The sequence below is a fragment of the Aeromonas sp. QDB03 genome (assembly GCF_027707985.1).
Classification (GTDB): Bacteria; Pseudomonadota; Gammaproteobacteria; order Enterobacterales; family Aeromonadaceae; genus Aeromonas; species Aeromonas hydrophila.
Window position 1 is genome coordinate 1 of the sequence record NZ_JAPCJG010000007.1, and the last position, 55,917, is coordinate 55,917.

General features: G+C 63.1%; 54 protein-coding genes and 3 tRNA genes (1 of these 57 only partly in view). 21 read left to right on the forward strand and 36 right to left on the reverse strand.

The annotated features are described in order from the left end of the window. The 3 genes from PG900_RS16645 to PG900_RS16655 form a co-directional block, all read right to left on the reverse strand. A partial coding sequence (locus PG900_RS16645) for a GTP-binding protein (protein WP_270831864.1) occupies positions 1-362 on the reverse strand: 362 nt, incomplete at its 3' end. Positions 363-533: 171 nt separating this feature from the next. Beyond that, a tRNA-Gly gene (locus PG900_RS16650) sits at positions 534-608 on the reverse strand. Between the two features lie 38 nt (positions 609-646). Then, a tRNA-Tyr gene (locus PG900_RS16655) sits at positions 647-731 on the reverse strand. A gap of 261 nt (positions 732-992) precedes the next feature. Between PG900_RS16655 and coaA the strand changes: the two genes are divergently transcribed. After that, positions 993-1,931, forward strand: a complete 939-nt coding sequence (gene coaA / locus PG900_RS16660; protein WP_011707706.1) for a type I pantothenate kinase — start codon at positions 993-995, stop codon at positions 1,929-1,931. A gap of 75 nt (positions 1,932-2,006) precedes the next feature. On the opposite strand, the gene birA is transcribed toward coaA, so the two are convergent. Then, positions 2,007-2,972: a bifunctional biotin--[acetyl-CoA-carboxylase] ligase/biotin operon repressor BirA gene (birA, locus tag PG900_RS16665; RefSeq protein WP_270799844.1), complete on the reverse strand. Its 966-nt coding sequence runs from the start codon at positions 2,970-2,972 to the stop codon at positions 2,007-2,009. Further along, positions 2,969-4,006 (reverse strand): UDP-N-acetylmuramate dehydrogenase, encoded by a 1,038-nt coding sequence (gene murB / locus PG900_RS16670; RefSeq protein WP_270799843.1) that lies wholly within the window; start codon positions 4,004-4,006, stop codon positions 2,969-2,971. Before murB ends, birA begins: the two co-directional genes overlap by 4 nt. 127 nt (positions 4,007-4,133) lie before the next feature. On the opposite strand from murB, the gene PG900_RS16675 reads away from it, so the two are divergent. Next, positions 4,134-4,787 carry a potassium channel family protein gene (locus tag PG900_RS16675; protein ID WP_011707709.1) on the forward strand — a complete coding sequence of 218 codons (654 nt, stop codon included), beginning with the start codon at positions 4,134-4,136 and terminating at the stop codon, positions 4,785-4,787. After that, on the forward strand, positions 4,784-6,139 hold the full coding sequence (locus PG900_RS16680) for a TrkH family potassium uptake protein (RefSeq protein ID WP_135318816.1): 1,356 nt from the start codon (positions 4,784-4,786) through the stop codon (positions 6,137-6,139). Before PG900_RS16675 ends, PG900_RS16680 begins: the two co-directional genes overlap by 4 nt. A 27-nt stretch (positions 6,140-6,166) precedes the next feature. Here PG900_RS16680 and PG900_RS16685 read toward each other — a convergent pair whose 3' ends face one another. Next, the gene (locus PG900_RS16685) at positions 6,167-6,994 is read right to left on the reverse strand and encodes an AraC family transcriptional regulator (protein WP_270799841.1); all 828 of its coding nucleotides are present in this window, start codon (positions 6,992-6,994) and stop codon (positions 6,167-6,169) included. 100 nt (positions 6,995-7,094) lie between these two features. Between PG900_RS16685 and PG900_RS16690 the strand changes: the two genes are divergently transcribed. After that, positions 7,095-7,628 carry a carboxymuconolactone decarboxylase family protein gene (locus tag PG900_RS16690; protein ID WP_049045960.1) on the forward strand — a complete coding sequence of 178 codons (534 nt, stop codon included), beginning with the start codon at positions 7,095-7,097 and terminating at the stop codon, positions 7,626-7,628. A 13-nt stretch (positions 7,629-7,641) separates the two neighbouring features. Then, positions 7,642-8,076, forward strand: coding sequence for a DUF417 family protein (locus tag PG900_RS16695; protein WP_017409799.1), 435 nt, complete (start codon positions 7,642-7,644; stop codon positions 8,074-8,076). 41 nt (positions 8,077-8,117) lie between these two features. Here the strand turns inward: PG900_RS16695 and PG900_RS16700 are convergent, their stop codons facing one another. Beyond that, a complete protein-coding gene (locus tag PG900_RS16700; protein WP_270799840.1) occupies positions 8,118-10,085 on the reverse strand; it encodes a DNA topoisomerase III in 1,968 nt (655 codons plus the stop codon). 362 nt (positions 10,086-10,447) lie between these two features. On the opposite strand from PG900_RS16700, the gene PG900_RS16705 reads away from it, so the two are divergent. Continuing rightward, positions 10,448-11,578 carry a NapC/NirT family cytochrome c gene (locus PG900_RS16705; protein ID WP_270799839.1) on the forward strand — a complete coding sequence of 377 codons (1,131 nt, stop codon included), beginning with the start codon at positions 10,448-10,450 and terminating at the stop codon, positions 11,576-11,578. Positions 11,579-11,600: 22 nt separating this feature from the next. After that, positions 11,601-14,081: a trimethylamine-N-oxide reductase TorA gene (gene torA, locus PG900_RS16710; RefSeq protein WP_270799838.1), complete on the forward strand. Its 2,481-nt coding sequence runs from the start codon at positions 11,601-11,603 to the stop codon at positions 14,079-14,081. Positions 14,082-14,228: 147 nt separating this feature from the next. Here the strand turns inward: torA and PG900_RS16715 are convergent, their stop codons facing one another. From PG900_RS16715 to PG900_RS16730, 4 genes are all read right to left on the reverse strand, one after another. Further along, positions 14,229-14,690, reverse strand: coding sequence for a hypothetical protein (locus PG900_RS16715; protein WP_010635837.1), 462 nt, complete (start codon positions 14,688-14,690; stop codon positions 14,229-14,231). A 41-nt stretch (positions 14,691-14,731) separates the two neighbouring features. Further along, positions 14,732-16,081, reverse strand: coding sequence for a sensor histidine kinase (locus tag PG900_RS16720; RefSeq protein WP_005306363.1), 1,350 nt, complete (start codon positions 16,079-16,081; stop codon positions 14,732-14,734). Positions 16,082-16,118: 37 nt separating this feature from the next. Then, entirely contained in the window at positions 16,119-16,775 is a 657-nt protein-coding gene (locus tag PG900_RS16725; RefSeq protein WP_270831866.1) for a response regulator transcription factor, read from the reverse strand. Positions 16,776-16,861: 86 nt separating this feature from the next. Beyond that, the gene (locus PG900_RS16730) at positions 16,862-17,194 is read right to left on the reverse strand and encodes a PepSY domain-containing protein (protein WP_005306369.1); all 333 of its coding nucleotides are present in this window, start codon (positions 17,192-17,194) and stop codon (positions 16,862-16,864) included. 63 nt (positions 17,195-17,257) lie between these two features. Here PG900_RS16730 and PG900_RS16735 point away from each other — a divergent pair, with 63 nt between their 5' ends. Then, the gene (locus PG900_RS16735; protein WP_010635834.1) at positions 17,258-17,503 is read left to right on the forward strand and encodes a PepSY domain-containing protein; all 246 of its coding nucleotides are present in this window, start codon (positions 17,258-17,260) and stop codon (positions 17,501-17,503) included. Positions 17,504-17,547: 44 nt separating this feature from the next. Here PG900_RS16735 and PG900_RS16740 read toward each other — a convergent pair whose 3' ends face one another. Both PG900_RS16740 and msrP read right to left on the reverse strand, forming a co-directional pair. Continuing rightward, positions 17,548-18,180: a protein-methionine-sulfoxide reductase heme-binding subunit MsrQ gene (locus tag PG900_RS16740; RefSeq protein ID WP_270799835.1), complete on the reverse strand. Its 633-nt coding sequence runs from the start codon at positions 18,178-18,180 to the stop codon at positions 17,548-17,550. 19 nt (positions 18,181-18,199) lie between these two features. Continuing rightward, positions 18,200-19,201 (reverse strand): protein-methionine-sulfoxide reductase catalytic subunit MsrP, encoded by a 1,002-nt coding sequence (msrP, locus tag PG900_RS16745; RefSeq protein ID WP_106551550.1) that lies wholly within the window; start codon positions 19,199-19,201, stop codon positions 18,200-18,202. Between the two features lie 370 nt (positions 19,202-19,571). Between msrP and PG900_RS16750 the strand changes: the two genes are divergently transcribed. After that, positions 19,572-20,054 (forward strand): DUF1097 domain-containing protein, encoded by a 483-nt coding sequence (locus PG900_RS16750; protein WP_011707721.1) that lies wholly within the window; start codon positions 19,572-19,574, stop codon positions 20,052-20,054. Between the two features lie 72 nt (positions 20,055-20,126). Here PG900_RS16750 and PG900_RS16755 read toward each other — a convergent pair whose 3' ends face one another. The 4 genes from PG900_RS16755 to cydH form a co-directional block, all read right to left on the reverse strand. Beyond that, positions 20,127-21,407, reverse strand: a complete 1,281-nt coding sequence (locus PG900_RS16755; RefSeq protein ID WP_011707722.1) for a sigma 54-interacting transcriptional regulator — start codon at positions 21,405-21,407, stop codon at positions 20,127-20,129. Next, on the reverse strand, positions 21,404-21,919 hold the full coding sequence (locus tag PG900_RS16760; protein WP_011707723.1) for a hypothetical protein: 516 nt from the start codon (positions 21,917-21,919) through the stop codon (positions 21,404-21,406). The genes PG900_RS16755 and PG900_RS16760 overlap by 4 nt, the downstream gene beginning before the upstream one ends. Positions 21,920-21,927: 8 nt before the next feature. Then, positions 21,928-23,328, reverse strand: a complete 1,401-nt coding sequence (locus PG900_RS16765) for a sensor histidine kinase (RefSeq protein ID WP_011707724.1) — start codon at positions 23,326-23,328, stop codon at positions 21,928-21,930. A gap of 98 nt (positions 23,329-23,426) precedes the next feature. Then, the gene (gene cydH, locus PG900_RS16770; protein WP_017409791.1) at positions 23,427-23,519 is read right to left on the reverse strand and encodes a cytochrome bd-I oxidase subunit CydH; all 93 of its coding nucleotides are present in this window, start codon (positions 23,517-23,519) and stop codon (positions 23,427-23,429) included. 129 nt (positions 23,520-23,648) lie between these two features. On the opposite strand from cydH, the gene PG900_RS16775 reads away from it, so the two are divergent. Further along, positions 23,649-24,164, forward strand: coding sequence for a 2-amino-4-hydroxy-6-hydroxymethyldihydropteridine diphosphokinase (locus PG900_RS16775; protein ID WP_270799829.1), 516 nt, complete (start codon positions 23,649-23,651; stop codon positions 24,162-24,164). Positions 24,165-24,167: 3 nt separating this feature from the next. Here PG900_RS16775 and PG900_RS16780 read toward each other — a convergent pair whose 3' ends face one another. Further along, positions 24,168-24,872 carry an SDR family oxidoreductase gene (locus PG900_RS16780; RefSeq protein ID WP_270799827.1) on the reverse strand — a complete coding sequence of 235 codons (705 nt, stop codon included), beginning with the start codon at positions 24,870-24,872 and terminating at the stop codon, positions 24,168-24,170. Positions 24,873-24,992: 120 nt separating this feature from the next. On the opposite strand from PG900_RS16780, the gene PG900_RS16785 reads away from it, so the two are divergent. After that, the gene (locus PG900_RS16785) at positions 24,993-25,397 is read left to right on the forward strand and encodes a CBS domain-containing protein (RefSeq protein ID WP_016352284.1); all 405 of its coding nucleotides are present in this window, start codon (positions 24,993-24,995) and stop codon (positions 25,395-25,397) included. On the opposite strand, the gene PG900_RS16790 is transcribed toward PG900_RS16785, so the two are convergent. Next, positions 25,394-25,930, reverse strand: coding sequence for a DUF2301 domain-containing membrane protein (locus PG900_RS16790; RefSeq protein ID WP_041216795.1), 537 nt, complete (start codon positions 25,928-25,930; stop codon positions 25,394-25,396). The genes PG900_RS16785 and PG900_RS16790 overlap by 4 nt on opposite strands. An 85-nt stretch (positions 25,931-26,015) precedes the next feature. On the opposite strand from PG900_RS16790, the gene PG900_RS16795 reads away from it, so the two are divergent. Further along, a complete protein-coding gene (locus tag PG900_RS16795) occupies positions 26,016-26,780 on the forward strand; it encodes a substrate-binding periplasmic protein (protein WP_024945190.1) in 765 nt (254 codons plus the stop codon). 94 nt (positions 26,781-26,874) lie between these two features. On the opposite strand, the gene asnC is transcribed toward PG900_RS16795, so the two are convergent. Beyond that, positions 26,875-27,336, reverse strand: coding sequence for a transcriptional regulator AsnC (asnC, locus tag PG900_RS16800; RefSeq protein WP_011707730.1), 462 nt, complete (start codon positions 27,334-27,336; stop codon positions 26,875-26,877). Positions 27,337-27,489: 153 nt separating this feature from the next. On the opposite strand from asnC, the gene asnA reads away from it, so the two are divergent. Further along, positions 27,490-28,482, forward strand: a complete 993-nt coding sequence (gene asnA / locus PG900_RS16805) for an aspartate--ammonia ligase (RefSeq protein ID WP_270799823.1) — start codon at positions 27,490-27,492, stop codon at positions 28,480-28,482. 210 nt (positions 28,483-28,692) lie between these two features. Here the strand turns inward: asnA and PG900_RS16810 are convergent, their stop codons facing one another. The 4 genes from PG900_RS16810 to rluD all read right to left on the reverse strand — a co-directional run bounded on the left by PG900_RS16810 (position 28,693) and on the right by rluD (position 34,260). After that, complete coding sequence (locus PG900_RS16810; RefSeq protein ID WP_270831868.1) at positions 28,693-29,517, reverse strand: MBL fold metallo-hydrolase; 825 nt, start codon at positions 29,515-29,517, stop codon at positions 28,693-28,695. A 60-nt stretch (positions 29,518-29,577) separates the two neighbouring features. Continuing rightward, positions 29,578-32,151, reverse strand: a complete 2,574-nt coding sequence (clpB, locus tag PG900_RS16815; protein WP_024945187.1) for an ATP-dependent chaperone ClpB — start codon at positions 32,149-32,151, stop codon at positions 29,578-29,580. A gap of 272 nt (positions 32,152-32,423) precedes the next feature. Then, positions 32,424-33,161 carry a peptidoglycan editing factor PgeF gene (gene pgeF, locus PG900_RS16820; protein WP_270831870.1) on the reverse strand — a complete coding sequence of 246 codons (738 nt, stop codon included), beginning with the start codon at positions 33,159-33,161 and terminating at the stop codon, positions 32,424-32,426. 118 nt (positions 33,162-33,279) lie between these two features. Then, positions 33,280-34,260, reverse strand: coding sequence for a 23S rRNA pseudouridine(1911/1915/1917) synthase RluD (gene rluD / locus PG900_RS16825; protein WP_011707736.1), 981 nt, complete (start codon positions 34,258-34,260; stop codon positions 33,280-33,282). Positions 34,261-34,377: 117 nt separating this feature from the next. Between rluD and PG900_RS16830 the strand changes: the two genes are divergently transcribed. Further along, complete coding sequence (locus PG900_RS16830; RefSeq protein ID WP_270831872.1) at positions 34,378-35,133, forward strand: outer membrane protein assembly factor BamD; 756 nt, start codon at positions 34,378-34,380, stop codon at positions 35,131-35,133. 141 nt (positions 35,134-35,274) lie between these two features. Here PG900_RS16830 and PG900_RS16835 read toward each other — a convergent pair whose 3' ends face one another. The 7 genes from PG900_RS16835 to yqhD form a co-directional block, all read right to left on the reverse strand. Then, positions 35,275-36,603: a CoA-disulfide reductase gene (locus tag PG900_RS16835; protein ID WP_270831875.1), complete on the reverse strand. Its 1,329-nt coding sequence runs from the start codon at positions 36,601-36,603 to the stop codon at positions 35,275-35,277. 94 nt (positions 36,604-36,697) lie between these two features. Then, the gene (locus PG900_RS16840; RefSeq protein WP_103827771.1) at positions 36,698-38,098 is read right to left on the reverse strand and encodes an L-cystine transporter; all 1,401 of its coding nucleotides are present in this window, start codon (positions 38,096-38,098) and stop codon (positions 36,698-36,700) included. A gap of 165 nt (positions 38,099-38,263) precedes the next feature. Beyond that, positions 38,264-39,571: an L-cysteine desulfidase family protein gene (locus PG900_RS16845; protein WP_269384571.1), complete on the reverse strand. Its 1,308-nt coding sequence runs from the start codon at positions 39,569-39,571 to the stop codon at positions 38,264-38,266. A 311-nt stretch (positions 39,572-39,882) separates the two neighbouring features. Beyond that, positions 39,883-40,635 (reverse strand): substrate-binding periplasmic protein, encoded by a 753-nt coding sequence (locus PG900_RS16850; protein WP_139704952.1) that lies wholly within the window; start codon positions 40,633-40,635, stop codon positions 39,883-39,885. A 95-nt stretch (positions 40,636-40,730) separates the two neighbouring features. After that, a complete protein-coding gene (pntB, locus tag PG900_RS16855; protein ID WP_270799808.1) occupies positions 40,731-42,215 on the reverse strand; it encodes a Re/Si-specific NAD(P)(+) transhydrogenase subunit beta in 1,485 nt (494 codons plus the stop codon). Between the two features lie 11 nt (positions 42,216-42,226). Continuing rightward, complete coding sequence (gene pntA, locus PG900_RS16860) at positions 42,227-43,753, reverse strand: Re/Si-specific NAD(P)(+) transhydrogenase subunit alpha (protein WP_011707743.1); 1,527 nt, start codon at positions 43,751-43,753, stop codon at positions 42,227-42,229. A gap of 507 nt (positions 43,754-44,260) precedes the next feature. Then, positions 44,261-45,424, reverse strand: coding sequence for an alcohol dehydrogenase (gene yqhD / locus PG900_RS16865; protein WP_026080327.1), 1,164 nt, complete (start codon positions 45,422-45,424; stop codon positions 44,261-44,263). Between the two features lie 146 nt (positions 45,425-45,570). Here yqhD and PG900_RS16870 point away from each other — a divergent pair, with 146 nt between their 5' ends. Both PG900_RS16870 and PG900_RS16875 read left to right on the forward strand, forming a co-directional pair. Further along, positions 45,571-46,473, forward strand: coding sequence for an AraC family transcriptional regulator (locus PG900_RS16870; RefSeq protein ID WP_270799802.1), 903 nt, complete (start codon positions 45,571-45,573; stop codon positions 46,471-46,473). A 17-nt stretch (positions 46,474-46,490) separates the two neighbouring features. Beyond that, positions 46,491-47,003, forward strand: coding sequence for a lipocalin family protein (locus PG900_RS16875; protein WP_016352297.1), 513 nt, complete (start codon positions 46,491-46,493; stop codon positions 47,001-47,003). 65 nt (positions 47,004-47,068) lie between these two features. On the opposite strand, the gene PG900_RS16880 is transcribed toward PG900_RS16875, so the two are convergent. Next, on the reverse strand, positions 47,069-48,961 hold the full coding sequence (locus tag PG900_RS16880; RefSeq protein WP_270799796.1) for a methyl-accepting chemotaxis protein: 1,893 nt from the start codon (positions 48,959-48,961) through the stop codon (positions 47,069-47,071). A 212-nt stretch (positions 48,962-49,173) separates the two neighbouring features. Further along, entirely contained in the window at positions 49,174-50,073 is a 900-nt protein-coding gene (locus PG900_RS16885; RefSeq protein WP_270799794.1) for a LysR family transcriptional regulator, read from the reverse strand. 104 nt (positions 50,074-50,177) lie between these two features. Here PG900_RS16885 and PG900_RS16890 point away from each other — a divergent pair, with 104 nt between their 5' ends. Beyond that, complete coding sequence (locus tag PG900_RS16890; protein ID WP_039212991.1) at positions 50,178-50,774, forward strand: LysE family translocator; 597 nt, start codon at positions 50,178-50,180, stop codon at positions 50,772-50,774. A gap of 36 nt (positions 50,775-50,810) precedes the next feature. Here PG900_RS16890 and PG900_RS16895 read toward each other — a convergent pair whose 3' ends face one another. From PG900_RS16895 to PG900_RS16905, 3 genes are all read right to left on the reverse strand, one after another. Further along, positions 50,811-51,635, reverse strand: a complete 825-nt coding sequence (locus PG900_RS16895; RefSeq protein ID WP_270799790.1) for an alpha/beta fold hydrolase — start codon at positions 51,633-51,635, stop codon at positions 50,811-50,813. Positions 51,636-51,840: 205 nt separating this feature from the next. Continuing rightward, positions 51,841-53,211, reverse strand: coding sequence for a phosphatidylserine decarboxylase family protein (locus tag PG900_RS16900; protein ID WP_270831877.1), 1,371 nt, complete (start codon positions 53,209-53,211; stop codon positions 51,841-51,843). Between the two features lie 292 nt (positions 53,212-53,503). Beyond that, positions 53,504-53,580 (reverse strand) — tRNA-Trp (locus tag PG900_RS16905). A gap of 208 nt (positions 53,581-53,788) precedes the next feature. On the opposite strand from PG900_RS16905, the gene PG900_RS16910 reads away from it, so the two are divergent. The 4 genes from PG900_RS16910 to pyrI all read left to right on the forward strand — a co-directional run. Next, positions 53,789-54,331 carry a hypothetical protein gene (locus PG900_RS16910; RefSeq protein ID WP_042067073.1) on the forward strand — a complete coding sequence of 181 codons (543 nt, stop codon included), beginning with the start codon at positions 53,789-53,791 and terminating at the stop codon, positions 54,329-54,331. Positions 54,332-54,430: 99 nt separating this feature from the next. Continuing rightward, positions 54,431-54,625 (forward strand): hypothetical protein, encoded by a 195-nt coding sequence (locus tag PG900_RS16915; RefSeq protein WP_123785055.1) that lies wholly within the window; start codon positions 54,431-54,433, stop codon positions 54,623-54,625. Further along, a complete protein-coding gene (pyrB, locus tag PG900_RS16920) occupies positions 54,606-55,526 on the forward strand; it encodes an aspartate carbamoyltransferase (RefSeq protein ID WP_016352301.1) in 921 nt (306 codons plus the stop codon). The genes PG900_RS16915 and pyrB overlap by 20 nt, the downstream gene beginning before the upstream one ends. A 16-nt stretch (positions 55,527-55,542) precedes the next feature. Then, positions 55,543-55,917, forward strand: partial view of an aspartate carbamoyltransferase regulatory subunit gene (gene pyrI / locus PG900_RS16925; protein WP_011707750.1) — the 5' portion only. Its footprint extends 90 nt past the window's final position; the window shows 375 of its 465 coding nt (coding positions 1-375); the start codon lies at positions 55,543-55,545; the stop codon falls past the right edge of the window.

Below are 55,917 nucleotides of genomic sequence, written 5' to 3' on the forward strand. Positions count from 1 at the left end.
AGGATGTGCTCACGAGTCTGCGGCATCGGGCCGTCAGTCGCTGCTACTACCAGGATCGCGCCGTCCATCTGGGCAGCACCGGTGATCATGTTTTTAACGTAGTCGGCGTGACCCGGGCAGTCTACGTGCGCGTAGTGACGGGTAGCGGTGTCGTATTCTACGTGGGAGGTGTTGATGGTGATACCACGCTCACGCTCTTCCGGTGCCTTGTCGATCTGGTCGAAGGCGAAAGCCTTACCACCGAAGTGCTTGGCCAGCACGTTGGTGATAGCGGCAGTCAGGGTGGTTTTACCGTGGTCAACGTGGCCGATGGTACCCACGTTAACGTGCGGTTTATTACGCTCAAATTTTTCTTTAGACATGATCGTCCCTCTAAACTAACGCTGAGTACGCGGTGGCAAGCTAACCACAGAACAGTTTATATGATGGATTTGAATCTGGTGGGGAAGAGAGGCTGGTGCTGACAGGCAGGTTCGATTGCCGAACTCACCCTAAGGTGTGGCTCTGCTATCGCCTGAGCCGTATCAGCATCTTGGAGCGGGCAGCGGGAATCGAACCCGCATCATCAGCTTGGAAGGCTGAGGTAATAGCCATTATACGATGCCCGCATTTCTCTAACCCAAAGAACTCAAACCGCAGAGAAATATGGTGGAGGGAGAAGGATTCGAACCTTCGAAGGCAGAGCCGTCAGATTTACAGTCTGATCCCTTTGGCCGCTCGGGAACCCCTCCGCTACATAAATGCCACAACGGTAATTCTGCTTGCACCCGTTGTTTTATCGCTTTTGCCGAGCAAATAGACGACAGACATCTAAGCGTCGCGCATTTTATGGTAAGCATTTTGGGGATGCAACCATTGCGCCTTGCAAAATGTGCATTATTGCCGGGAACCAGGCAAAAAAGGACTCACTCTCCGCTCGAAACCGTCGCTTCTCTTGTCGCTCCCCACCCCTTGGTGTATGGTCGCCCTGCCCAAGAAACAGTGATGACACCATGACGACAGAGCATAACCCCTATCTGCAATTCACCCGCGAACAATGGGCGTTATTGCGCGACTCGGTCCCTTTGACCCTGACCGAGCACGATCTGCAGACCCTGCGCGGGATCAATGAAAAGGTGTCATTGCAGGAGGTGGAAGAGATCTACCTGCCCCTCTCCCGCCTGCTCAACCTCTACGTCAAGGCCAAGCAGCGCCGCAGCCGGGTACTGGAACAGTTTCTCGGTCAGTCCCGCGGCAAGGGTACCTACATCATCAGCATCGCCGGCAGCGTGGCGGGGGGCAAGAGCACCACGGCGCGCATCATGCAGGCATTGCTGGAGCGCTGGCCGGAGCACCCGCGGGTGGAACTGGTCACCACCGACGGCTTTCTCTATCCCAACAAGGTGCTGGAAGAGCGCGGCCTGATGCGCCGCAAGGGTTTCCCGGAATCCTATGACATCCGTCATCTGGTGGAATTTGTCGCCAACATCCGCGCCGGCCACGAAAAGGTCGAAGCGCCCGTCTACTCCCACCTTATCTACGACATCATCCCTGACGAGAAGAAGGTGGTGGAGCAGCCGGACATCCTGATCCTCGAAGGGCTCAATGTACTGCAGAGCGGCATGGATTATCCGCAGGAGCCTCACCGGGTCTTCGTCTCCGATTTCGTCGACTTCTCCATCTATGTGGACGCCGAGGCCGAGCTGCTGCGCACCTGGTATATCGAGCGCTTCCTCAAATTCCGCAGCGGCGCCTTCTCGGATCCCGACTCCTACTTCCACCACTACGCCAAGCTGGCGGAGAGTGAAGCGACCAAGATTGCCAACAACATCTGGCAAGATATCAACTATCTGAATTTGAAAGAGAACATCCTGCCGACCAGGGAACGGGCCAACCTGATCCTGACCAAGGGCAACGAGCATGCCATCGAGCAGATCAAGCTGCGCAAGTAGCGGCTACCAACACGAATCACAATGAAGAGGGGGCCCGCAGGCCCCCTCTTCTATTCATGACGATCGCCACCGCCTTCAGTCGCCCCGGCGCAGGGAGATCTCGCCACCCAGGTAGAACTTGATCCCCTCTGCGGTCTCCAGCCGCAGGGCGCCGCGATCATCGATGCCGCGCGCCACGCCGCGGATCTCCTGCTCGCCCATCAGCAGCCGCACCGGCCGGCCGGCGAAGTGGTCGAGCCGGTTCCAGTCCGCCACGAAGCTGGCGAGGCCACTCTGTTCGAAGGTGAGCATGGCCTGCTGCAGGTGGTCGAGCACCCGGCCGGCCAGCAGATTGCGATCCACCAATTCCGGCTGGATGTGGCGCAGTTCGGACCAGGCCTGATCGATCCGCTCCCCCTCCCGGCTCGGCATCGCCAGATTGAGGCCGACCCCGATCACCAGATGACAGCTGGCACCGGCACTGCCGCTCATCTCCACCAGAATGCCCGCCAGTTTGCGACCCTGATAATAGAGGTCATTGGGCCATTTCAGCTCCACCCCCGGATAACCGAGGGATTCCAGCGCCTGCACCACGGCCACGCCGACCGCCAGACTCAGCCCCATGGCGGCCGCCATGCCCTGCTCGAGCCGCCAGTACATGCTGAGGATCAGCTGGCACCCGAAGGGGGAGACCCAGGGCTTGCCGCGCCGGCCACGACCGGCGGTCTGGCACTCGGCCAGGCAGCTCTCGCCGGAGCTCAGCTGGTTGACCCGCTCCAGCAGGTACTGGTTGGTGGAATCGATGACCGGAAAGCAGTGTACCGGCGCCATGGGCGCCAACGCCTGCAGCTGCGCCTCGTCATAGAGCGCCATCGGCACCGCCAGCCGATAACCCTTGCCGGTCAGGCTGAACAAGTCCAGCCCCAGCTCCTTGAGCGCGGCCATGTGCTTGCTGACCGCCGCCCGGCTGATGCCAAGCCGCTCACCCAGCTGTTCGCCGGAGTGAAACTGGCCGTCGCTGAGCAGGGTGATCAGGGTCTGTCTGATGGGGGTCAGGGTCATGAGAGCACCTCGTCGAGCCAGGTTTCACCGCTGCGCCCCATGAAACGCACCTCGTGTTCCAGCAGCACGCCGAACTTCTGCTCCACGCTGTCGCGTACGTGAGCCGCCAGGGCGATCAGCTCCATGGCGCTAGCCCCACCCAGGTTGACCAGCACCAGGGCCTGCTCCTGATGCACGGCAGCGCGGCCGATGGCAAACCCCTTGAGGCCGCACTGATCGATGAGCCAGCCCGCGGCCAGCTTGGCCTGCCCGTCAGCGGTCGGGTAACAGGGCATGTGCGGATATTGCTGCTTGAGCCGGTCGGCCTGCGCCGTCGTCACCACGGGGTTCTTGAAGAAGCTGCCGGCATTGCCGAGCACGGCCGGATCCGGCAGCTTGGCCATGCGGGTGGCGCAGACGGTATCGAAGATGGCCTGCGCCGTGGGCTGCTCACCGAGCGCGGCCAGCGGGCCATAACCTGCCACCGGCCGCCAGGCCTTGGCGAGGCGCAGCCCGACGGCGGTGATGAAGTGGCTGTCCTGACAGGCATGCTTGAAGATGCTGTCGCGATAGCCGAACCCGCAGGCGGCCGCCTCGATGCGCTCCAGCTGGCCACTCTGCCAGTTGAACGCCTCCACATAGGCGCAAACGCTGGCCAGCTCGACCCCGTAGGCGCCGATATTCTGCACCGGAGCGGCCCCGACCGTGCCCGGGATCAGCGCCAGGTTCTCGAGCCCGAACCAGCCCTGCTGCAGGGTATGGCACACCAGATCATGCCAGTTCTCGCCGGCCGCCACGTGCAGCAACCAGTGATCCCCCTCGTCGTGCAGCGTTATCCCCTTGAGCCGGTTGAGCACTACGACACCGGCGAAGTCATCGCAAAACAGCACGTTGCTGCCACCGCCCAGCACCAGCCGCGGCAAGCCGGCCAGCTCGGGGTTGGCTACCAGTTGCGGCAGATCGTCGATCCGTTCCACTTCGGCCAGCCAGCGGCAATGGGCATCGAGGGCGAGGGTGTTGAGCGTCAACAAGGAGGCGTAAGGGGTGAGTTTCATCTGCGTGTCCCGACAATGGCAAGCGGGCAGTCTACCTTATATTGCCGCCGGACGAAAAATCCGCCCCCCTTTTCGGACTCATGCCGCAGGAGTAGAGTATCCGGCTCCGACGCTTGAGGAAGTACTCATGAACAACCAATTTGCCGTCATCGGCCTGGGACTGTTTGGCAGCGCCCTGTGTGAAGAGCTGCAACGGCAGGATGCCGAGGTGCTGGCGATAGACATCGACGAGAGCAAGACCCGTCAGATTGCCACCCTCTGCAACCACGTCATCGTCGCCGATGCCACCGACGAGGCCACGGTGGCCGAGCTGGGGCTGGCCGACTTCGACATCGTCTTCGTCGCCATCGGTGACAACCTCGAGACCAGCATCCTCACCACCCTCGTCCTCAAGGAAGCCGGCGTGAAGAAGGTGTGGGTCAAGGCGCGCGACAAGTTCCACGCCAAGATCCTGCAGAAGGTGGGGGCCGACAAGGTGATCAACCCGGAGTGGGACATGGGCCGCCGGGTCGCCCAGAGCATGCTGGACAACCGGCTGTTCGACTATCTGGAGCTGGGCCACGACATGGTGCTGACCGAATTCGTCATCGGTTTGCCGCAAAATGGCCGCACCCTCGCCGACCTGCATCTGCTGCAACAGACCGAACTGCAACTGCTGGCCATCAAGCGCGGCCAGGTGCTGCACAACGTGCTGACCGGCAAGATGGAGCTGCAACTGGGTGACATCCTGATCCTGGCGGGCAACAAACACGCCATCGACCACTGGCTGGAAACCCTATGACCCGCTGGCGTAGCAACTACGCCTTCGCCCTGCACCGGGACGACGAGTCGCGCTGGAGCGAAGCCAAGCTGATCCTCGGCAGCTTCCTGATCATCCTGCTGGTCGGCACCCTGTTTCTGGTGCAGCCCTCCAGCCACAACGGCGAAGTGAGCTTCATCAACGCCCTGTTCACCGCCACCTCGGCCATCAGCGTGACCGGGCTCGGGGTGGTGGATACCGGCACCGCCTTCACCCTGCAGGGGCAGATTTTTTTGCTGATGCTGATGGAGATTGGCGGCCTCGGCCAGATGACCATGACCCTACTGCTGATCGCCATGTTCAGCAAGCGGGTCGGCCTGCGCCAGCAGGTGCTGGCCAAGGAGGCACTGGGCCAGGAGGGGTCGGTCAACATCATCCAGCTGGTGAAGCGGATCGTGCTGTTCGCCTTCATCGCCCAGCTCATCGGCACCGGCCTGATGGCCATCCGCTGGGTGCCCGAGCTCGGCTGGGAGCGCGGCCTCTATGTCAGCTTCTTCCACGCGGTCTCGGCCTTCAACAACGCCGGCTTCTCGCTGTTCGCCAACAACTTGATGGACTACCGGGATGACCCCATCATCAGCCTGACCATAGCCGCGCTGATCATCCTGGGGGGGATTGGCTTCACCGTCATCGTCGACCTGGTGCGCAACCGCCGCTGGCGCAAGCTGAAGCTGCACAGCAAGCTGATGCTGATCATGACACCGGCCCTGCTGCTGCTGGGTACCCTGATGTTCTGGCTGCTGGAGCACAACAACCCGGGCACCCTCGGCAAGGCCTCCTTCGGCGGTCAGTGGCTGGCGGCCTTTTTCCAGTCCACCAGCGCCCGTACCGCCGGCTTCAACTCCATCGATATCGGCCAGATGGTGCCCGCCTCCCTGCTGTTCATGATGATGCTGATGTTTGTCGGGGCCGGCGCCACCTCCACCGGGGGCGGTATCAAGGTGACCACCTTCGCGGTGGTGCTGCTGGCGACCAAGGCGTTTCTGACCAAGCGCCCCCACGTCACCGCCTTCGGCCGCACCCTGTCACCCCAGATAGTGACCCGATCGCTGGCCATCATCATCGTCAGCACCATGGTGCTGATGCTGGCCATGTTCCTGCTGATGCTCACCGAGCAGCAATCCTTCGACAAGATCATGTTCGAGACCATCTCGGCGTTTGCCACCGTGGGGCTCTCCACCGGCATCACCGCCGGTCTGAGCGAACCGGGCAAGCTGATCCTGGTGCTGGTGATGATCTGCGGCCGTCTCGGTCCGCTGACCCTGGCCTTCATGCTGGCCCGCCCGAGCGAGACCCGCATCAAGTATCCGGAAGAAGCCGTCTACACCGGCTGATGACACCGGGGCCCGCCGTGGCCCCGGTCATTCGCGCTGCCGCGTCTTGAGCCAGCGTCCCGGGCTCATGCCGAACTCCCGTTCAAACGCCCGCCCAAAGGCGGTTCCGCCGCTATACCCCGCCCCCAGCGCCACCTGAGTGATGGACTCCCCTGCCAGCAGCTGCTGACTGGCCAGCATCATGCGCCAGCGCGTCAGATAGCCCAGTGGCGTCTGCCCGGTCAACGCCTGGAAATGGGCGGCGAAGCGGGCGCGCGACATGCCCGCCTCCCGTGCCAGCGTCTCGACCGTCCAGGGCTCGTCCCCGCGCTGATGCATGACCGCGATGGCCCGCGCCAGACGCGGGTCGGAGAGCGCAGCCAGCATCCCCTGCCGGCAGTGCCCCTGCTCCACCAGATGGCGCAGCAGCAGGATCAGCAATACCTCCAGCAGACGGGAGAGGATCGGTGGCTGACCGTAGCGGTCGGCGAAGGCCTCCTCGAACAGCAGGGTCAGCACCGGCGCCATGGCCGGGATCGTCTGCAGCGGCAGTACCAGGGTATCCGACAGCGCCAGCTGCAATGGTGAGTCACCGGTCGGTCCGAACGACACGCTGGCGCACACCAGATCGCAACCTGCCAGCTGACGCGGCTCGAGCCAGTGTCCCCGCCCACGAGGAAACAGGATCAGGGTCGGTTCGGTCAGCAACAGGGGTTCACCCCCCTCTTCGCGCAGCAGCAGTTCGCCACGGCGCAACAGGTGCAGATGACCGCCGGCTGGATAGTCGCTGCTGTGAGAGTGCTGACACAGGTTGCCGGCAAAGAAGAGATTGGCCCGGGGCGCGGCATGGGCCAGCAGTATCGAGAGTGGATCCATGTTTGAGACGATAAGTCGCCAATAGTGGACTATGGGTGATAAACCGTACCATTAAAACCGGCATAGTGTCTCCCGTACCCAACCCAAACAGGAGCACACCATGAGTCGCATTCACCCCGTGAGCCAGCCCAAACCAGCTGCCGCCCCCACCTTCGCAGCCCTCAAAAGCAGCCTTGGCAAGGTTCCCAACCTCTACGCCACCCTGGCCCATTCACCCGCGGTGCTCAACGGCCTGCTCGGTTTTGCCGATGCGCTGGGCAAAGGGCGGCTCAGTGCCCGCCAGCGGGAGCTGCTGGCACTGGCCATCGGCCAGGCCAACGCCTGCCAATACTGCCTGTCGGCCCACACCCTGCTGGCTGGCCGGGCCGGTTTCGATGACGACGCCATCCGGGCTGCACGTCTGGCCCAGGCGGCGGATCCACTCGACCACGCCCTGCTGCAGCTGGCGGTCGCCCTGGTTACCCAGCGCGGTGTCATCAGCGATCAACAGCTGGCCGCAGCCCGTGCCGCGGGCGTGGATGATGAGCTGGCAATGGAGGTACTGGGGCAGGTGGTCATCAATACCCTGACCAACTACGGCAATCATCTGGCGGCAACCGACATCGACTTCCCGCCGGTCACTCTCACCCCCTGACAAAGGAGCATGAATGGAACGCCATGACCGAGGTTTTCTGATCGCCCTCGCCGGGGTGGTACTGACCCTGCTCTGGATCGGTGTGTTCAAGTTCACGCCGACCGAGGCGGCGGCCATCCGGCCGCTGGTGGCAAGCCACCCGCTGATGAGCTGGCTCTATGCCGTGCTCTCGGAGCAAGCCGTCTCCAATCTGATCGGACTGGTCGAGATCCTGATCGCCGGCGGTCTGATTGCCGGCCTGTGGCGACCACGTCTGGGCTACTGGAGCAGCCTGGGGGCCATCCTGACCTTCCTCGTGACCCTCAGCTTTCTGCTGACCCTGCCGGGCGTCTGGAAGCTGGTCGACGGAGTGCCGGTCACCGAGTTCTTCATCTTCAAGGATCTGGTACTGCTCGGCGTTGCCTGGCACTACCTGAATTTGAGTCGCGCCAGACTGGCCGACGCCTGAGGACAATGCCTTTTTGCGCCCCGCCAGGGGCGCTTTTTTTGTCAGGCAGCCTTGGCCGGCCGCTTGCTCCCCCGCTTGGCAGTCCCGCTCGTGCCAACAGCTGCCGTGCTGCGCTTGCGCTTGGCAAAGCGGCGCTTGTCGGCCCCGGGCGCTGCCTTGGGCAGGGCGCTGAAGCTGGCTCCCGAATCCTGTCTGGCGCCGTCGATCAGGCCGTTCAACTGCTCGGTCAACGGCCCCATGAATTGCTGATAGCTCGTCTGCCGCTCGGCTATCCGGCCGAGGTGCTGTTCCCACAACGCCGTCATGTCAGGGGTAGTCGCCGTGGCAGGCAGCGCCTGAATGAGAGCCCGCCCGGTCGGGGTCGCCTTGATGCTCTTGCCCTGGCGCACCAGAAAACGGCGCTTGAACAGCAGATCGATGATGCCCGCCCGGGTCGCCTCGGTGCCGAGGCCGTCAGTTTCGCGCAGGGTCTTGCGGATCTCGGGATCCTGCACGTAGCGGGCGATGCCGGTCATGGCCGCCAGCAGGGTGGCATCGGTGAACGACTTGGGCGGCTGGGTCATCTTCTCCTGCAGCTCCCCCCGCTCGCACAACAGTTGCTCGCCCTTGCGCAGGGCCGGCAGGGTCCCCGCCTCCTCTTCATCATCTTCCTCCACCCCGAGCAGCGCCTTCCAGCCCGCCTTGAGGATCCGCCGCGCCTTAGCCTGGAACAGCCCGCCGGCGATGCGCAGCAGTACCTTGCTGTCGTTGTACTCGAACGGCGGGTAGAACTGCAGCAGGTACTGACGGGCAATCAGGCCGTAAAGCTTCGCCTCGTCAGCCCCCAGCGTGGCCGGGTTGCCCTGTTTCTCGGTGGGGATGATGGCGTGGTGAGCATCCACCTTGCTGTCGTTCCACGCCTTGCTGCGGATCTTGCCGTCCGCCTCGCTCACCGCCTTGGCCAGCGCCGGCGCCGTGCTGGCGATGGCCTCCCGTACCTGGCCGGCCCGGTTGAAGTGATCGCTCGGCAGGTGACGGCTGTCGGATCGCGGGTAGGTAATCAGCTTGTGGCGCTCGTAGAGCCCCTGACAGACGTCCAGCACCCGCTTGGCGTCCATGCCGAACCGCTTGGCGGCATCGATCTGCAGGCTGGAGAGGTTGTAGGGCAGCGGCGCCGCCTGCTTGCGGGCCTGCTCCTCCACCTCTTCCACCAGTGCGGGTTGGCCCTGGATCCGCTCCACCACCTTGGCGGCCAGCGCCCGGTTTAGCACTCGTCCCTCCTCGTCCTGCCAGGGCAGACAGGCCTCGGAGGGCAACCACTTGGCGCTGAAACGCTCGTTACCTTCGGTCTGTAGATGGGCCAGCACCTCGAAGAAGGGTTTGGGCACGAAGGCTTCTATCTCGAGATCCCGCCGTACCACCAGCCCCAGCAGCGGCGTCTGTACCCGGCCGACCGACAGCAGCTCGCTGCAACCCCCCTTGCGGCCAAGCAGGGTATAGGCGCGGGTCATGTTGATGCCGTAGAGCCAGTCGGCCCGGCTGCGGGCCAGCGCCGACACCGCCAGCGGCACGAACTCCTTGTTGTCTCTGAGCTTGTCGAGGGCACGGCGCACCGCCGGCGGGTTGAGATCGCTGATGAGACAGCGCAGCACCGGCCTGGTTTTACCGTAGCCGAGGAAATCGATCACCTCGTCCACCAGCAGCTGCCCCTCCCGGTCCGGGTCACCGGCGTTGACCACGCAGTCGGCCTGTTTGATCAGCCGCTTGATGACGGTGAGCTGGGTCTTGGTCTTCGGCTTGGCCACCAGCTGCCACTGGGCCGGGACGATAGGCAGTGACTCCATGCGCCACTGCTTGTAAGCGGCGTCATAGGCATCGGGCTCGGCCTGCTCCAGCAAATGGCCGATGCACCAGGTCACCACATCCCCCTGCGCGGTTTCGATAAAACCGTCCCCCTTCTTGTGGGGCTTGGGCAGCACGTCGGCAATGGCACGTCCCAGACTGGGCTTCTCGGCGATGAAGAGTCGCATGGCAAACACCTGAATACTGTATATGCGAACAGTATATAACGGGGCCCGGGCAAAGCCCAAGCCCTCCGCGGGTGCGAGGCGACAGGCCCTTGCCGAGGCAGGAGCGATTGAGGGGGGTGGCGGGCGGGTGCACAGCATCGCCAGGGCGTGGATGGCAGGCCCAGGTTGGTTATGCCTCAAACGAGGACAAAAAGACGGTAAAATCGCAGGAAGTTAAATTAAATTCAATTAAATGATAAATTACAAAATAATAAATGCATTTAAAATAACAATGCAAAATATAAATCATGATAGAGGTCAATCAACTACCTCTCCATGGATACTACTATATTGGTAATATTTGATCGTAGGAAAACGCCGTCATGCTTGGAAAATTGTTGAGAAAAACCTGGTTCTGGCTACTGCTGCTCGGAGCCCTCTTGGGCGTTGCAGCGCTGGGGGTCACGGTGACCGTCATGCACAAGACCAGCTCCACCGAGTTCTGCGTCTCCTGTCACTCCATGCAGACCCCGCTGGCCGAGTATCAGGGCAGCGTCCACTTCCAGAACGTGAAGGGCATCCGCGCCGAGTGCGCAGACTGCCACATTCCGGGTGATCCTACCTCCTATCTGTGGACCAAGATCCGCGCCGTGAAGGACATCTATCACGAGGCGCTCGGCACCCTCGACACCCCTGAGAAATACGAGGCTCACAAGCTGCGCATGGCGCAGTCGGTGTGGGACGAGCTGAAAGCCAACGACTCCGCCACCTGCCGCAGCTGCCACAGCTACGCGGCGATGGACATCCTGGCCCAGCGCCCCAACGCCCGTGCCGAGCACCCGGTCGCCATCAAGGAGGGCCAGACCTGCATCGACTGCCACCGCGGCGTCGCCCACATCATGCCCGACATGAGCGGCCTGGCCGCCGCCGGTGCCAGCGAGCTGGCGCAAGCCGCCGCCCAGACCCCGGCCAGCGTCACCACCCGTTACGCCATCGCCACCACCCCGCTCTATCTGGATGCCAGCGCCAAGACCGACGAAGGCACCTTGATGCCCTCCACCCAGGTGGAAGTACTGGCCAACGACAACGGTCGCGCCCAGGTGCGCATCGACGGTTGGCAGCAGGATGGGGTGAGCGAGGTGTTCTACGCCGCTCCCGGCAAGCGCATCCTGAGCACCCTGCTCGGCGACAAGGCCAAGGCGCAGCTCACCACCGGCAAGAGCGAAACCGACAGCGCCACCAACCTCACCTGGCATCAAGTCAGCCTGACCGCCTGGGTGGATCAGAGCCAGCTCATCGGCGATCAGGGCAAGCTGTGGCAGTACGCCTCCACCCTGATGTCCAACAACTGTACCGGCTGCCACGGCCTCACCGCACTGGATCACTTCAACGCCAACCAGTGGATCGGCGTCATCAAGGGGATGGAATCACGCACCTCCCTGACCCCGGAACAGGCACGCATGTTGACCCAATACGTCCAGAAACATGCCAGTGACATGAACGCGGCGCACTAAGGCTGGCACAGAGGAAATCGTCATGACTTTTTTTACCGATAAGCAAACCAATCTCTCCCGCCGCAACCTGCTCAAGGGGCTGGGCGCCTGCGCCGCCCTGCCGCTGCTGGCCGGCGTCTTCCCGAAGAGCGCGCTGGCCCAGGCCATCAGCACGGCGCTTGAACAGTTTCCGACCCTGGTGCCGGCCCAGAAAGGCATCCTGACCGGCGCCCACTGGGGAGCTTTCGAAGCCATCGTCGAAGAGGGCCGCATGGTACGGGTCCAGCCGGTGGCCGATGATCCGGCCCCCAACGATCTCATCGACATGGCGCCGTTCCAGGTCCACGCCAAAAACCGCATCAAGTACCCCATGGTGCGCAAGAGCTGGCTGGAACAGGGTCCGGGCGCCAAGCCCGAGCTGCGTGGCGCCGACGAGTGGGTGCGGGTGAGCTGGGAGAAAGCCATTGAACTGGTGGCCGGCGAGATAGGCCGGGTGCAGAGCGACTTCGGCCCGCAGGCGATCCACGCCGGTTCCTACGGCTGGAAGAGCGTCGGCATGTTCCACAACAGCCGCACCCTGTTGCACCGCCTGATGAACCTGGCGGGCGGCTTCACCGGCTATGCCGGCGACTACTCCGCCGGCGCCGCCCAGGTGATCATGTCCCACGTGATGGGCTCCATCGAGGTGTATGAGCAGCAGACCGCCTGGCCGAACGTCATCGAGCACGCCGAACTGGTGGTGCTGTGGGGGGTCAACGCCCAGGTCACCCTGAAAAACAGCTGGAACATGCCGGATCACGAGGGTCAGGCCGGTTTCAAGGCGCTCAAGGAGAAGGGTACCCGCATCATCAGCATCGACCCGGTCTACAACGAAACCGCCAAACTGGCCGGGGCCGAGTGGATTGCACCGAATGCCTACACCGACGTGGCCATGATGCTGGGGGTGGCCCACACCCTCTACAGCGAGCAGAAGCACGATCAGGCCTTCCTCGATCGCTACACCACCGGCTTCGACAAGTTCCTCGCCTATCTGCTCGGCAAGGAAGACGGCCAGCCGAAGAGCGCCGAGTGGGCGAGCACCATCTGCGGCGTCGATGCCAAGGTGATCCGCCAGCTGGCCCTCGACATGGCGTCCAAGCGCACTATGATCATGGCGGGCTGGGGCATGCAGCGGCAGCAGCACGGTGAGCAGCCCAACTGGATGCTGGTCACCCTGGCCGCCATGCTGGGCCAGATCGGCCTGCCGGGTGGCGGTTACGGCTTCAGCTACCACTACTCTTCCGGTGGCAGCCCCACCGCCAAGGGCGGCATCCTGGCGGGCATCTCCGCCGGCAATGCGCCGAAGAACGGACCGGCGCCGATCCCGGTGGCCCGCATCGCCGACTGTCTGGCCAACCCCGGCAAGACCATCGACTTCAACGGCCGCAAGGTGACCTACCCGGACATCAAGCTGGTCTACGTGGCGGGCGGCAACCCCTTCCACCACCATCAGGACACCAACAACCTGGTCAAGGCCTGGCGCAAGCCGCAGACCGTGATCGTGCACGAGCCCTACTGGACCGCCACCGCCAAGCACGCCGACATCGTGCTGCCGGCCACCACCAGCTACGAGCGCAACGATCTGGAGATGGGCGGCGACTACTCCCAGCGCTACGTCTTCCCGATGCACCAGTGCGTGCCGCCCCAGTTCGAGGCGCGCAACGACTTCGACATCTTCCGCGACGTGGCCGCCAAGCTGGGTCTGCAGGAGCAGTACACCGAAGGCAAGGACGAGATGCTGTGGCTCAAGCAGATGTATGACGGCATGGCCGCCCAGGCCCGCGGCGCCCGGGTGGCACTGCCGCCATTCAACATGTTCTGGGAGTCCAACAACTACATCCGCTTCCCGGTGCCCGAGGCGAACCGCCAGTGGATCCGTCACGCCGATTTTCGTGAGAACCCGCTGCTCAACCCGCTCGGGACACCGTCCGGCAAGATCGAGATCTTCTCCAGCACAGTGGCCGGCATGGGTTATGCCGACTGCGCCGGCCATCCCAAGTGGTATGAGCCCAAGGAGTGGATCAAGAGCAAAGAGGCGACCCGCTATCCGCTGTCGCTCAACACCTCCCACCCGACCCAGCGGCTGCACTCCCAGCTCGACAACACCCCGCTGCGGGACAAGTTCGCCGTCGCCGATCGCGAGGCGATCCTGATCCACCCGGACGACGCCAAGGCGCGCGGCATCCAGGATGGCGATCTGGTGCGGGCCTTCAACGACCGCGGCCAGATCCTGGTGGGGGCCCTGCTCTCGACCGACATCCGCCCCGGGGTGGTACGGGTGTGCGAAGGGGCCTGGTTCGATCCGGCCAAACCGGGCGAGGCGGGGAGCCTGTGCAAGAACGGCAACGTCAACTGCCTCACCTTCGACGAGGGCACCTCCAGCCTGGCGCAGGGCAACTGCGGTCACATGGCCCAGCTGCAGATCGAGAAGTACCAGGGCCCGGCCCCGGTCAACACCGCCCACGCGGTGCCGGCCAACGCCTGAGCAGAGGTCTGAGCAACAAAAACGGCGCCATCAAGGCGCCGTTTTCTTATCTCGGTTTGTGGTGTGACTCAGAAGTCACCCTCAACCATCTACCCTTCCGGACACTCCACCCGCTTTGCAACCAGAGCTGCGGACAAGGGCTCAGAATCAGAAGTCACCCTCAACCATATACTCTTCCGCACACTCCACCAGCTGGGGCCAGAGTTCTTCCGGCACCCAGGCATCCGGGTCATCTTCATCCCCGTCGTACTGGCTCCAGAAGTAGCGGCGCAGGCCGGAGGCGAAGTCATCGCTCAGCTCGGCCAGCTCGGAGAGCGGCCCCAGCCAGGCGATGCGGCGCAGGCCGGAGGCGAGATCGTTGATGGCGTCCATCAGGCCGCGATCGTCGAAGCTCTGCTCCACCAGCAGGGTGAAGCGCTCGCGCGCCCGCTCGGTCTGATCCTCATCCAGCTCGCCCACGTCGGCCAGCAGGTCGACGAAATCTTCCAGCAGGAAGGCAATCAGGCTGTCGCGATCCTCAAACCACTGGATCTGGGCCCCCTTGGTGCCCAGCACGGAGGCATCGAACGAATCGTCGAGGTGACACAGTGCCCATGGATCATCGGTCATGGTTCTCTTCCTCAGGCTAAAACAGGTGCCATATCTTATGCCTAGCTCTCTACTCTTGCCACCTTGGGCAACGAGAGAGAAGCCGCCAACCCGCCCAGTTCGGCGCGCCCCATGATGAGGCTGCCGCGGTAGGCTTCCGCCAGATCGGAGACGATGTTGAGACCCAGCCCCGAACCCGGCACCTTCTCGTCGAGGCGCACCCCGCGCAGCACCGCCTTGGCGATCTGATCCTCGCTCATGCCGGGGCCGTCATCCTCGATGCGCAGGGTGATCCAGCCCCCCAGCTCGGCGCTGGAGATGCGCAGCCGGCCGGCCGACCACTTGAAGGCGTTCTCCAGCAGGTTGCCCACCATCTCGTCGAAGTCCTGCTCCTCCACACCGACCGCCAGGGTGGCCGGCACCTGCAGGTCCACTTCCCGGCCCGGATAGAGGCGGGAGAAGGCGCGGCAGATGTACTCCACCCGCGCCCGCACCGGGGTCGACACCCCGAGGATCTTGGCGGCGCCGGTGACCCGAGCCTTGCCGAGGTGGTAATCGATGTGGCGCTGGATCTGATCGAGCTGCTCGCCGAGGGCGGCCTGATCTTCCGGCGGCAGCTGGGCCACCTGGTTGCGCATGATGCTGAGCGGCGTCTTGAGGGCGTGGGCTAGGTTGCCGGTGTGGGATCGCGCCCGCTGCAGCAGCTCACCGTAGTGGTGCAGCAGCCGGTTGATGTCCTCCACCAGCGGCTGGATCTCCAGCGGATAGCGCAGCCGGAACCCCTCCTGATGGCCCTGATGGACCCGGCTCAATTCGCGGCGCAACAGGTGCAGCGGCCGCAGGCCGTAGACGATCTGGAACATGAAGCCGAGCACCAGCCCGGTCGCGGCAAAGCCGAGGCCGAGGAACAGGCTGATGCGGGTCTTCTTCAGGGTCTGGGTCAGAGCGCTGCTGTCCTTGGCCATCACCAGGGTGAACACCCGATCCGAACCGGGCAGCAGCACGGTACGGGTCATGATCAGCAGCGGCTCCTTGTTGGGCCCCTTGCCGACGAAGAGATCCGGATCGCCGAAGGCCGACTTCAGGCCGTGCACGTCAAGGTGCACATCCCACAGGGAGCGGGAGCGGCTGACCACGCTCTCCCCCAGCTCCAGCTGCCAGTAGTAACCGGAGTAGGGCTGGCGAAAGCGGGGGTCGGCCATGGGTTCGGTGACCACCGGCAAACCATCCGGCTGGATCTCGAGGCGGGAGAGCAGATCGTAGAGCTGCAGGCGGAGGCCGTCGGCCTCCGCCTCCTGCCAGTAGTTGCGCATCATGGTCTGCAGGCTGAAGCCGGTGGCGAACAGGAACAGGCCGCACCAGACCATGGCGATGACCACCAGCCGCCCGCGCAGGGTACGCACCAGCCTCATTCAGCCGCTCCGGCACAAGAGGGCATCAAGAGCCGGCTCATTCGTTGATCCGATAGCCAAGGCCGCGCACCGTCTCGATAAGATCGGAGTGGGTCTTCTTGCGGACCCGGCCGATGAACACCTCCACCGTGTTGGAGTCGCGGTCGAAATCCTGGGCGTAGATGTGGTCGATCAGCTCGCTGCGCGACACCACCTTGCCCCTGTGCTGCATCAGATAGCCGAGCACCCGGAACTCGTGGGCGGTCAGCTTGATGGGGGTGCCTTCGTACCACACCTGGGACGCCGCCATGTCGAGCCGCACCCCGCCGATCTCCAGAATGGAGCTGGCGTTGCCCGCCGCCCGCCGCACCAGGGCATGAACCCGGGCCACCAGCTCGGCCACCTGGAACGGCTTGGTGAGGTAGTCGTCGGCCCCGGCGTTGAGCCCCTCGATCTTCTCGTGCAACTGGCCACGGGCGGTCAACACCAGCACCGGGGTGTCGATCCCCTTGCTGCGCCACTCCTTCAGCACGCTCAGGCCATCGCGGCCCGGCAGACCGAGATCCAGAATGATGGCGTCGTAGGGCTCGGTCTCGCCGAGAAAGCCGGCCTCGTTACCGTCGTGGCAGAGGTCGGTCACGAAACCGGACAGGCGCAGCTGTTCCGCCAGCTGGCCCGCCAGGGTCTTCTCATCTTCAACTATCAGAATTCGCATAAATGGGTATCCAAAGCAGGGTTGTGCCGGTACCGGCGGCGGTTGGGGAACGAACCGGATGGCGGCGCGTTCGCGGACTCACTCCATCACTCCTCTTCCGGGGGCGGACGCGGTTCGAACAGCCGCTCCAGATGATGGCCCTTGAGCCACACCATCTCCAGGTTGTCGGCCCGATAGCCCACCTTGATGACGCTGTTCTCGCTGTCGATCAGCTTGAGTTCGTACAGCCAGATGCCGTCCTCCTCCCCCAGATCGACCCGCAGCACCCGTACCGGCAGGCGGGAAGCCACCTCCATCACCTCATGAAAGGGGCGCACCCGTCCCTCGCTGACCGCCTGCTGCAGCAAGGCCTCGTTCGGCGTGGCCGCCTGTGCCAGTACCGGCAGCAGCAACCCAAGCAGAGACAGGGCTCTATTCATGGATGATTCATCTCCCAAAACCTAACATAATGCCGTTTATAGTCTGCCAGCCATGAATCCGGAATGAATATGATCCGACGCAGTTTCCTGCTGATCCTTTGCCTCTTCTCCACCCTCGGCTGGGCGGCCGAGAGCCGTCTCGACATGGCCGGGCTGGTCAAACTGCTGGTGGCCCAAGGGTATCACGACATTCGGGAAGTGGAGCTGGAAGGGGACAAATTCGAGGTGGAAACCCTGGATGCCCAGGGGCAGCGGGTACGACTCCTGGTGGACGCCCATACGGGTGACATCAAAAAAGAGGCCGACTAGGCCTCTTTTTTATTGCGGGTTGTCGGAGCGGCGCACTGCCGGCCTCATGCCTCTCTCAGTTTCTGCAGACGATGCCGGCGCCAGGGGCGCAGCAGCTTGTCGCGGCGCGGCACCAGCAGGGCGCAGGCCAGCAGCAGGTAGATGAGCGGCTCTTGCCAGCCGCTCTTGAGCGACCACCAGTAGTGCACCGGCACCAGCAGGGCCACCGCGTAGAGCCAGTTGTGCAGCTTCTGCCAGGCCGGCCCCATGCGCCGCAGCAGGGCCGGGACCGAGGTGAGGCTGAGCGCCAGCAGCAACAGCAGCGCCACCATTCCCACTACTATGTAGCTGCGCTTGACCAGCTCGCCGCCAATCAGCCCCCAGTCAAACTGCAGATCCAGCCCCAGCCAGACCATAAAGTGCAGACCGGCCCACGCGGCGCACCAGAGCCCGAGCGGGCGGCGCAGCTTGATGAGCTGCCCCTGCCGCCAGCGTTTGGCCAGCGGCGACACCAGCAGGGTGAGCAGCAGCAGGTTGAGCGCCCCCTTGCCCAGATAGTGGGTCAGCCCCTGCACCGGATCCCCTCCAAGCAGGCCGCCGGGCACGGCCACCAGCAGCCAGAGCAGAAACCCCAGCGAGGCGAGGTGTACCAGCGCCCGCAACAGGGTGATGTGACGCGCCGTCAGTCGCAGAGTCATGGTGTCAGCTCCTCTCGTCTCAATACCACTTGCGCAGATCCATGCCCTGATAGAGGGACGCCACCTCGTCGGCATAGCCATTGAATGGCAGGGTCGGCTGGCGCTTGGCCCCGAAGATGCCCCCCTCGCCGATGAAGCGCTCGCTGGCCTGACTCCAGCGCGGGTGATCCACTGCCGGATTGACGTTGGCGTAGAAGCCGTATTCGTTGGGGGCCAGCAGGTTCCAGGTGGTGGGCGGCATCTCCTCCACCAGCCGGATGGAGACGATGCTCTTGATGCTCTTGAAGCCGTACTTCCAGGGCACCACCAGCCGGATCGGCGCACCGTTCTGGGCCGGCAGAGCCTTGCCGTAGAGCCCCATCGCCAGGAAGGAGAGCGGGTGCATCGCCTCGTCGAGGCGCAGCCCCTCGACATAGGGGTAGTCGATGCCGCCACCGAGGGAACGCGACGCCTGTCCCGGCAGCTGCTCCGGATCATAGAGAGTCTCGAAGGCCACGAACTTGGCGCGGCTGGTGGGCTCCGCCCGGCGGATCAGATCCGCCAGCGCGATGCCGCTCCAGGGCAGCACCATGGACCAGGCCTCCACGCAGCGCAGCCGGTAGATGCGCTCCTCCAGCGTGCTCTTGTTGATGAGATCCCACACGTCCAGGGTAAACGGCTTGGCCACCTCCCCTTCCACCTTCAGGGTCCAGGGTTCGGGCTTGAGGTAGTGGCCGTTGCGGGCCGGATCCCCCTTGTCGGTGCCGAGCTCGTAGAAGTTGTTGTGGGTGGTGGCCTTCTCCTCCGGCGTGAGGATCAGCCCCTCCGGCCGGGCGGCGGCGTGGATGTTGAGCGCCCGGGTGGCGACCGGCGCCGGCTTGTCGCCAGAGAAGAGATCGAGCACCCCGGCCTGGGTCGGAAACGCCAGGGTGGCGGCGCCGAGCCCCAGCCCTTTCAGGATCAGGCGGCGATCCTGATAGACGGCTTCCGGCGTGACGTCCTGTTCGGTGAGGTGGTGGGCAGAGCGGCGCTTGAGCAACATGGAAAAACTCCCGGGGCGATGAGGGTAACAATCATAAGACCCGCCCCGGCCGAGTTTTATTTCACGGAAAATTACATGAATTGATAGAGGGGCAGTGCCTTGGCCATGGTTCCGACCAGAAACAGCACTACGAACACCAGCAGGGGAACGATCACATTTGGCACCATCAGACTCACTCCATGAGCAGGACAGGGCCTCTAACTATGGAGCAGGGGCCAGCGCCTCACCATGAAATATTTTCGCGAGCGCAAGCGTATTCCTGAGTTGAAATGAGTGATGCAGATCACACACAATCCCGCCCCTGCTTGCCGCCCCTCTTGCGCGGGGTAGGCTCCCTTTTTTCCGAATTTCACTACTGAAGAGTCACGCCATGAGCCCATTGATCGCCATCGCCATCACGACCGGGATCCTCTCCGCCGTCTGGGGCTGGGTCGCCGTTACCCTCGGCCTCATCTCCTGGGTCGGCTTCCTCGGCTGCACCAGCTATTTTGCCTCCAGCGGTGGCTACAAGGCGCTGCTGCAGACCCTGCTGTGCAATGCCAGCGGCATGCTGTGGGCCCTGCTGCTGATCCATGGTGACGCCTGGTGGGGCGCCGGCGTGGCGGGCTACCTGATGACCGGGGTGGTGGCCACCCTGATGTGCGTGCAGGCCAAGCAGCAGTGGCTCGGCTACATTCCCGGCACCTTCGCCGGCTGCTGCGCCACCTTCGGTGCGGCGGGGGAGTGGCGGCTGATCCTGCCGTCGCTGGTGATTGGTGCGCTGTTCGGCTACCTGATGAAGGCGAGCGGCCTCTGGCTCTCCCACAAAACCCAGAAAACCCAGGCCACCGCTGGCGTCACCGACCCGGCCTGATCCTGGCGATGTGACCGATCCGGTCTGAAGCAAGAGGGGCAGTCCGTCATCGACGGGCCGCCCCTCTGTCATTTATCCCTTCGACTTGAAGTTCGCGGCTTCGATGCCGTGCCGATTCAACAGCTTGTAGAAGTCGGTGCGGTTTCTGCCCGCCATGTTGGCCGCCAGGGTCACATTGCCCTCGGTGGTGCGCAGCAGCCGGATCAGATACTCCTTCTCGAACTCGGCCCGCGCCTCGTTGAAGGAGGGGATGCCGCCACTGCCGCCGCTCAGCGCCGACTCCACCATAGCGGCACCGATCACCGGACTGCAGCAGAGGCTGGCCAGTTGCTCCACCACGCTGCAGAGCTGGCGCACGTTGCCGGGCCAACCCGCCGCCGCCAGCAGGGCCAGCGCCTCCGGCGAGAAGCCGAGGGCGGCGCAGTCGCCGTGGCGGCTGCGGTAGTCATCCAGCGCCTGCCTGGCCAGCAGCGGAATGTCTTCGCTGCGGGCGCTCAAGGGGGGCAAGGTGATATTGGCCACGTTGAGCCGATAGAAGAGATCCTCCCGAAAGCGCCCCTCCTCCATCGCCGCCACCAGATCCTGATGGCTGGAGCTGATGACCCGCACCTCGGGCGTGCCCTGGCCGTACTCCTGCAGCACCTGCAGCAGCTTGGCCTGCAGCGATTCCGACAGGTCCCCTATCTCGTCGAGAAACAGGGTCGCTCCCTTGGCCTGTTCAAACAGGCCGGATTGGCCATCCTCGCCGAACAGCTGCAGATCCAGCGCCGCCCACGGCAGCGCGGCACAGTTGATGACATGCAGCGGCTTGTCACGCCGGCTGCTGGCCTGGTGCAGCGCCTGAGTCATGACGCCCTTGCCGGAACCGGAAGGGCCCATGATCAGCACGGGCACCTCCATGGCGGCGATGCTGCCAGCCTGGATCAGCAACTGCTCCATCTGCGGGTTGCGGGTCAGGATCAGCGACTGCCAATCCTGCCGCTGCTTTGGGCGCGTCAGGCTCAACGCGTGTTCTATGGTGGCGAACAGCTCATCCTTGTCGATGGGCTTGGTGAGAAAGCTGAACACCCCGGAGCGGGTGGCCTGAATGGCATCGGGAATGGTGCCATGGGCGGTCATGATGATGACCGGCAGCCCCAGCCACTGGGACTGGATCCGCTCGAACAGCGCCAGTCCGTCCATGCCGGCCATGCGCAGATCGCTCAGCACCAGATCGGCCCGTTGCTGGCGCAGCCGGTCCAGCGCCCCTTCGGCGCTGTCGGCGGTATCCACCTCATAGCCCTGGCTGCGCAGGCGCATACTCATCAGCTTGAGCAGGCTGGCATCGTCATCGACCAGCAGGATGCGACTCATTTCAGCGCCTCGCCATTGCCGTTCAGCTTGCGCTGATTGAGTTGATCATCGATGGCGGAGAGTTGCTCGATCTGGCGGCGCAGACGCTGCACCTCCTGACTCTGATCGTCGCGCCGGCTGTCGCGGGCCAGCAGCTCCTCGCCGAGGGCTATCCAGCTGCGCAGGAAAGCCTGGGCATCCAGCCCGAGCTCCGGCAGCAGGCTCTTGAGCTTGTCCAGACCAGCCCGCCGGCTGGCCACCGACTCGGACGGGTGGGTGTTGACCATGGCCAGGCTGACCCGGCTCTCGATATCGGTCGCCCCCTTCAGGCGCTGACGCTCCTGGGCCCGCTGCTGGGCATGGCTGGCAAGCAGCCAGTCCGAGTATTGCAGGCGCACCTGCATCTCCTTGTTGGCAAACTCCATCCGTTTGGCGAGGGCGAGATCCGGCGACGCCGCCGGGTCACGCGCTGGCAGCAGGGAACAGCCTGTGAGCAGGCTCATCATCAATACCGGAACAACACATTGTTTCATCTTGGGCTTCACTTCAACGTCAACCGGAAACAGACATCCGCCTGTTCATCTTCAACCAATACCAACTCGCCGCCAAGGCTCATCGCCGATTCCCGGGCGATGGAGAGCCCCATTCCGGAGCCTTTCAGCAGCCCCTGGCGCACAATACTGCCCTGCTCGAAGGGCTCGAAGATCCGCTCCCGCTCCGCCAGCGGAATCGCGGGCCCTTCGTTGGCCACCTCCAGCCAGCTGCCGTTGCCATCCTGCCCGGCGCGGATCCAGATCTGCCCGCCGCTGGCACCGTAGCTGACCGCATTGGAGAACAGATTATCGAGGATCAGCCGCAAGCGATATGGCTCGGCCTGCAGGGTGATCGGATCGGTCGGCAAGTGTACACTGATTTGTTTGGATTCCAGCGCCAGCCGGTACTCTGCAGACAATTCTGACAGCAGGGGCGCCAGCGCCACCGGGGTCAGGGTGAACACCTCCTGCTGGCTGAGCCGGTTGAAGTCGAGCAGCCGTTCGATCAGGGTCTGCAGCCGGCGGCTGTTCTCCTCCAGCATCTGGCAGATCTCCTGCTGATCAGGGGTGAGCGGCCCTACAAGCTGCTCGGAGAGCAGATCCGCCCCCTCCCGCAGCACCGCCAGCGGGGTCTTCAGCTCGTGGGAAACGTGGCGCAGGAACTGGTATTTCTGCTGCTCCAGCTCCTTCAATTTATCGTGCAACCAGACGATCCGCTCCCCCAGCAATACCAGTTCGGCCGGCCCGTCCACCGGGCGTTTGTCCGGTTCCACACCGGCACCCAGACTCAAGATCCGCGACTCAATCTGACGCACCGGGTGGATGATCAGATAGGTAAACAGCAGCACCAGCAGCAGGCTGAGCACCGCCACGAAACCGCTGACCCACCAGATCTCCGTCATCAGGGCAGCGATGGTCGCCCGCACCCGGCTGACATGCTCGTCTACCTGGCTGCGAGTAATAATCTCAAGCTGCTGATTAACCTGATTAAATTCATCAAATTTGGGGCTGTTTGACTCGGCCTTGGCGCGGGCGAGATCCTGCAGGCTGTCGAGCCAGGCGAGCGCCTGCTCGAGACCCGTGTAAGCCTCGGCATCCGGGATGGAACTCTGGTGAGCGGCCAGCAGGCTGCGATAACTCGCCAGCTGCTGCTGATAACTGGCCAGGATGCGCTCATCCCCCAGCACCGCATAACGACGAAGAGTACGTTCAAGATCAATAGCTTGGGTGGTCAGTAGCGTCGCTCGACGGGTGTCGCGCACCGCCCGTTCCAGCTCGTCGCTGGTCAACTGGCTGAGGTGTTCGAGGGACTGGCTGTCGTGCCAGATCATGCCGCCCAGAGGCATCAACACCAGAACGAACCCCATCAATACCACTTGCAGCAGGGAGCGTGGGCGTACCTTGGTCATCTTGGACTATCTCAATTCAGCAGGGGTGGGTCAGCATATCTGCACTCCCCCAAAAAGCAAAACCGGCCAGGGGGCCGGTTCATGTTGCAGCTTGGGCATCACGCCAGACCGACGGATGCCACACAGATAATCAGGATCATGGCCAACGCGCCAGATGCGGTCAGCAGTGCCCATTTCAGTTCCACGCTCATGCAAACCTCCTTTCTTGCCAAGATGATAGAGCCTGATCACAACAGACAAACCGATGTTAATGCATAGTTAAGCCGATAACCGTGAGCTGTGTATGAATTTCAGATGAGCCCCATCCAAGGACCGGTGACATGTTCTATCTGTGTAGCATTGGATCGAATCTTGACCCCCATCAGCACGTCAGTCAGGCGGTCGGCGAGCTGCTCGTTCACTTTGGCCGCCTGCAGCTGAGCTCGGTGATCCAGACCAAGCCGGTCGGGATGCACTCCAGACATGATTTCCTCAACTGCCTGTTCGTCGCCGAGAGCGAGCTGGCACCGCACCAGCTCAAGGCACACTTCGTCGCCATGGAGCTGGCCCACGGCCGGGATCGCAGCGATCCACGCTGCAAGGTGCTGGACCGGCCGCTGGACATCGACATCCTGGCCAGCAGCCAGAGCGATGACTTCTCCACCGCCCGGGTCGATGCCTATCTCGACGAGCTGCTGGCGGAGCTCTATGGCCGTGGCCAGGTGCATGATCGCAAGGTGACCCTGCCGCTGCACACCCGCTTGATGGCGGGCAAGGTGATCGAGGAGCGCCAGGTCGGCCTCGCCCCCATCGCCCTGCAGCAGGAGATTGCGACCCCGGCCGCGCTCCTGCGCTGACCCCTAGATGACGGCCAGACCGCGGCCACCATCCACCCGGATGCTGGCCCCGGTCATGTAGTCGTTCTGCATCAACAGCTGAACCGCCTGCCAGATGGGCACCAGCCCCCCTTCCCGCGCCAGCGGCGTCTTAGCCAGCACCTGCTGGCGCCACGCATCGCCATGCTCGTCGAGAAACAGGATGGGGCCCGGCTCTATGGTGTTGACCCGGACGGCGGGTGCCAGCTCGCGGGCAAAGCTCATGGCCAGCGAATGGGCCCCCGCCTTGGTGGCCACATAGCTGGCGAACTGGGGCGCCGGCGCATGGATGTAGATGTCGGTGATATGGATGATGCCGGCATTGGCGTTGCGCGCCAGCTGGGGAGCCAGCGCCCGGTTTAGCTGGAAGGGGGCCGCCATGTGCACCCGGTAGAACTGATCAAACTGGGCCAGTTGCGCCGCCGGATCCGCCGCCAGCGGCTCAAACGCCGAGGCGTTGTGGATCACCAGCGCCAGATCCTGATGGACCGCCAGCGCCTCGATCAGCTTGCCGACCTCCTCCTCGCGAGAAAAATCCGCCTGCACCAGCTCGACCCCCAGCGCCCGCAGCCGCGCCAGCTCAGGCCGCTCGCTGCGATAGCTGCCCGTCACCTGCCAACCCGCCGCCACCAGCTGTTCGCACAGATAGAAACCAAGCCGGCGGCCACATCCCGTCACCAATGCACGCATACCCTCTCCTTGATTGTCCGGCCGGGGGATACCTATCGATCCCCACGGCACAAGCCATTGGCCGTTGCCGCCACTCGGCGGGCATAGTGGCGCCATTGCCACCTTAACGGAGCCACTTCCATGTTACAGATCCGCGATCACATGAGCCGTTCGACCCACTCCCTCACCCCGCAGCTCGGCCTGGCCGAGGCGCTGGACCGGCTGCATGACTCAGGTCTGAGCGGCCTGCCGGTGCTGGACCCGCAGCAGCGGCTGATCGGTTTTCTCTCCGAGCAGGATTGCATCCCGAGCCTGCTCACCGGCAGCTATCACTGCGATACCCGCACCCGGGTCGAGGATCTGATGAGCCGGACACCGCTCTCGGTCAGCCCGGATGACAGCATACTGGATCTGGCCCGCCAGATGACCGAGGCCAGACCCAAGGTCTATCCAGTGCTGGAGGGGAACCGGGTAGTCGGCATCATCAGCCGCCGACAGGTCATGCAGGCTCTCAACGCCCAGATGAAGGGCTGCCTGCCCACCTAAATCTGGTAGCGCCCCTTGTCGCCGATATCGAAGTGCAGCGGCATGCGCCACTTGGCCAGGGAGAGCAGACAGAGCAGCAACCCGCACACCAGCGCCACCAGGGCGGCGGCCCAGCCGATGCCGGCCAGCTCCAGCAGCCACAACAGGGGCAGCAACAGAGGGACCGCCCTGATCCCCGGAATGGCGAAGCAGAACTGCTCCTTGAAGGCCAGCCCCGCCAGTGTGGCCAACGCCGCCCCCAGCACCAGCACATCCGGCGCCCCGCTCGCACTGAGCAGCAGGGCGCCCCAGCCCAGCCCCTGCAGCACAAAGCGAATGCGCTTGTCATAGACATGCAGGCATAACCCGCATACCCCGCTGGCCACGGCCAGCGCCACCAGCCAGCTCGCCGGCGCCAAAAAATCCTGCCCGAGCAGCAGGCTTGCCCCTCGACACAGCAGCAGCAAGGCTGCCAGACTCAAGCCAAGGCGATAGAGGCAGACCGACACTCTGTCGATGCCGTCCAGCTCGCTTTCTATTTCAGGGTTTGCCATCGGCGGTCGCCTCTGTTGCAGGTAGGGGCCAATATACTTGAATTATGCCCGCGAGCGATTCCCTATTCCGTGCAGGAGATGTGGTTTGCGAAGATTCATTCTGCTCTGCCTGTTGTTCCCCCTCTGGCTGCAGGCCAAAGAGTTGATCATCGGTGGCACCCTGGAGCCGCCGCTGAAGTTTCTGGATGCACAGGGCGTTCCCCATGGTCTGGACGTGGACGTGGTCAGCACCATCTTCGGCAAGCTGCGCATTCCCATCCGCATCGAGCTGACCGACTCCGGCGCCCGGCTGACCCGCAACGCCGAAACCGGGGTGTACGATCTGGTGATGACCCACTCCTACAAGCCGGAGCGGGAGCGCTATCTGCTCTACCCACAGCAGGCCCACCTGCGCCACAGCTGGCACTTCTTCGTGCGCAAGGCCGACCTGCTGAAGATCCGCTACGACACGCTGAGCGATCTGAAACCCTGGCGCATCGGCATCACCAAGGATTTCTCCTATACCCCGGAGCTGACCGCCGCCCTCGCCGACCCGGCCTATCACTTCCAGGAGATCCCCATCAACCAGCTGCAACTGCGCAAGCTGATCGCCGGGCGTATCGACGTGGTGCCCATGCCGCTGGTCACCGCCTTTGCCCAGATCAAGGAGGAGGGGCTGGAGGGCAAGCTCGATTACCTGCCCAAGCCGCTCAAGGCCAGCCCTTACTACACCGTCTGGACCAAGGCCAAAGCCGATGCCACCACCCCGGCCCTGATGGCGGCTTACGATGCCGAACTGCTGCGCATGAAGCGCGACGGCCGGCTCAAGGCCATCTACGACCACTACGGCATCCCCTATATCGAGCCCTGATCCCGACCGTCAGGGCTGCACGTCCCACAAGATTGGGTTCTGTAATGAAATCCGGGGTTCGCATGTGAAATGGAGCTCCCGCGTCCCTCAGTCCTTAAGGCTTCACATCCCGCAAGATCGGGTTTTGCAGCGAGATTAACGTCTCGGTGGACTGGATCTCATCGATGGTCTGGATCTTGTGGATCAGTACCGTCTGCAACTCGTCGATGGAGCGTGTCATCACCTTCATGAAGATGCTGTAGTGGCCGGTGGTGTAGTAGGCCTCCACCACTTCGTCCAGCGCCTGCAGCTTGGCCAGCGCCGAGGGGTAATCCTTGGCGCTCTTCAGATTGATGCCGATGAAGCAGCAGACGTCGTAGCCCAGCTTCTTGGGGTTCACCTGCACCCGCGTACCCTCGATGATGCCCGCCTGCTTCATCTTCTCCACCCGCACATGGATGGTGCCCGGGCTGACCAGCAGTTGTTTGGCAAGCTCGGCATAGGGAATGCGCGCATTCTCCATCAGGGCGGTGAGGATGGCCTGATCGAGATTATCGATCCGATAATTTTCCGGCACTTTTTTGCACTCCCTTTGATGATTCATCATTAATTACCGGTGTATTTTGAAGAAAAAAATACACAAAGCCTATTTCTATTATCGAATATTGAATTTAGTTGGCAAGCTGTTGAAGAATCCTCACATCCAACGGGTTCAAGACAGGTATTCAGCATGAAACAGCACTACATTCGCAGCCAGCAACAGATCAGCTTCGTCAAAGAGATGTTCTCCCGCCAACTCGCCCAGCAACTGGGCCTGATGGAGGTGCAAGCCCCCATCCTGAGCCGGGTCGGTGATGGCACTCAAGACAACCTCTCTGGCCACGAGAATGCGGTGCAGGTCAAGGTGAAGACCCTGCCTGAGCACAGCTACGAAGTGGTGCACTCACTGGCCAAATGGAAGCGCCAGACCCTGGGTCGCTTCGGTTTCGGCCCGGGCGAAGGCATCTACACCCACATGAAGGCGCTGCGTCCGGACGAGGATCGCCTCACCCCCATCCACTCCGTCTACGTGGATCAGTGGGACTGGGAGAAGGTGATGCCGAGCGGGCGCCGTGACCTGGCCTACCTGCAGGAGACCGTGCGCGGCATCTGGGCCGCCATCAAGGCCACCGAGCGCGCGGTCTGTGCCGAGCATGAACTGGCCCCCTTCCTGCCGGCCGAGATCCAGTTTCTGCACAGCGAAGAGCTGCTGACCCGCTACCCGGACCTCGATGCCAAGGGGCGCGAGCGGGCCATCGCCAAGGAGCTGGGGGCCGTGTTCCTGATTGGTATCGGCGGTGCCCTCTCCCACGGCGAGCGCCACGACGTGCGTGCCCCGGACTACGACGACTGGAGCAGCCACAGCGAGCTGGGGCTGGCCGGTCTGAACGGTGACATCCTGGTGTGGAACCCGGTGCTGCAGGACAGTTTCGAGATCTCCTCCATGGGGATCCGGGTCGACGCCGAGGCGCTGCGCCGCCAGCTGGCCATCACCGGCGACGAAGATCGCCTGCAGTACGACTGGCACCAGGATCTGCTGGCCGCACGGATGCCGCAAACCATCGGCGGCGGCATCGGCCAATCCCGTCTGGCCATGCTGCTGCTGCAAAAAGAGCACATCGGCCAAGTCCAGGTCGGCGTCTGGCCGGCCGAGATGAAAGCCGCCGTGCAAGGCATGCTGTAACGAATGAAAGCCATGCCGGCGTCATCGCCGCCGGCATGGCAACAGGCAGGTGGCCGTCGGGGTTGAGCGAGCGCATCCCCGGCAGGCTGTAAGAAGCGAGGCCAGCAGTGGCCGCGCTTCGTAATCGGGGGCTTGCCCCTGCGACCCGCTCAACCCACGTCAGGTCGCTTCACTACATTCCTCCCGGCAATCTTCGGATTGCCGTTTTTTTTATGCCGAAAAACTGTGCTCAAAACCCGCCCCGATCTGGCGCTGGCGCGGCAACCCCGCCTTTCTGCTGCCGGTGCAGTGGCAGGCAAACAACTGCTCCACCGCCTCTTCCTGCAGATAGGCACCGAGCGCCACCGCCCGCTCTGGGCCGGAGAACTTCAGGTGCAGGCCGCCGATGACGGCGTGGATCCGCTCGTCACCACACACCTCCTTGGCCCACTCGATGATGTTCTCGACCCCGGCGTGACCGCAGCCGATAAAGACGATGAGCCCCTGTTCGCTCTTGTAGGCCAGCGCCGAATCGTCGCTGATAAGGTCTTTCTCCACCCGTCCGCCCCGCACTATGTAGCCGAGCAGCGAAGGCGCAGCCCGGTCGCGCCGCACAATGCTGCCGAGGAACACCAGACGATCCGAGAGCCACACCGGCTCGGCCGAGCAATGGGGGAGCAAGCCTCTGGCCGGCAGCGACTCCCGAGCCAGCTCCCCCGACAGGCGATAGAGGTTGCGCCGCCAGAAGGGGAGCGACAGGAAGTAGCCCCGCTCACAAAACACGTCCGGACAGGCGATGAGCGGGATGGGTCTTGGATAGACGGGCAGCGAGCCGACCCCGCCCACATGGTCGTAATGACCGTGGGAGAGCACCACATGGGTGAGCGAGGCGAGATCGATCCCCATCACGGCGGCGTTGTGGCACAGCGCCCAGCCACGGCCGCTGTCAAACAGCACCCTGAGGCCGTCACACTCCAGCAGCAACGCCAACCCTCGCTCGGGCAGACAGCCAGGCAGATGAACGTCGTCATCCACCAGCACGGAAAACTTCAGCATCTCGCTTCCCCTGAAAACAAAACGCAGGCACGAGGCCTGCGTTTTTCATCGACAATCCCATTACTGGGTCATGGTGAGGCCATTGCTGTCGGCCCCCAGCACCAGCTTTTTGCCCGGCACGATACGGCCGGAGAGCAGCGCTTGCGCCAGCGGGTTCTCCACCTTGTGCTGGATCGCCCGCTTGAGGGGACGCGCCCCGTAGACGGGATCGAACCCGGCGTGCACCAGCTTCTCGAGTAGCGCCTCGCTCACCTCCACCTCGTAACCCTGGGCCTCCAGTCGACCCATCAGACTCTTGAGCTGGATGCGGGCGATGGACTTGATGTGCTCCTCGCCGAGCGGGTGGAACACCACTGTCTCGTCGATCCGGTTGATGAACTCCGGCCGGAAGCTGCGGGTCAGCACCTCCATCAGCATGCCCTTCATCTCGTCGTAATCCTTCTCGGAGTGGTGCTCCTGAATGAGATCCGACCCGAGGTTGGAGGTCATGATCACCACCGAGTTGCGAAAATCGACGGTACGACCCTGCCCATCGGTCAGGCGGCCATCGTCCAGCACCTGCAACAGGATGTTGAACACGTCCGGGTGTGCCTTCTCCACTTCATCCAGCAGGATCACCGAGTAGGGGCGACGGCGTACCGCCTCGGTCAGATAACCACCCTCCTCGTAACCCACGTATCCCGGAGGCGCCCCCACCAGACGGGCCACGCTGTGTTTCTCCATGAACTCCGACATGTCGATCCGCACCATGGCGTCCTGGGTATCGAACAGGAACTCGGCCAGCGCCTTGCACAGCTCGGTCTTGCCCACCCCGGTGGGCCCCAGGAACAGGAAGGAGCCGATGGGGCGATTCGGATCGGAGAGACCGGCACGGGAGCGGCGAATGGCGTTGGAAACCGCCTCGACCGCCTCTTCCTGGCCAATCACCCGGCTGTGCAGCTGATCTTCCATCCGCAGCAGCTTGTCGCGCTCCCCTTCCAGCATGCGGGCGACCGGAATGCCGGTCCAGCGCGCCAAGACGTCGGCAATCTCCACGTCGGTGACACGGTTGCGCAGCAGGCTGGTCTCCTGCATCTCGGCCTGGGTGGCGAGATCCAGCTGTTTCTCCAGCTCCGGAATGCGGCCGTACTGCAGCTCGGACATCCGGCCCAGGTCACCTGCGCGGCGTGCCACGTCGAGATCCTGGCGGGCCTGCTCGAGGGCCGCCTTGATGTGCTGGGTGCCGGCGAGGGCGGCCTTCTCGGCCTTCCACACCTCATCCAGCTCGTTGTATTCGCGATCTTTTTCGCTGATTTCCTGATTGATCAGCTCGAGCCGCTTGCGGCTGGCGTCGTCATCCTCCTTCATCAGCGCCTGCTGCTCCAGCTTGAGCTGGATGATGCGCCGCTCGAGCCGGTCGAGGGACTCGGGCTTGGAGTCGATCTGCAGCCGGATGCTGGCCGCCGCCTCGTCGATGAGGTCGATGGCCTTGTCCGGCAGCTGGCGATCCGCGATGTATCGGTGCGACAGCTGGGCCGCCGCCACGATGGCGGGGTCGGTGATCTGCACGTGGTGGTGCAGTTCGTAACGCTCTTTCAGGCCGCGCAGGATAGCGATGGTGTCCTCCACGCTCGGCTCCTCCACCAGCACCTTCTGGAAGCGGCGCTCCAGCGCGGCATCCTTCTCGATGTACTGGCGGTATTCGTCCAGGGTGGTGGCACCGACGCAGTGCAGGTCGCCACGGGCCAGCGCCGGTTTGAGCATGTTGCCCGCATCCATGGCGCCTTCACCCTTGCCGGCGCCGACCATGGTGTGCAACTCGTCGATGAAGAGGATGACGTTGCCCTCCTCCTTGGCCAGATCGTTCAGCACGGCTTTGAGCCGCTCCTCGAACTCGCCGCGATACTTGGCACCGGCTACCAGCGCCCCCATGTCGAGCGACAGCACCCGCTTGTTCTTCAGCCCCTCCGGCACTTCACCGTTGATGATGCGCTGGGCCAGCCCTTCGACGATGGCGGTCTTGCCGACACCGGGAGCACCGATCAGCACCGGGTTGTTCTTGGTGCGGCGTTGCAGCACCTGGATGGTGCGGCGGATCTCGTCATCCCGGCCGATCACCGGGTCGAGCTTGCCGATCTCGGCCCGCTCGGTCAGATCGATGGTGTACTTCTCCAGTGCCTGGCGATTCTCCTCGGCGTTGGCATCCTCCACCTTCTTGCCGCCACGCACCTTGTCGATGGCCGCTTCGAGTTTTTCCTTGGTCAGCCCCTGGGCACGCAGCAGCTCGCCCAGCGTTCCCTTCTCGTCGAGGGCCGCCAGCACGAACAGTTCGGACGAAATGAACTGATCCTTGCGCTGCTGAGCCAGCTTGTCGCAGACGTTGAGCAGCCGGCCGAGGCCGTTGGAGAGCTGCACGTCCCCTTCCACGCCGCTGACGCGCGGCAGGCGATCCAGCTCTTCGCCGAGGCGCGAGCGCAGGGAATTGATGTCCATCCCGGTCAGGGTGAGCAGCGGACGGATGGAGCCGCCATCCTGATTGACCAGGGCGGTCATCAGGTGAACGGGTTCGATGAATTGGTGGTCACGACCCAGTGCCAAAGACTGGGCATCGGAAATAGCAATCTGGAATTTGCTGGTCAGGCGATCGAGGCGCATTGCACTCCCCCTTTCAAGACAGACGCCGCTTGCGCGGCAAACAACATAACTTTCTGAGATGAAAGATGAGGCCCGTACGGACTATTTCAAGGGGCGGGGCTGGTTATTTTTTCTGCAAAGCGGAAAGCAGGCAGGATCCCCGCCCGGCAAGATGCAGGGCGGGAAGCGTCGTCAGGACGCCAGCCAGATAATCGAGGCCATGCGACCGGTCTGGCCGTTGCGACGACATGGGCAGTAGCACTGCTCGCTGTATGGGGAACTTCCCCAGACACTTACTCAGCCAGCCAGATAATCGAGGCCATGCGGCCGGTCTGGCCGTTGCGACGATAAGAGTAGAACTGCTCACTGTCGCTGAAGGTGCAATGTTCGCCGCCATAGACGGCGGTGACACCGGCGCGTGCTAGGCGCAGTCGGGCCAGCTGGTAGATATCCGCCAGCCATTTCCCTTTGTTGGGCGAAGGGACGAACGCAGCAGCCGCCTCGGCCTGCTCGGCCACAAAGGCCTCGCGCACCTCGCCACCCACTTCAAACGCAGTGGGGCCGATGGCCGGACCCAGCCAGGCCAGGATCTCGCCCGGCTCGCAGCCCATGGCGGCGATGCTCGCCTCCAATACGCCACCCTGCAGCCCGCGCCAGCCGGCGTGAGCAGCGGCCACCACGGTACCGGCCCGATCGCAGAACAGCACCGGCAGGCAGTCGGCGGTCATCACGATGCAGGCCTGACCCGCCTCACGGGCGCAGGCGGCATCCGCATCCGGCGCACAGCCATAGTCGCGGCTGACGGGATGCACCGCGGTACCGTGCACCTGATTGAGCCAGTTGAGAGTGCCGGGGATCCCCGCCGCCTGCTGCAGCCGGGTCCGGTTGGCCTCGACCCGTGCCGGCTCGTCCCCCACGTGGGCCCCCAGGTTGAGGCCGGCAAAGACCCCCTCGCTGATACCGCCGTCACGGGTGGTCGACAGGGCGCTGACCTTGGCCGGTGCCGGCCAGTCGGGTTCGATCCATTTCATCTGTGGCTCCTCTCCTTCATATAAAACGGGGCCCCTTGGCTGCAACCAGTCAAGGGGCCCCATATCAGGTCATGCAGGGCGGGTTACGGCAGGAATCGTCGCAGAGCCGCCCTCTTCATCAGTTCCAGACCAAATCGTCCGGATTGGCCAGGGTATCCGCCCTCAGCACTTCCATCAGGTCCAGCATGTCCTGCGGCGTAGGGGAGTGCCATTCCATCACTTCACCCGTGATGGGATGTGCCAGCTTCAGCATGGTGGCATGCAGTGCCTGACGATGGAAGCCACGCAGGGCCTCGGTCAGCTCGGGGGTGGCGTTGCGCAGCAGACGCAGACGGCCACCGTAAGCGGGATCCCCCACCAGCGGATGCTTGATGTGGGCCATGTGGACACGGATCTGGTGGGTACGACCGGTTTCCAGTCGCAGCCGCAGACGGGTGTGGCCACGGAACTTCTCGTGCACCCGGTAGTGGGTGACGGACTCGCGCCCATTGGGCACCACGGCCATGTGGGTACGCTGGGTCGGGTGACGGCCGATGGGGGCATCGACGGTACCGCCGGCGGTCATGTGACCGATGGCGATGGCTTCGTACTCACGGGTGATCTGGCGCGCCTGCAGCGCCTCCACCAGGTGGGTCTGGGCCGGGATGGTCTTGGCGACCACCATCAGCCCCGTGGTGTCTTTATCCAGACGGTGCACGATACCGGCGCGGGGCACCTCGGCGATGGCGGGGTAGCGGTGCAGCAGGGCGTTGAGAATGGTGCCATCCGGCGTGCCTGCGCCCGGGTGGACCACCAGACCGGCCGGCTTGTCGATCACCAGAATGTGTTCATCTTCATAGACGATGTTGAGCTCGATGTTCTGGGCATCCCAACGGGTATCATCCGCCAGCTCGACATCCACATGTACCTTCTGCCCGGCCAGCACTTTCTCGCGCGGGGTATTGGCAACCTGACCATCCAGGGTCACTCTGTCCTGTAAAATCCACTCCTTGATGCGGGTGCGGGAGTAGTCTGGAAACAATTCGGCCAGGGCCTGGTCGAGTCGCTGCCCGAATTGGTGATCCTGGAATTCGCCTGTCAGTTCAATATGCTGGCTCATGTATGGTCTCTTGAGCGGGGGGTATCAATTCGAAATAATCCGGGTATTCTAGCTTTTCTTTTAGCCAAGCATAACGGATACTTTGCCAATTTCGTGGAAATGGACCGGATGTTGTTGATGGGAAAGAAGTCTCACCTGCTGATGTCGCTCGCCTTGGTCGCTACCTTGATCACAGGCTGTTCCAGCACCAAACCCAAGGTACCGGACGAACCGCCGGAGACCCTGTACCAGAAAGCACGCCTCAAGCTGGATGCCGGTAACTACCTGAATGCTATCGAGTTACTGGAAGCTTTGGACTCGCGCTATCCTTTCGGCGCCTACTCCAACCAGGTTCAGCTCGACCTCATTTACGCCTACTACAAGCAGGATGATACTGCTCAGGCTATCGCCAATATCGACCGTTTTATCCGCCTCAATCCGGCGCATAAAAATATCGACTACGTATTCTACATGCGCGGTCTGACCAACATGGCCGGCGATTACAACTTCTTCCAGGACTTCCTGGGCATCAATCGGGACGACAAAGACCCCTCCTATGCCCGTCAGGCCTTCCAGGACTTCAAGACCCTGTTGCAGAACTATCCCAACAGCGTCTATGCCGCCGATGCCCGTGCCCGCATGATCGGTCTGAAGAACCGGCTTGCCCGTTACGACCTGAGCGTGGCCGAGTACTACGTGAAGCGTGATGCGCTGATCGCCGCCGCCAACCGCGCCAAGCTGATCGTCGAGACCTATCCCGACACGGCCGAAACCGAAAAGGCGCTGGAGATCATGATCAACTCCTACGACAGCCTGAAGATGCCGACCCTGGCCCAGCACGCCCGCGAAGTGCTGGTCAAGAACTACCCGGACAATCGTCTCGGCCGCGGCTGACTCGCAGCAACGCAATGAAAAACCGGAGCCAAGGGCCCCGGTTTTTTTATGGGCGCCGTTCATGAACGACATGCCCCTTTCCCCCCGTGCCGGCGGCATGGGGAGAGATGGCGCACATCAGCCACGCCGTCATGCCGTGCGTTACTTGGCGACGTTGCCCGCCACATTGAGCACATCCCAGGTGCGGGAGAAGGGCGGCGCATAGGCAAAGTCCAGCATGCCGAGCTGCTCGGTGGTCACCCCCATGGTGATGGCGACCGCCAGCGCATCGATGCGGTGTACCGCCCCCTTGCGACCGAGGATCTGGCCCCCCAGCAGCCGCTTGCTGCCCGCCTCGTAGACCAGCTTGACGTGAATGTCGGACTGGCCAGGGCAGTAGTTGGTGTGGCACTTGTCCTTGATCACCACAGTGCGATAGTCGATGCCCATCGCCTTGGCTTCCTGCTCGGAAAGACCGGTACGGCCTGCCTCCAGCCCCAGCACCTTGAGCGCGGCAGAGCCGAGGGTGCCCGGGAACTCCTGCTCGGCCCCCGCCAGGTTCTCGCCCACCATGCGCCCCAGCTTGTTGGCGATGGTGGCGAGCGGTACATAGACCTGCTGCTGCTTCACGGCGTGCCAGACGCTGGCACAGTCACCGGCCGACCAGACGTTGGCCAGCGAACTGCGCCCCTGCCGGTCCACCTTGATGGCGCCGTTGCCGAGCCGCTCGATGCCGGTATCGGCCAGGAACTCGGTATTGGGTTTGACCCCGGTGCAGACCACCACGATGTCGGCCTCGTACTCGCCATGGCTGGTACGCACGCCGGTCACCCGGCCCTCCCCCAGCAGCGCTTCAACTCGCTCGCCAAGATGGAGGGAAACTCCCTGCTCGCGCAGCTCGGTCTCGATATGCTGGGTGATCTCGCCGTCAAACGCGTCGGGAATGACCCGATCCGCCAGCTCGATGAGACGCACCTCTTTACCCTGATGCACCAGTGCCTCCACCACCTCCAGCCCGATAAAGCCGGAGCCGATCACCAGGGCACGGGTGTTGGCCTGGTCCTGCACGGCGGCCTTGAGGGCCAACCCGTCGGCCATCCGGCGCAGGCCGAATACCCCCTCCTGCTGAAGGCCGGGGATGGGGGGCATCACTTCACGGGCGCCGGTGGCGATCATCAGCCGATCGTAACGATCGGTGAAGGTGTCGCCGTTATGTTCGACCTTCAGCGTCTGCGCGGCAGCATCCAGGCCCAGCACACGGTGGCCGGTCTTGACCTCGATCCCCTTGGCGGCGAACTGCTCCGGGGTGAACTCGGCCATGTAGCCGGGCTCCTGAAACTCGTCGCCGACGAAATAAGGCAGGCCGCAGGCGCCGAAGGAGATCACCTCGGATGCCTCATACACCACTATCTCGGCCGCTTTGGCCAGTCGGCGCGCCTTGGCGGCCGCACTCATGCCGGCGGCTTCGCCACCGATGATCACGATTCTCATACACGCTCCTTTCCATGCAGCGGGGAGGGCATGCCCTCCCCGCTCTCTATGTGGTTGCTCGCCGGGGCAGGGTCGGCTCCCCCGGGCAGACGGATCAGATGGTGGATTCTTCGCCGTCCAGACACACCTCGTGCTCACTGTTGAACACCGCCATGTCGGTCTCCCCCAGCAGACGGCTGGTGACGGTACCTGCGGTTATGGAGCCGGAGACATTGAGGGCGGTACGGCCCATATCGATCAGCGGCTCGATGGAGATGAGCAGACCGGCCAATGCCACCGGGAAGTCCAGGGCGGAGAGCACGATCAGCGCGGCAAAGGTGGCGCCACCGCCAATGCCGGCCACCCCGAACGAGCTGACGGTGATGATGGCGATCAGGGTCATGATGAAGGCCGGATCCATGGGGTTGACCCCCACGGTCGGCGCAATCATCACCGCCAGCATGGCCGGATAAATGCCGGCGCAGCCGTTCTGGCCGATGGTCGAACCGAACGAGGCGGCGAAGTTGGCAATCCCCTCAGGAATGCCGAGCGCCTTGGTCTGGGTCTGCACGTTCATCGGGATGGAGCCCGCACTGGTGCGGGAGGTGAAGGCAAAGGCCAGCACCGGCATGATCTTCTTCAGATAGCGGGCCGGGTTGATGCCCACCAGGCTCACCAGCAGCAGGTGCACCGCAAACATGATGGCGATGGCGCCGTAGGAGGCCATGACGAAGCTGAGCAGATTGATGATATCGGCATAGTTGGAGCCGGACACCACCTTGGTCATCAGCGCCAGCACGCCGTAGGGGGTGAGGCGCAGCACCAGGGTCACCATCCGCATCACGATGACGTGGGCAACCTGCATGAAGTGACCGAAACTCGCGAAGATCTCCGGCTTCTTGCGGGCGATACCGGTGGCGGAGAGGCCGATGAAGATGGAGAAGATCACCACGGCGATGGTGGAAGTCTTGCGCGCGCCCGTCATGTCGAGGAAGGGGTTGGCCGGGATGAACTCCAGCACCATCTTGGCAAAGGACATGCTCTCGACGCTGCCGAGGGTGGTCTGCAGGGCAGCGCCGCGGGCGGTCTCGGCGGCGCCGGCGGTGAGCCCCTCGGCGGTCAGGCCGAACAGGTTGGACATCAGGATGCCCGCCCCGGCGGCAATCATGGTGGTGAAGATCAGCACGCCTATGGTCATGGCGCTGATCTTGCCGAGCGCGGTGCCGCCGTTGAGCTTGAGGATGGCCCCGATGATGGAGACCATGATGAGCGGCGTGATGATCATCTGCAGCAGCTTCACATAGCCGCTGCCAACGATGTCCAGGTAGTCGCCGGTCTGTACCAGCACGTCGGAACCGGCGCCGTAGAGCAGCTGCAGGGCGGCGCCGAACAGGATGCCCAACCCCAGCCCCGAGAAGACCCGGCGGGTGAAGCTGACGTGGGTTTGCTGCAACCGATAGAGAAACAGCAGCAACATGACCAGGATGGCCAGATTACCTATAACGCTAAGAGTCATGACGATATTCCCCAAATGATCGGGCCGGGCCCGAGGTGTACGGGCGAGTGCCCAGTGCGCACTCTCCCCTGAAACGCGCCGCATCGTGGCGGCCCGCCCCCCGGTGTGACCGGGGTGGCGTCAACAGGCAGAAAAACGGAGGGTGGCCTGCGCCACCCTCTTGCATCACTCGGCCTTGCCTTGTTGCTTGGCCCGCATGATGTTGATGATCTCGATATCGGTATCCAGCATCCCCTGTTTGGAGAGGCGACCCAGGTTGGCGATAGTCTGATCCACATCGTCGGAGACGATGCCTTCGCTCTGGGGCACGTGCAGGTTGTTGATGGCCATCAGCGACGATTTGACCGCCGCCGAGGTGGAGGTAGAGACCTTCATGGAACAGGCGCTGCCCGCGCCGTCGCAGATGATACCGGAAACGTCGCCGATCATGTTGTTGATGCAGTGACTAATTTGCTCGAACTGGCCGCCCAGCAGCCAGGTGATGGCGGCCCCCGCCCCCATGGCGGCGGTGCTGGCGGCACAGAGGGCCGACAGCTTGTTCTGGTAAGTCTTGATGTAGATGGCCACCAGGTGGCTCATCACCAGCGCCCGGGTCAGTTGCTCATCGCTCGCCTGGAGGAAGCGGGCGGCCGCCACCACCGGCATGGTGGCGGCAATGCCCTGGTTGCCGGAGCCCGAATTGGACATGGCGGGCAGCATGGCGCCGTCCATCCGCGCATCGGAGGCGGCAGACGACAAACGCATGGCCAGGGTCATCAGGTCATCGGAGAGCAGCTTGCGCTCCACCTGCTCGGTGAGGATCTTGCCGATGCGCAGGCCATAGCCCTGCAGCCCTTCATCCGCCAGCGCCTGGTTCATGGTGGCCGCCTCGCGGATGAAGTCGATCTCGGCCAGCGGCACCTGCAGGGCAAAATCGACAATCTCGCGCAGGGTCATGGTGGGCTTGCTGGAAGGGGCGGCCTGGATCTGCACGCCGGGGGCGCTGTCCTGCGCCATCAGCACCTCGCCGTCACGCTCCATCAGGATGATGCGGGTATGATCGGTACAGATCACCACCCGGGCGCTGTGCCCCTCCACCTCAGCCAGCACCTCGGCGTAGAGCACGTCCGGCACGTCCTTCACATCCACCTTGATGGCGGGCAGTAGCGCCTTGGCGGCTTCCACCTGATCCGGCGTGAGAGTCTTGAGCACCTCCAGCCCGGCATCCGGGTTGCCGCCGGTGATGCCGACGGCGGCCGCCACCGGCAGACCTATCATGCCGGTACCCGGCACGCCGACCCCCATGCCGTTCTTGAACAGATTGCCGCTGACCCAGACGCTGACGCGGGTCGGCACCTGCCCCAGCAGCTTGCGGCAGTTGGCCGCCGCCAGCGCCACCGACATGGGCTCGGTGCAGCCAAGGGCCGGCACCACTTCACGCTTGAGCAGGGTAATAAAGTCGGTCCATTGTGCTTTCATTGCGATGTGTCTCATGTTCACGGCGCCCGATGCGGGCTTGTCATTGTGCTGTCCGCTCCACAATGGCGGAGCGACATATAACCAGTATGGCGGGAGATGCCGGGTCGGCTGCAGCCGGTCGAGGGCCGAGCCGATGATCGGGACCGCCTGAGTCGTTGGGCCATCCGATCAACTTTTGGTAACTCTAAAGCAATAGGACTCAAATAAATTTGAACCGCTTCGCTTTTTGCGCAGGCATTATGCCCAACTGGCGGTGAAGTGCCACAAAATGTGAACAAGCGCACGGCAGGTCGCTGCCGACCAGGTTCAGCCGACAGTGGGGAAAGTCAGAGCCCGTAACGGGTCAGCAGGGATTGATATTCGGGGGTCTGTTTGAAGGCCTTGAGGGCGAGGGAGAACTGATAGGCCAGCCGTTCATTGCCAGGCCTATGGGTAAAGGCGAGGAAATTGCGGTTACTCTCGCTCACCCGTTTTTCGCTGTGGCCGACCTGATCCTGCAGCCCCTGCCCCTTGAGCAGGTAACGGCCCACCATCTGATTCATCACGACCCCATCGAGCCGCCCCGCCATCATCAGGTGCAACTGCTTGATCATGTTGCTCTCCCCGGTCATGGCCACCCGGGTAAACAGGGCCGAGGTGAGGAACTCCTCGCCGTAGGCGTAGTCGGTCTGGGTACCGATACGCAGCCCCTTGAGGCTGACCAGCCCCTGGAAGTCGACGGGTCTGGCGAGCGGGAAGAAGAGCACCTCCCCGCTCTGGGAGAGGGGTTCATCCGGATAGTGCAACCACTCCAGCCGACGCTCTTCGAAGAAGGCATCGACGATGGCATCACCGCGCTGGAGCCTGGCCTCCTGCAGCACCCGCTTCCAGGGCAGTACCTTGACCGTGGTCTGGTAACCCATCCGCTTGAGCACGGTGCGGGCCAGCTCCAGATCGGCACCGCCCAGGCTGCCGTCATCGAGCCGCATCACATAGGGCGGCCACAGCTCGGTCAGCAGGGTCAGGGTCGGTGGCTCGCTCGCCTGTGCCGCCCACCCCCACCAGAGGCAAAGCAGGATCCATCCTTTACGCCACACCATGCAGTGATCTCCTCTGTGTATTGGCTGAGGATATACCAAAAAGTGAGTAATAAAAAAGGAGGCCGGAGCCTCCTTTTTGCTTTCCTCTCCGGCGCTTACAGCGCTTTCAGGATAGCCTCGACGCTGGCCTTGGCATCGCCAAACAGCATCTGGGTGTTCTCCTTGAAGAACAGCGGGTTCTGCACACCGGCATAGCCAGTGTTCATGGAGCGCTTGAAGCCGATGACGTTCTGCGCCTTCCACACTTCCAGCACCGGCATACCGGCGATGGGGCTGCCCGGATCTTCCATCGCAGCCGGGTTGACGGTGTCGTTGGCACCGATCACCAGCACGGTATCGGTATCGCTGAAGTCTTCGTTGATCTCGTCCATTTCCAGAACTATGTCATACGGGACTTTCGCTTCCGCCAGCAGCACGTTCATGTGGCCAGGCAGACGACCGGCAACCGGGTGGATACCGAAGCGCACCTTGACGCCGCGGTCACGCAGCTTCTGGGTGATCTCGGCAACCGGATACTGAGCCTGCGCCACCGCCATACCGTAGCCCGGGGTGATGATGACGGAGCTGGAATTCTTCAGCAGGTCAGCCACTTCCTCGGCGCTGGTTTCGCGGTATTCGCCCATCTCCTGGTCAGCCGTGGAGGCCACGCCATCGGAGCCGAAGCCACCGGCAATCACCGAGATGAAGGAGCGGTTCATCGCCTTGCACATGATGTAGGAGAGGATCGCACCGGAGGAACCCACCAGCGCACCCACCACGATCAGCAGGTCATTGGAGAGCATGAAGCCCGCCGCCGCTGCCGCCCAACCGGAGTAGGAGTTCAGCATGGAAACCACTACCGGCATGTCGGCGCCACCGATGGAGGCCACCAGGTGCCAGCCGAAGGCGAAGGCGATCAGGGTCATCACCAGCAGGGCAAAGGTAGAGCCACCCGCGTTGACGAAGTAGACCATCAGCGCCAGCGAGGCGACCACGGCCAGCAGGTTCAGCTTGTGGCGGTGCGGCAGCATCAGCGGCTTGGAGGAGATGAGGCCACGCAGCTTGCCAAACGCCACCACGGAACCGGTGAAGGTCACCGCACCGATGAAGACGCCGAGGAAGATCTCGACCAGGTGGATGTTCAGCATGGCGCCGGAGAGGTGCTCGACCTGGGCTATGCTTGCCGCCTGCTCGAACGCCGCACGGGCGGCTGCCAGGGTGGCATCCAGGTTGGAACCGACGGACACGACCACTTCAGCAGGCGCGGAGGGGTGCAGATCGATGAAGCTGTTGAAGCCCACCAGCACGGCCGCCATACCCACGAAGCTGTGCAGCACGGCCACCAGCTCTGGCATCTCGGTCATCTCGACCTTCAGCGCCAGACGCACGCCGATGGCACCGCCGATCACCATGGCCAGAATGATCCAGTGAACGCCACTGGTTTCCGGGTTGAACACGGTCGCGAGCAGGGCGATGGCCATCCCCGCGATACCGAACAGGTTGCCATGCTTGGCCGTCTCTTGCTTCGACAGTCCCGCGAGACTGAGGATGAAGAGCACGGCGGCAACGATATAGGATGCTGTTACCAGTCCTTGAGACACGTTAAACCCCCTTAATCCTTACGGAACATCTTCAGCATGCGCTGAGTGACGGTGAAGCCGCCGAAGATGTTGATACTGGCAATCAGCACGGCGACGAAGGCCAATGCGGTGACCAGGGTCGACCCTTGCCCAATCTGCAGCAGGGCACCGACCACGATAATGCCGGAGATGGCATTGGTGACCGACATCAGCGGCGTGTGCAGGGCGTGAGAGACGTTCCACACCACGTAGTAACCGACCACACAGGCCAGGATGAATACGGTGAAGTGGGAGAGGAACGCCGCAGGCGCCACGGCAGCAACCCAACCGAAGGCGGCGATGCCGAGGGCACCGAACACGAACTTCTTGTTGGAGGGCTTGGCCGCTTCCTTCTTGGCGGCCGGTTTGGCGGCAGCCGGTTTTTGCGGGGCGGCAGAGACCGAGATGGCGGGCGGCGGGAAGGTCACTTCACCGGCCTGGATCACCGTCATGTTGCGCTGCACCACGTCTTCGAAGTTGATGGCGACGTTGCCGTCCTTCTCCTTGCACATCAGCTTCATCAGGTTGACCAGGTTGGTACCGTAAAGCTGGGAGGATTGGGCAGGCAGGCGGCCCGGCAGATCGGTGTAACCGATCACCTTGACGCCGTTGCCGGTGACATGCAGTTCACCCGGCACTGTGTATTCGCAGTTGCCGCCAGCCTGGGCAGCCATGTCCACGATCACCGAGCCCGGCTTCATGCTGTCCACCATCTCTTTGGTGATCAGCTTGGGTGCCGGCTTGCCCGGGATCAGGGCGGTAGTGATGATGATGTCCACTTCCTTGGCTTGCTGGGCAAACAGCGCCATCTCGGCCGCGATGAACTCTTCGCTCATCACCTTGGCGTAACCGTCGGAGGAGGAGCCATCCTCGCCACCGAAGTCCAGCTTGAGGAACTCGCCACCCATGGACTCGATCTGCTCGGCCACTTCCAGACGGGTATCGAACGCACGCACGATGGCACCGAGGGAACCGGCAGTACCGATGGCGGCCAGACCGGCTACGCCGGCACCGATCACCAGTACCTTGGCGGGCGGCACCTTGCCGGCTGCGGTGATTTGGCCGGTGAAGAAGCGACCAAACTGGTGCGCGGCTTCCACCACGGCACGATAGCCACCGATGTTGGCCATGGAGGAGAGGGCATCGAGGGACTGGGCACGGGAGATCCGCGGCACCATGTCCATCGCCATCACATTGATGTTGCGCGCGGACAGCTTCTTGACCAGCTCAGGGTTCTGGGCAGGCCAGATGAAGCTCACCAGGGTGGCACCATCTTTAATTTGTGCGATCTCGGCATCGGTCGGCGCATTGACCTTGAAGATGAGGTCGGCTTGCCAGACGCTCGGCACCACGCTGGCACCGGCAGCCTCGAAGGCGGCATCATCGAAGCTGGCCAGCAGGCCGGCACCGGCCTCGATGGCGACCTCGAAGCCGAGCTTTTTCAGCTGCTCAACGGTGGCCGGGGTCGCTGCGACCCGGGTCTCACCGGCGAGACTCTCTCTCGGTATTCCAATCTGCATGACTATTCCCTGATGGTTAATAAACAATCGCTGCCCAGTGTCGCATTTCTGGCGAAACAAGACATGACCAAAGTGCAGGTCACGGGCCCTTTGTTATGAAAATCAGTAGGCTTTACCTCAACCTCCTGTCATGGCCAGGCCCCCGCTTTTCAGGCGCGAAGGTGATTAGTATCAAATTTTGGAGTTTTATTACAACCGCAGTCCCGGCGGGGCGCGTACAGAATTCAGCCCGTCCCGGACCATGATTTAAAAAAACAAACCAAATTAGCGACTTATACCAGTAAAAAGCGCTGGAAAAAGTGATCCAACCAGTCAAAAAAAATGTTTTACCGGCCCTCTATCTTAGCGCTTTTTGTTCTTACGAAATCCGCACGGATCACAGATATCGGGCCGAAAACGAAAAAAGTAACTGTTTTGTAACAGACAAGGGGCCGGCTACCCGCCAAATGAGCAGATCCGGCCCCTGCTATTTAATCGTTTCGATGGTGACGGGCCAGTGCGCCCCGCTTACCAGGCCGCCTCATAAATATGCTGGCTCTGCACCAGGTCGATATCGCCGTGCTCGCCGATGGCGGTCATGCCGTGTTCCGCCAGCTTGCCGAGCAGGGTATCAATTCCTGCGTCCGCCACGCCGTAATCCCGCAGCCGGGTCTTGACCCCCATCCGCTCGAAGAAGTCGCGGGTGGCGGCGATGGCGCCATCGATGCGCTCCGCTTCACTGCCGCTGCGCAGGTCCCACACCCGCTCGGCGTATTGCAGCAGCTTGGCGTGTTTCTGCTGGCGCTTGGCCTGCAGCAGGGCCGGCAGCACCACCGCCAGGGTCTGGGCGTGGTCAAGGCCGTGCAGGGCGGTGATCTCGTGGCCCAGCATGTGGGTCGCCCAGTCCTGCGGTACACCGGCCCCGATCAGGCCGTTCAGCGCCAGGGTGGCGCTCCACATGATGTTGGCGCGCACCTCGTAGTTTTCCGGTTCCACCAGCGCCTTGGGGCCCTCTTCCAGCAGGGTCAGCAGCAGACCTTCGGCGAAGCGATCCTGCACCTTGGCGTTGACCGGATAGGTGAGGTACTGCTCCAGGATGTGGATGAAGGCATCCACCACCCCGTTGGCCACCTGACGGGCCGGCAGGGTGTAGGTCAGCACAGGATCGAGCACGGCGAAGCGTGGCATCACGAACGGCGAGAAGAAGTGCACCTTGTCGCCGCTGCTGCGACGGGTCACCACGGCGCCCATGTTCATCTCGGAACCGGTGGCAGGCAGGGTCAGCACGGCGCCGAGCGGGATGGCGGAGCGCACTTCGTTGCCCACGGTCTCGAGGATGTGCCAGGGATCCCGGGCCGGATCATAGTGGGCGGCCGCGGCGATGAACTTGGTGCCGTCGAGCACGGAGCCGCCGCCGACGGCCAGCAGGAAGTCGACCCGCTCGGCGCGGGCCAGCTCGACCGCCCCCATCAGGGTTTCATAGGTGGGGTTGGGCTCGATGCCACCGAATTCAAACAGGGTCATGCCGGCCAGCTCGCTGCGGATCTGGGCCAGCAGGCCGCTGCGCACCACGCTGCCGCCGCCGTAGGTGATGAGGATGCGGGCATCGCGCGGCAGCTGTTCACGCAGCTGGGCGACCTGGCCCTTGCCGAACAGGATCTTGGTCGGGGTATGCAGGGTAAAGTTGTTCATCGACATTGCCTTTGTGAGTATCTGGCGGCCTGGCCGCAAAAATGTGATTGCATTTTTCTCCAGACAACCAATACCATCAAGGCAACATCCTGCTTTATTTTTGCCTATTCCTACAAAGCAACCAAAACAGAACCCAAGAGCATCCCATGCAGACCCGCTACACCGATCTCGCCGCCAAGCTGGCCCGCCACGTCACCGCCCCCGGCATCACCCCCTCGCCGGTGGGTCAGGTGAGCCTCATCTACACCGCCGAATACCACGGCCGCACCCCGGTGCTCTATCAACCGCGGATGATAGTGATCCTGCAGGGGCACAAGGTGGGCTATCTGGCGGACCAGGTGTTTCGCTACGACCCCAATCACTACCTGCTGATGACCCTGCCGCTGCCCTGCGAGTGCGAGTGCTTCGCCTCCCCCGAGCAACCCCTCATCGGCTTCTCCCTCGAGATCAACCTGGTGACTCTGCAGGAGTTGCTGCTGGAGCTGGGGGATGCCCTGCCCGCCCCCACCCCGCAAAAGAGCGGCGTGCACTCGGTGCCCCTGTCGGAGGCCATGTTCTGTGCCGCCGAGCGGCTGATCGATCTGATGGACAAACCCCATCACGCCAGAGTGCTGGGGCCGCAGACGGTGCGGGAGATGCTGTTCTATGCCCTGCACGAGGGGGGCGGCTCCGCGCTGCAGGCGCTCGCCAACCGCCACAACCATGTGGGCCAGATTGCCCGTGTGCTGCGTATGATAGAGTCGCGTTACGCCGACAACCTGACCATGGAGGAGCTGGCGCGGGAGGTGAACATGAGCGTCTCCGCCTTCCACCACCACTTCAAGGCGGTCACCGCCACCTCGCCGCTGCAGTACATCAAGTCGTTTCGCCTCCACAAGGCGCGGATGATGATGCTGCACGACGGCATCAAGGCGGGGACCGCGGCGACCAGGGTCGGCTACGAGAGCAACTCCCAGTTCAGCCGGGAGTACAAGCGCTTCTTCGGCAGCACGCCGACGGATCAGGCCTCCCGCTTTCGGGAAGGCCAGCTGCGCATCATAGAGGGATAACCAGAGAGGAATTGTTCATGCGTGCACTGCTTTGCCTGCTCACCGCCTGTCTGCTGACGGCCTGTACCGGCCTCGCTGACGGCATCCGCCCCGTTACCGGCTTCCAGCTCGATCGCTACCTCGGCACCTGGTACGAGATTGCCCGCCTCGACCACGGTTTCGAGCGCGGACTGGAGCAGGTGAGCGCCACCTACAGCCTGCGCGACGACGGCGGGGTCAAGGTGCTCAACCGCGGCAAGCAGAGCGATGGCAGCTGGCGTGAAGCCGAGGGCAAGGCCTACTTCGTCGACAAACCGGACGAGGCACGGCTCAAGGTGAGCTTCTTCGGCCCCTTCTACGGCGGCTACAACGTCATCGAGCTGGATCCCGATTACCAGCTCTCGCTGGTGACCAGCTACAACCACGACTACCTCTGGATCCTCGCCCGCTCACCCAATCCACCCAAGGCCAACGTGGATGCGCTGGTCGCCAAGGCGGCATCGCTGGGCTTTGCCACCGATCAGCTGATCTGGGTCAAGCAGACCCCCTGAGCCTGCCGTGAAACAAGAAAGGGCAGCCCGCGGGCTGCCCTTTTTCATGGACGTTCGAGTGATAATCAGAGCCGGAAGCGGCCAATCTCCTGCTCCAGTCGCTCGGTCAGCCCCTTCAGCTCGGCCGCCTGCGCCGCCTCCTGATTGGCCTGCTCGGCCAGCTCCTGGGAAACGTGGCGGATGTTTTCGGTGTTGCGGCTGATCTCGCTGGTGACCGAGGTCTGCTCTTCGGCCGCCGCCGCAATCTGGGTCGCCATGTCGCTGATGGCGCCGATTGCCTCGTTGATCTGCCCCAGGCTCAGGTTGGCGGACTCAGCATCCTCCACGCTGGTGCCCGCCAGCTGGCGGCTGGTCTCCATGCCGCTCACCGCCCGGCGGGTGGTCTGCTGCAGGGTCTCGATCATCTGCTGGATCTCGTCGGTGGAGTCGTGGGTGCGGCGCGACAGCACCCGCACCTCGTCCGCCACTACCGCAAAACCGCGACCCTGCTCACCGGCCCGGGCGGCCTCGATGGCGGCGTTGAGCGCCAGCAGGTTGGTCTGCTCGGCGATGCCGCTGATGGTGGCCAGAATGCCGCTGATCTTCTGGGCATGGGCATCCAGCTCCACAATGATCTGGCTGGCGTCGGCCACTTCGTCCGCGAGCCCCGTGATGCTGCGCTGGCTCTGGCCGACCTGCGACTGGCCGGCGACCGCCAGCTTGACCGCATCGCCCGAGGTGGAGGCGGCAAACTCGGCGTTGCCGGCGATCTCCTGGGTGGCGGAGGCCATCTCGGTCACCGCGGTCGCCACCATCACGATCTCGTCCTGCTGCTGGCGTACCCGCTGGCTGCGGGACTGGGCGCCGGCCGCCTGGGCGCGAGACTGGGCCGCCAGCTCGACGGTGACGTCCCGCAGCCGGCTGACGATGCCGTGCAGCCGCGCCACGAACTGGTTGAAGCTCTCCGCCAGCTGACCCACCTCATCCTTGCTGCGGGTGTTGATGTGTACCGTGAGGTCCCCCTCGCCGTGAGCGATATCATGCAACGCGCCGGCCACCCGGCCCAGATCGGCAAACAGATACTTGAACATGGCGGTGAGCAGGGCGCTGAATACCAGCATCAGCACCAGAGTCAGCCCCACCAGCTGCCACAGCAGGGTGGCAAGCGGCGCCTCCAGCACGTCGCGATACATCACCATGGCCAGCAGCCAATCGGTGCCCGCCACCGGCTGCACCGCCAGCAGCACGTCACGCCCGTCCAGGGTGGCGGCGTGCAGCTCGTTGTTCTCGCGGCCCCACTGCTGGAAGGTGGCCGCCGACAGGTCGGGGGAGAGCTCAGCTATCTGCTTGAGCGCCAGCTCCTTGTTGGGGTGGCCGACGATGAGGCCGCTGCTGTCGAGCAGCATGGCGTACCCCTCGCCCTGCACCTGCATCGCCAGCACCTCGTCGATCAGCTTGTCGAGCGCCAGGTTGGCCCCCACGGCGCCGACCAGTTCGCCCTGATGGAGCACCGGCTCGGAGAGGGTGACCACCAGCTTCTGCATGGTGACGCTGACATAGGGAGCGGTGACGATGAGCTGCCCCGCCTTCACCGCGTCCTGATACCAGGGGCGCTCGCGCGGGTCATAGTTGCCGGTGTTGAGGGAGGGGTCCTGGCGGGTCATCACTCCCTGGGTCGAGCCAAAGTAGGTGAGCCCGAACCCGCCCGAGGTGTAGGCCTGCTTCAGGTGCGGCACCAGCTCGGCCTGCGGGTTGTCGGCGATCAGGTTCACCAGCGCGTGCACCGTGTTCTTGCGATCCGCCATCCAGTCGCCGATGGCAACCGAGTAGGCGTGACCATAGTTGATCGCCTCGCTCTGGATGGCGCTCATGGTGCGGGATTTGAGGGTGTGAAAGGCAACGATGCCGAGCAGTGAGGCCATCAGCAGCACCACCCCCAGACTGGTGGCCAGCAGCTTGCCGCGCAACGAAAGTGTCATGACTACGGATCCTTGTTGTTGTGACGGGCCAGGGAGAGACCCTTATTTAATCAAGGCTATCGGCGAACAGGCACCGGGACTTTAGTGACTCCGTTCAGTTTGTGCCTTTTAAGCCGCAGGACGTGCTACCGATCACGAAAATGGCGACATCCCTGTCTGCCAGCCCTCGTTTCGGCGAGCAAGGCGTCAGCTGTCGACGGGTCGATGCGACCTCAGAGCGGGGTCTCGCCACCCAGCTCGGTCAGCAGCAAATTCAGCAGCGCGGGCGGGCGCTCCCCGTGCCAAGCCAGCGCAGTGGTTACCACCTGCACCTCTCCCGCCAGGGGGCGGATCACCACGTTGGCCGGGGCGCTCTTGCGCAGGGTCTCGGGCACCAGGGCCACCCCCTGGCCACAGCCGACGAAGGCCACCTGGGAGGCTACGGTACGCGCCTCATGCAGCACCCGGGGAGCGAAGCCCGCCTCGTGGCAGCAGGCCATCAGGGTATCGAAATAGGCCGGGTTGAGGGCGCGGGGGAACAAGACGAAGGGATCCTCCGCCAGGGCAGCCAGGGGCACGGACGCTTCCCTCGCCAGCGGGTGGGTCAGGGGCAGGGCCACCGCCAGCCTGTCCTGCTTCAAGGGGCGCACTCGTATACTCCCCTCATCCCGCCCGGCCAGCCGCACCAGGGCCAGATCCAGTTCGCCGCTCTCCAGCGCCGGGATGGCGTCGGCGCTGTCTATCTCCCGCACCGAGACGGTGACGCCGGGATGGCTCAGCTTGAGCCGCTCGATCACCGCCGGCAGCTCGTCCAGCATGGCGGAGGTGATGGCCCCTATGGTCAGCAACCCCACCTGACCCGATGCCGCCTCCCGCACCGCCAGCTCCAGGTGTTCGAGCTGATCCGCCAGCCGCCGCACCGCAGGCAGGATCGCCTGACCCGCCGGGGTGAGCTGCACCCCCTTAGGGGTGCGATCGAACAACTTCACCCGCAGGGCATGCTCCAGCACCTTGATCTGCTCGGTCAGGGGCGGCTGGGTCATACCGAGGCGGCGGGCTGCGCGGCCGAAATGGCGCTCCTCGGCCACTGCCAGAAACAGCCAGAGATGGCGGACGAGTCGGAAATTGATCATGGTTGATAGCCTGTTCGAATCGGGTCGTTACTTTCTTTGAATTTTACGTATAGGCATAGGCTCACAACAATGACGCCGACCCTCTCAACAACATAGGAAGCGACGTGCAAGCCTACCTGATGTTTATCGCCATGGCAGGACTCACCATACTGAGTCCTGGCCCCAGCACCCTCAAGTCCCTCACCAATGCCCTCAATCACGGGCTGGGACCGGCCCTAGTCGGCATGGCCGGCCTCACCTGCGGGGTGCTGGGGGTGGCCACCCTCTCCGCCACCAGCCTGGGGGTGCTCCTCGCCACCTCCCCCACCGCCTTCGAGTGGGTGCGCTACGGCGGCGTGCTCTACCTGGCCTGGCTCGGGGTGAAGCTGTGGCGCAGCCCCCCTCCCAGGATGGGTGAGAACCCGCCATCGGCCCGCCACCGGCTGTTCTGGGAGGGTGTCATGCTGCAATTCACGAACCCCAATGCGCTGATCTTCTTCCTCTCCATACTGCCCCAGTTTATCGACCATCGGCGCGCCTATTTGCCGCAGTTCCTGTTGCTGGTTTCCAGCTTCTGCCTGCTGATGGTGCTGGTGCACGGCGGCTACATCTTCTCGGCCCGCAAGGCGCGGCGCTGGCTGCAAGGGGGTGGCGGGCGCTGGATCAACCGCCTCGGCGCCCTCGCCTTCGGGTTGCTCGCCATGGTGCTGCTGCGGGGCTAGGAGGCCCCGCACTCTCGATGCCCACCAGGGCGCGTATCACCCGGCGGCCATGTAGCGCTCGCTCTCTTCGAAGAACTCGGCCAGCGCCCACCACATCAGCACAGGGTTCGAATACATGGGGAAGTGGCCGCAGCGGGGGATCTCGGTCAGCCTGACCCCGGCCTGCGACAGCGCCCCCAGATAGGAGAGGTGGGCGTTCTGCTCCCCATACAGGAAGTGCCGGGGGCACGGCAGGGCGAGGAACTTGCCGAGCAGACCCCCCTCATCCGAATGGGCCACCATGGAGCGGAAGATGGGGCGCACCGCCTCGGTGCATACCTTGTGACGCAGGCTGGCGGCATAGAGGGCGCTCGCCATGTCCCGGCCATGGCGGGTGCGTTCGATGAAGGCGGCGAAGAAGGCCTCGTCACTCTGCGCCGGGTAGGCCTGCACCTGACGGCTCAGGAAGCAATCCTCCGGCGCCAAGTTGCCCTCCATGCTGGTGAAGCTGAGCACCCGCTCGGGATGGCGATATGCCAGCAGCAGGGCGGTCAGCCCGCCCATGGAGTGGCCCACCAGATGGAAGCGCCCGAACCCCTTGCTCTCGATCATCTTGAGTGCCGTCAGCACCAGCAGATCCAGATCAATGCGATCCGGCCTGTCCAGGGTGGTTGCCCCGCAGCCGGGGGCATCCCAGGCGAGGAAGGGGCGATCGTCGAAGTCGGGATGGTGGACGAGGTCGGCGTAATCCTCCTTGGTGGAGCCGAAGCCGTGCAGGAAGACGACGGGGGCACGCGTACCCGGGCGGCCGATGGCGGCGATGCCGAGCCGCACCTCCCCCAGTTGCAGGGCTTGGGTCCATTCGGTGAAGCGGGGGGACATGGGATCTCCTTGGTATGGATGGGCCAACGATGGCGGCCCCCGATTATGGCCAGCCCCGGCGAGCCGGTGAATTTTGATCAGCGTATCAACACCATTCGCTCAGACTATGACGATGGCGCTGTTCATTCGATTTACCAGTTCCTGCCCGCCCCTCGCGCCAATGAAAAAGGCCGCCATATGGCGGCCTTTTTAGGCAACATTATCCCTATCTCACCCGGGCGATGGCGGTATTGAGCCGCATATTGGTCGCATCCAGCCCTGGGGTCTGACCATGGAAGTCGAACTCCAGCCTGACACCGGGGCGGAACAGCAGGCAGTGGGTGGAGCCGCCGAAGTGGAACATGCCAAGCGGATCCCCCTTCTGCACTCGATCCCCCGCCTGCACCGTGATCTCGCAGCTCGACACCTCGGCCATCCCCACCGGCACCACGCACATCAGGCCGATTTTGGGGTTGTCGGCCTCGATGAAGATGAGTGCCCGGGTCGCCACCGAGGTGAGGAACGGCTGGGAATTGTTGGGGGCGCTGGGATCCGCCCCCTGCGGGTCGGCAAAGCCTTCGAACTGGTTTTCCAGATAGTAGGTGCCGTTGACGATGCGCACCTTGCGGATGGTGCCGCTCACCGGGCTGTGCCAGCGGTGGTAGCTGAGCGCGCTGAGGAAGGCCTGGTAGACGGTACCACCTTCGAAACGGGGTGCCAGATCGTCAAAATCGAGCATGTTGTCCAGCGAATAGGGCTGCCCCTTGAGCCAGAACTGATCGCTGCGGCTCACCTCCTTGCGCACCTGCAGCGGCGCCGATTCGCAGGCGTTGACGATGACACTGTCATCCGTCGGCGCAGATACCGGCCGCACCCCGGCCCGAAAACGTCGGGTGAAGAAGTCGTCCCAGCAGCTAAACCCGTGGTATTCGGCCGCCGGCTCGCACTCGAAGATCTGCTCGAAGCTGCCCGGCGTGGGATTGGGCCCCTCCCCGACCGCCTCGTTCGCCACCTTGACCATCTCGGCCTTGGCCACCTTGCCAAGCCAAGGCACCACCAGGGTCTCCTGATCCAACCGGCTGACCGGTTCATTCAACACGTAGCGGGAAGCCGGGCTTTGCAGGAACTGGGCCCAGTAGTCGAGGATCTTCTTGAACTGCTGGTTGATCAGGGCGTTGGCAAAGAAGTGATAACCGGCCTGGGTGGCCATGGGCCAGTCGAGCAGGGCATTGATGGGAAAGCCGATGAGACCGGATGGCTCGTGGCTGGGGATGTCCTGATACGCCTCGGGCGCCGTGGTCATGATGCCGTTGAGCAGCCCCAGGAACTCCTCGAACGAGCGTACCTCTGGCTGACCTAGCGGGGTCAGGTGCTTGTGGCGCCAGGCTTCCTTGAACATGGCTTCGGCCTGGGCATGCAGCGCAGGGTCGGCATGGACCAGATCCCGCAGCTCGGCGATGGGGGGCACCAGCGCCCGCGGCTGCTGGGTCACGTAGTGCTTGATCCGCCGGATCCAGCGCTCGATATGGGCGCCATCACGGGGGACCCAGCCACCGGGACGGGACTTGTTCAATCGGGTTTCCACTGCCTTGTTCATGGTTCGCTCTCCTCAGCTGATGTTCACGCCCACAATCCACGGCTTGAGCATTGAGTGCCGGCCTGCCAACGGCATGCCAGGGCACCAACCCTGTTATGTAGCACAGGGAGCGCAGCGGGACGATTGCCAGAAACGACAGGGCAAACCGGCGCAACAGCGACTAGCGGTCGGGATGAACGAGTACAAGAGGAGGAAGCGCCCTGCTACAGCAGGCGGGACAAGGGACGGTGGGAAAAAACGGGAGGCCCGGAAAAGCGAAAAGCCAGCTCAATGAGCTGGCTTCTCTGAAAAATGGCAGGGGCGGCAGGACTCGAACCCGCAACCATCGGTTTTGGAGACCGCTGTTCTACCAATTGGAACTACGCCCCTGCAACAAACGAGGCGAATTATACAAAGCCGGGATCAAAGGTAAAGGCTTTTTTCTCACTTTCGGTGCGATTGCACAAAGGACAAGCAGATCTGGTTACTTTTTGCAGCCAAAGGGGGTAACTCGCTGTATTTACAGCCTTGTTTGGGTAGGAAAGCAGCGGCAATGGGGGTAGGGTGAAGAGGTGGCCAGGCAATGAGGAGGCTGCTCATGCTCAATTATCGGTTACTTCAACAACTTGCACCGCTCAACTTCCGGGATGAGAGCAAAACCGAGGCTCTGCCAGACTATCTGGCACGGGTCGCCCCGCTGGTGCCCTTCATTCCCGACAATGTGCTCTCCCAGTGGATTTACCGCCATTGGCGCGGTTTTGAATCCAACTGGAGCTTTATCGATCTCGCCCGCCACCAGTTCGAGTGTGAAAGCTGGCCCACCGCCAGGATCATCGAGCAGACCGGCTCCCGCCATATGGAGGTGGTCGAACGCTGGGGCGAGATGCTGAGGCACAACCGTTACGTCCGTCGCTCCTGGCTCGGGGAGTACATGCTGAGTCAGGGTACCTGGTCCGAACCCATCATAGTGCTGGCATCGGCAGCGGGCAGCAGCTACCCGGACGGTCACCCGCTGCCACAACCCTATTGCCTGCTGGAGGGGCACCACAGACTCGCCTATCTGCGCAGCATGGCCGAAGATGCACAGCCATTGCAGGCCGAACACCAGGTGTGGGTTTGCCGGCCAGTTCACAACAGTTAAACGTTTTTCCACGCAAATCTTGCCTTTGAAATAAATTTTTGACAATTCAAAATGCGACTCTATAATCTGTCCGGTTTGAAAAAAGGTCAGGACAGGACGATGCAGTTTTTGCTGAAAAAGACAGCCTTGCAGACGGGTGGAGCGCACCAGAGCGGCCCCGTTGTTTCCGGTTCCCGACCCACAGATCCCCAATTGTTTTTAAAAAAAGCCCCTGTTTCAGGGGCTTTTTTTTGTGCCCGAAAAACCTTCATTGATGTCAAAGGGAATGCAGACGATGACCAATCCACTCTATAAGAAACATGTCATCTCCATTTCGGACCTGACCCGGCCCGACATGGAACTGGTGGTCGCAACCGCACAGCGGTTGAAGGCCGAGCCCGACACCCGCTTGCTGAAAGACAAGCTGGTTGCCAGCTGCTTCTTCGAAGCCTCCACCCGTACCCGCCTGTCGTTCGAGACCGCGGTCCAGCGCCTGGGCGGCAACATCATCGGCTTCGCCGACGGTGGCAACACCAGCGCCAAGAAGGGCGAGACCCTGGCCGACTCCATCAAGATCATCGGCTCCTACACCGATGCGGTGGTGATGCGTCATCCGAAAGAGGGCGCCGCCCGCCTCGCCTCCGAGTTCTCCCGGGTACCGGTCATCAACGGCGGTGACGGTTCCAACCAGCATCCGACCCAGACCCTGCTCGACCTCTTCTCCATCCACGAGACGCAAGGCAAGCTGGACGGCCTCAACGTCGCCTTCGTCGGTGACCTCAAGTACGGCCGCACCGTGCACTCGCTGGCCCAGGCCCTCAGCCTGTTCAACTGCCGCTTCTTCTTCATCTCGCCGGAAGCGCTGGCGATGCCGGACTACATCTGCGAGGAGCTGGAAGAGAAGGGCATCCAGTTCAGCGTGCACGAGACCATGGAAGAGGTGATGCCGGAGCTCGACATCCTCTACATGACCCGGGTCCAGAAAGAGCGCTTCGACGAGACCGAATACAAGCACATGGCTGCCAAGTTCGTGCTGGAAGTGGCTACCCTGGAAGGCGCCAAGCCCACCATGAAGATCCTGCACCCCCTGCCCCGCGTCGACGAGATCGACGTCGCGGTCGACAAGACTCCCCACGCCTACTACTTCCAGCAGGCGGAGAACGGGGTTTATGCACGCCAGGCGCTGCTGGCTCTGGTACTGAACGAAACCGTCTAAGGGAAAGGGGTATATCATGTCCGAGAAGAACCAACTGCAAGTCGAAGCCATCCGTCACGGCTCCGTCATCGACCACGTCCCCGCCGGCCAGGGCATCAAGATCCTCAAGCTGTTCCAGCTGATCGAGACCCAGGAGCGCATCACCGTCGGTTTCAACCTGAAATCCGGCGCGCTGGGCAAGAAGGATCTCATCAAGATCGAGAACACCCGCCTGACCGAACAGCAGGCCAACCAGCTGGCGCTGTTCGCCCCCAAGGCGACCGTCAACATCATCGAAGACTTCGCCGTGGTGAAGAAACATCAGCTGGAGCTGCCGGAGTTCATCGCCGGGGTGTTCCACTGTCCCAACTCCAACTGCATCTCCCACAACGAGCCGGTGGACAGCTACTTC

Excerpts from the sequence above, each read along its gene's own strand:
- PG900_RS16835 (WP_270831875.1), bottom strand. The coding sequence starts at position 36,603 with ATGAGAATCGTGATCATCGGTGGCGAAGCCGCCGGCATGAGTGCGGCC.
- pntA (WP_011707743.1), bottom strand. The coding sequence starts at position 43,753 with ATGCAGATTGGAATACCGAGAGAGAGTCTCGCCGGTGAGACCCGGGTC.
- PG900_RS16685 (WP_270799841.1), bottom strand. The coding sequence starts at position 6,994 with ATGGATCCACTCTCGATACTGCTGGCCCATGCCGCGCCCCGGGCCAAT.
- msrP (WP_106551550.1), bottom strand. The coding sequence starts at position 19,201 with ATGTTGCTCAAGCGCCGCTCTGCCCACCACCTCACCGAACAGGACGTC.
- asnA (WP_270799823.1), top strand. The coding sequence starts at position 27,490 with ATGAAACAGCACTACATTCGCAGCCAGCAACAGATCAGCTTCGTCAAA.
- PG900_RS16880 (WP_270799796.1), bottom strand. The coding sequence starts at position 48,961 with ATGACACTTTCGTTGCGCGGCAAGCTGCTGGCCACCAGTCTGGGGGTG.
- birA (WP_270799844.1), bottom strand. The coding sequence starts at position 2,972 with ATGACCCTGACCCCCATCAGACAGACCCTGATCACCCTGCTCAGCGAC.
- rluD (WP_011707736.1), bottom strand. The coding sequence starts at position 34,260 with ATGAGCCAGCATATTGAACTGACAGGCGAATTCCAGGATCACCAATTC.
- PG900_RS16870 (WP_270799802.1), top strand. The coding sequence starts at position 45,571 with ATGCAGACCCGCTACACCGATCTCGCCGCCAAGCTGGCCCGCCACGTC.
- pyrB (WP_016352301.1), top strand. The coding sequence starts at position 54,606 with ATGACCAATCCACTCTATAAGAAACATGTCATCTCCATTTCGGACCTG.
- PG900_RS16740 (WP_270799835.1), bottom strand. The coding sequence starts at position 18,180 with ATGACTCTGCGACTGACGGCGCGTCACATCACCCTGTTGCGGGCGCTG.
- PG900_RS16705 (WP_270799839.1), top strand. The coding sequence starts at position 10,448 with ATGCTTGGAAAATTGTTGAGAAAAACCTGGTTCTGGCTACTGCTGCTC.
- PG900_RS16690 (WP_049045960.1), top strand. The coding sequence starts at position 7,095 with ATGAGTCGCATTCACCCCGTGAGCCAGCCCAAACCAGCTGCCGCCCCC.
- PG900_RS16910 (WP_042067073.1), top strand. The coding sequence starts at position 53,789 with ATGCTCAATTATCGGTTACTTCAACAACTTGCACCGCTCAACTTCCGG.
- PG900_RS16780 (WP_270799827.1), bottom strand. The coding sequence starts at position 24,872 with ATGCGTGCATTGGTGACGGGATGTGGCCGCCGGCTTGGTTTCTATCTG.
- PG900_RS16900 (WP_270831877.1), bottom strand. The coding sequence starts at position 53,211 with ATGAACAAGGCAGTGGAAACCCGATTGAACAAGTCCCGTCCCGGTGGC.
- PG900_RS16680 (WP_135318816.1), top strand. The coding sequence starts at position 4,784 with ATGACCCGCTGGCGTAGCAACTACGCCTTCGCCCTGCACCGGGACGAC.
- pgeF (WP_270831870.1), bottom strand. The coding sequence starts at position 33,161 with ATGAAATGGATCGAACCCGACTGGCCGGCACCGGCCAAGGTCAGCGCC.
- PG900_RS16850 (WP_139704952.1), bottom strand. The coding sequence starts at position 40,635 with ATGGTGTGGCGTAAAGGATGGATCCTGCTTTGCCTCTGGTGGGGGTGG.
- clpB (WP_024945187.1), bottom strand. The coding sequence starts at position 32,151 with ATGCGCCTCGATCGCCTGACCAGCAAATTCCAGATTGCTATTTCCGAT.
- coaA (WP_011707706.1), top strand. The coding sequence starts at position 993 with ATGACGACAGAGCATAACCCCTATCTGCAATTCACCCGCGAACAATGG.
- PG900_RS16750 (WP_011707721.1), top strand. The coding sequence starts at position 19,572 with ATGAGCCCATTGATCGCCATCGCCATCACGACCGGGATCCTCTCCGCC.
- PG900_RS16790 (WP_041216795.1), bottom strand. The coding sequence starts at position 25,930 with ATGGCAAACCCTGAAATAGAAAGCGAGCTGGACGGCATCGACAGAGTG.
- PG900_RS16895 (WP_270799790.1), bottom strand. The coding sequence starts at position 51,635 with ATGTCCCCCCGCTTCACCGAATGGACCCAAGCCCTGCAACTGGGGGAG.
- PG900_RS16885 (WP_270799794.1), bottom strand. The coding sequence starts at position 50,073 with ATGATCAATTTCCGACTCGTCCGCCATCTCTGGCTGTTTCTGGCAGTG.
- PG900_RS16725 (WP_270831866.1), bottom strand. The coding sequence starts at position 16,775 with ATGCGAATTCTGATAGTTGAAGATGAGAAGACCCTGGCGGGCCAGCTG.
- PG900_RS16730 (WP_005306369.1), bottom strand. The coding sequence starts at position 17,194 with ATGAATAGAGCCCTGTCTCTGCTTGGGTTGCTGCTGCCGGTACTGGCA.
- PG900_RS16915 (WP_123785055.1), top strand. The coding sequence starts at position 54,431 with ATGCAGTTTTTGCTGAAAAAGACAGCCTTGCAGACGGGTGGAGCGCAC.
- PG900_RS16785 (WP_016352284.1), top strand. The coding sequence starts at position 24,993 with ATGTTACAGATCCGCGATCACATGAGCCGTTCGACCCACTCCCTCACC.
- PG900_RS16840 (WP_103827771.1), bottom strand. The coding sequence starts at position 38,098 with ATGACTCTTAGCGTTATAGGTAATCTGGCCATCCTGGTCATGTTGCTG.
- PG900_RS16720 (WP_005306363.1), bottom strand. The coding sequence starts at position 16,081 with ATGAGGCTGGTGCGTACCCTGCGCGGGCGGCTGGTGGTCATCGCCATG.
- torA (WP_270799838.1), top strand. The coding sequence starts at position 11,601 with ATGACTTTTTTTACCGATAAGCAAACCAATCTCTCCCGCCGCAACCTG.
- PG900_RS16760 (WP_011707723.1), bottom strand. The coding sequence starts at position 21,919 with ATGAAACAATGTGTTGTTCCGGTATTGATGATGAGCCTGCTCACAGGC.
- PG900_RS16755 (WP_011707722.1), bottom strand. The coding sequence starts at position 21,407 with ATGAGTCGCATCCTGCTGGTCGATGACGATGCCAGCCTGCTCAAGCTG.
- PG900_RS16775 (WP_270799829.1), top strand. The coding sequence starts at position 23,649 with ATGTTCTATCTGTGTAGCATTGGATCGAATCTTGACCCCCATCAGCAC.
- PG900_RS16675 (WP_011707709.1), top strand. The coding sequence starts at position 4,134 with ATGAACAACCAATTTGCCGTCATCGGCCTGGGACTGTTTGGCAGCGCC.
- PG900_RS16845 (WP_269384571.1), bottom strand. The coding sequence starts at position 39,571 with ATGAGACACATCGCAATGAAAGCACAATGGACCGACTTTATTACCCTG.
- cydH (WP_017409791.1), bottom strand. The coding sequence starts at position 23,519 with ATGAGCGTGGAACTGAAATGGGCACTGCTGACCGCATCTGGCGCGTTG.
- PG900_RS16830 (WP_270831872.1), top strand. The coding sequence starts at position 34,378 with ATGGGAAAGAAGTCTCACCTGCTGATGTCGCTCGCCTTGGTCGCTACC.
- PG900_RS16735 (WP_010635834.1), top strand. The coding sequence starts at position 17,258 with ATGAATATGATCCGACGCAGTTTCCTGCTGATCCTTTGCCTCTTCTCC.
- PG900_RS16715 (WP_010635837.1), bottom strand. The coding sequence starts at position 14,690 with ATGACCGATGATCCATGGGCACTGTGTCACCTCGACGATTCGTTCGAT.
- murB (WP_270799843.1), bottom strand. The coding sequence starts at position 4,006 with ATGAAACTCACCCCTTACGCCTCCTTGTTGACGCTCAACACCCTCGCC.
- yqhD (WP_026080327.1), bottom strand. The coding sequence starts at position 45,424 with ATGAACAACTTTACCCTGCATACCCCGACCAAGATCCTGTTCGGCAAG.
- PG900_RS16810 (WP_270831868.1), bottom strand. The coding sequence starts at position 29,517 with ATGCTGAAGTTTTCCGTGCTGGTGGATGACGACGTTCATCTGCCTGGC.
- PG900_RS16765 (WP_011707724.1), bottom strand. The coding sequence starts at position 23,328 with ATGACCAAGGTACGCCCACGCTCCCTGCTGCAAGTGGTATTGATGGGG.
- PG900_RS16700 (WP_270799840.1), bottom strand. The coding sequence starts at position 10,085 with ATGCGACTCTTCATCGCCGAGAAGCCCAGTCTGGGACGTGCCATTGCC.
- PG900_RS16875 (WP_016352297.1), top strand. The coding sequence starts at position 46,491 with ATGCGTGCACTGCTTTGCCTGCTCACCGCCTGTCTGCTGACGGCCTGT.
- PG900_RS16695 (WP_017409799.1), top strand. The coding sequence starts at position 7,642 with ATGGAACGCCATGACCGAGGTTTTCTGATCGCCCTCGCCGGGGTGGTA.